The sequence below is a fragment of the Salinivibrio siamensis genome (genome assembly GCF_001996005.1).
Taxonomy (GTDB): Bacteria; Pseudomonadota; Gammaproteobacteria; order Enterobacterales; family Vibrionaceae; genus Salinivibrio; species Salinivibrio siamensis.
This window is the reverse complement of the sequence record NZ_MUFB01000023.1, coordinates 1-54,410: the sequence shown is the minus strand read 5'-3', so window position 1 is coordinate 54,410 and position 54,410 is coordinate 1. Positions and strand designations below refer to the sequence as shown.

The window sequence follows — 54,410 nt, the reverse complement described above, 5'->3', positions numbered from 1 at the left end:
GTCATCCGAAGCTTGCGTCAATGCGGTGTTGGCATTGCTAAAGTAAGTCATATGATAGTCTCTCGATGAAAGCGCCTGCGGGCGCTTTTTTTGTATCGGACGAGATCAATAGAGTGGGGTGTATTTTATCCAATGGATTCGTGTAGATTAAAAACGACACGGATAGGAGTTTTCCGAACTTAAAGATTTCTTCCCCGTTTTGATTTTACATCCTAAATATCCCGCCCAGTGAGTGGTACAACACTCGCTGGGCGGTAGCATTCCTTAGCTTTAAAACGTTATGTTATCTGTCGGTCTAAAATCACTATCTGTTGGACACCGCCCTATGATGCGTCATAAAACGATTATCCAAGTTATACTTTTAAGCTTATCGATGAGTACCCTCTCCGGGTGCAAAGAAAAGGCGATCAACCCTGAAGATGACCTTCCTTTATTCAAAGCCTTCATTGAGGAGAACATTAATAAAGTTGCCGATGATCCTTACATATCAAGTACATTGAGGCCTGATGATGAGATGTATGACTTGATGCTAATGCTACAGCGTGGTGATTGGAGTCAAACAACTTGGGATGAGATGGACTCTCTGATGAAAAAGGGCGTAGAGAATGCCAAAATAATCTATGCACGTACAAAAATAGATGAAATTTATAAACGAAGTGAAGCCACTACTATACTGACTGAATTGATGAGAAAAGGAAATCCTTATGCGACTTACTGGTTATCTAATAAGAGTAACTTATGCCTTTCTTATCTTTCATCAGAACATTTTGGCAACAAAGTAGCAAAAGAACTTGGCTTAGATACTTCTTATGAAAATAAATACTGTACCGAGGAAATTTACCAAAAAGCAGTCGAGGGATTTAAAAAACTCGCAGCGGAAGGCGATCTTCGCGCTCAGTACTTTTTATTAAAAGATAAAGGCCTTGATAAATCAGTAGAAAAGCGTGAAGAGTATATTAATGAGGTTATTCGATTCKCAGARGATCATTAYTATAAGCCRTTAATGGATTATATTGATTCATTACAAAAGCAAACCAATGATGGGGTTGTTTTCCGCTCAGAAAAGCTGGAGAAACTAGCTTTTGTTCTTTTAAAGATTGCGAGTAATAATAATTATATTCCTGCCATGGGATCGGTAATGTACTATGAAAGGAATAGTGGAGATAACAATAAATTATACAAGCGAATGAAGATGTTAGGTGGAAAGTATTACTTTTGGGCGATGTTTGAAGATAAGAGTGAAGAAATGAATGGAAAGGAAAAGTATTGTCACGCTTTTCTTTTTGATAAAGTATACCAGGAAAATATCCTTTTCAGTTTTAATGGCGACTGGCCTAAAAAAAGTGATTACGATGAAAGCATCTGTAATATAGAAAAAGAAATCGCTGAGATGAAACCGATGATTTATATCGATTTCTTCACAAGGATCGATAACTGGGGACGAGGCTGACTTACTGTTCGATTGAGGGTGGTACGTTAAAAATTTCAAGACCTCTTTCCCGTTTTGATTTGATATCCTAAATATTCACCGTCCAGTGAGTGACACAACACTCGCTGGGCGGTAGCATTTCTTAGCTAAACGTTATGGTATCTGTCAGCCTAGACACAACTATCCGCTGGACACAGCCCTATGATGCGTCATAAAACGATTATCCAAGTTATACTGTTAAGCTTATCGATGAGTATCCTCACCGGTTGTAAAGAAAAGGCGATCAACCCTGAAGATGACATTCCTTTATTCAAAGACTTCATTGAGGCGAACATTGATAAAATTGCCGATGATCCTTATATATCCAGCACAGTTCGTCCTGAAAATGAAATGTATGATGTGTTGCTTGACCTACAACGAGGAACGCCTTGGAGCAAAGAAGAAGAAGATCGATTTAATCGCCTTATAGAGAAAGGGAATGCTCATGCAACGATTCTATATTCGCGATTAACATTGAATGATATCTCAGAAAAAAGTGTCGCAGTATCTCGTCTAGCGAAGCTAATGAGCGAGGGAGATCCTTATGCAGCTTATTGGCTTTCTAATAGAAGCTATCGTTGCCGAGCACACTTAGGTTCGCGTAGTCTTGGTAATAAAGTAGCGAACGATCTCGGTTTAGATACCTCTTACGAAAATAAATACTGTACCGAGGAAATATACCAAAAGGCTGTTGAGGGGTTTAAAAAACTTGCTGCAGAAGGCGACCTTCGCGCTCAGTACTTTTTGCTAAAAGAAAAAGGCCTTGATAAATCAGTAGGAAAACGTGAAGAGTATATTAAAGAAGTCATTCGATTCTCAGAGGCTCATTACTATAAGCCATTAATTGATTATATTGATTCACTACAAAAGCAAACCAATGATGGGGTTGTTTTCCGCTCAGAAAAGCTGGAGAAACTAGCTTTTGATCTTTTAAAGGTTGCGAGTAACAATAATTATATTCCTGCCATGGGAGCGGTGATGTACTATGAAAGGAACAGTGACGATAACAATAAATTATACAAACGAATGAAAATGTTAGGTGGAAAGTACTATTTTTGGGCGATGTTTGAAGATAAGAGTGAAGAAATGGGTGAGAAGGAAAAGTATTGTCATGCTTTGCTTTTTGAAAAAATATACCAGAAAAATATCCTTTTCAGTTTTAATAGTGATTGGCCTGGAAGAAATGATTACGATGAAAGAATCTGTAATATAGAAAAAGAAATCGCTGAGATGAAGCCAATGATTTATATCGATTACTTCACTAGGATCGATAACTGGGGAAGAGGCTGATTTTCTGTTCGGCTGATACTGGAGTTTTCCGAACTTAAAGATTTCTTCCCCGTTTTGATTTTACATCCTAAATATCCCGCCCAGTGAGTGGTACAACACTCGCTGGGCGGTAGCATTCCTTAGCTTTAAAACGTTATGTTATCTGTCGGTCTAAAATCACTATCTGTTGGACACCGCCCTATGATGCGTCATAAAACGATTATCCAAGTTATACTTTTAAGCTTATCGATGAGTACCCTCTCCGGGTGCAAAGAAAAGGCGATCAACCCTGAAGATGACATTCCTTTATTCAAAGACTTCATTGAGGAGAACATAGATAAAATTGCCGATGATCCCTATATATCGAGTACAGTAAAGCCTGATGATGAGATGTATGACTTGATGCTAATGCTGCAGCGTGGTGATTGGAGTCAAACAACTTGGGATGAGRTGGACTCTCTGATGAAAAAGGGCGTAGAAAATGCCAAAATAATCTATGCACGTACAAAAATAGATGAAATTTATAAACGAAGTAAAGCTACTGCGATACTAACTGAATTGATGAGTAAAGGAAATTCTTATGCGACCTACTGGTTATCTAATAAGAGTAACTTATGCCTTTCTTATCTTTCATCAGAACATTTTGGCAACAAAGTAGCAAAAAAACTTGGCTTAGATACCTCTTATGAAAATAAATACTGTACCGAGGAAATCTACCAAAAAGCTGTTGAGGGGTTTAAAAAACTTGCTGCACAAGGCGATCTTCGCGCTCAGTACTTCTTGTTAAAAGACCAAGGCCTTGATAAGTCGATAGAAAAACGTGAAGAATATATTAAAGAAGTTATTCGGTTTGCAGAGGCTCATTACTACAAGCCATTAATGGATTACACATCTACACTTATGGAACCAAGTCATAGAGGTCGTAAATTTCGATCTAAAGAGCTAGAGAAGCTAGGAGTAAAACTCTTCAATATTGCTAGTAATAACTATTATATTCCTGCAATGGCAGAATCAACCGTGTATGAAGCTGATAACAATCAGCTTTTTGAACGAATGAAGAGGTCAGGGGATCGGTATTACTTTTTGGCTACTGCTCTAGATAGAAGTAATGAGTTGAGCGGAGAAGAAAAATACTGTCATGCACTATTGTATGAAAAGAAATTCAAGAGTAAACGATATTTTGGATTTGACGATGAGTGGCCAGAAAAAGACGACTACGATGAAAGTATCTGTAATATAGAAAAAGAAGTCGCTGAGATGAAGCCAATGATTTATATCGATTACTTCACTAGGATCGATAACTGGGGGCGAGGCTGACTTACTGTTCGATTGAGGGTGGTACGTTAAAAATTTCAAGACATCTTTCCCGTTTTGATTTGACATACTAAATGTCCACCACCCAGTGAGTGTTATAACACTCGCTGGGCGGTAGCATTCCTTAGCTTTAAAACGTTATGGTATCTGTCAGCCTAGAAAAAACTATCTGTTGGACACAGCCCTATGATGCGTCATAGAACGATTATCCAAGTTATACTTTTAAGCTTATCGATGAGTATCCTCACCGGTTGCAAAGAAAAGGCGATCAACCCGGAAGATGACATTCCTTTATTCAAAGACTTCATTGAGGAGAATATTGATAAAATTGCCGATGATCCTTACATATCAAGTACACTGAGGCCTGATGATGAGATGTATGAAGTGATGTTAAAACTACAACGGGGTATACCTTGGAGTGAAAGCTGAGAAGAGGAACTCAATCGTCTATTCTAGATGGTCAGGAGGATTCGGTCCTCATAGGGCAAGTACGAGAGAAAAAGCGCATATTGCTTTGGGATGAGCACAAAGATTGGGCACCAGAAAATTTGAACAATCAAATTGTGCCTGACTCCATGGCGTTGAATACAACAATTGTTGAGTGTGCGCTCACTTCTAAGCCAAACGAAGCGATGTATATACGCTCAACGTGTGCGGTTATAGATAGTGATCCCGCAAGGAATAAGCAAAGTTGTGCGCGAGTTTATGAACCCACGCTACCAACAGGGCAAGGAGTGATAAAGCCCGAGGCCTTCAAGGACGCGTTAAGAGACGCCTTGGGGAATGATGCGGAAACTAAAACGACGTTTGCGTTGGCTAACGTGGGGGGGGAGGTCGCTTTAGATGAGGCCTATGAGTATGTGCTACCGTGGCGAACCCAGCAAACTGAGATTTTCGGCAACACCGTTAGGATGGACGTTAGCGGTGGCGCACAATTTATGCGATTTACGTATTCAGCGCAGGCAGCAGCTGAAAGCGTCAACTTAAACTTAGTGAGGAACACGCAGTTGGGGGCGTCGCTTGATTTCGCCAGCGGCCAATTAGCGACAAAATTCTCCATTCCAGCTGAAAACATGTACGATCTGAAAGTTCCTTATTACACCGTTGACAATGAGCGTCGTGAAGTGAGCTTAGGAGACATTCGCTTCGACATTGAAGCGGTTGTGCACGGTATGTTAGCGGCAAGCATAAAATACTCGAATGAGATTGGATTTGGTCAAGATGCTGCCACAGGAGCGCCAGGTCTGCGGACATCTCAAACCTTTATTGCAACGCGTTTGGAAAGCAAGAAAGACCTAGGACTCGCGGATGATAGTAAACTGCGAAATATTAAGGCGGGTGCAAAGACTGAGGTGTCGGCCTTTGCTGGTGCAGAGGTAGGTGGACAAGTCAGTCTTGCATGCTTATGGAAAAATGTGGGTAGCTCAGACATGAAACAGTTGTTTAAGCTCGCCACGAGCCTCACCGCGCAGTTAGGTGTTGGAGCGAAACTTATCTTGCAATGTACCTTAGATAATGGCCGCTTAATTTTTCGTTTTGACTTTGGCGCCGCGTCTCTTGCGGGTTTCTCTGGCAAGCTAGCGTTTGAGTTAGACCCGCTTGCTTACGATGAATTTATCTCACGGCTGTTAGATGTGATGGAGCACCCGAGTTTTAGTCGCTTTGGCCTATTCCATGAAAGTGACGGTAGTGAAGCCTTTTATGCTTTTAACAGGCTACTGACAGTTGCCGTTGCCTATCAGCTTACCCTGACGCAAATTGCACTGCTGCCTTTTCATCTTATTCGAGACATGGAGCAGCGAGCATTGGAAGCGACGAACGCCCCCTTTGTGGCGAACTTCATTAATAGTGACGTTGAGACATCCGGTCAGCGAGACTGGATCAAGAAAATGCCAGCTGAGACCTACGCCAAACTCTTTTCCGTTCTTTTGCACTATCATGATTTAGTATTTTGGGGCAACGATGCAGAAGCTGCTGAGCGTAACCTTAACCAAGTGGCTGCGATGACCAAGCTTTTAGAATGGATAAGAGGAGAGAGCCACCCGGTAAGTGACAATGCCAAGAAAAAGTTCGAGAACGTCATGCAAAGGGTTGGAGAAGAGATTGAGATGGAGCTTCCCGAAGAGGTGAAATGGCAACGCTATGCGGAAAATATTGATAGGATAATTACTTTTTGGCATCAGGCTTATAATAATGTAGGTTTTTTGTCAGACGAAACGCTCAAGACCCGTTTTATTAATGAAAAGGATGACCTTATTAAAAGGTTAGGGAGTATGACAACTAATTGGATTCCTTACAAAAGGTCAATTACACTTCCTGCATATCATGAAGTTGTTGAGTATACATCTGTCCACATGAATGATATGAAGAATAAGAATACTATTAATCATCATGGATATAAGAGAATAATTGGTGGATAAGATGAAATTGATAAAAGTTTTTTTTATGTTGCTTATTTGTTTCTTAACCTTACCTTCTCACGCAGTAAATTTGAGCGAGGGGCTGTCCCTTTTGAACGAGGGAAAGTATAAAGCTGCAAATGAAATATTCCGAGCGCTTTCTGATAAAGGTAACGCTAAAGCCTCTTACTGGTTAGCTTATACACAATTTAAAACATCAGGAACGCTAGGCGCAGGGTTTAGCCTATTAAAAGCTGCTGAAGCTGGTAATCCTTGGGCAATGGCGACACTTGCAGGTACTCATATGCCAAAGGTGACTACCTCATATTGTAATTATCTTGGCTGGCCGTGTGACGAGAAATGGGTTGATAAAGCAATAGAAGGTTGGGAGAAACTCGCCGAAGAAGGTGATGGAAAGGCAATGTATGCCCTTTTATATCATGACCCTAGTTGGTGGCAGTATATTCCAATATATAGCGACTACCGATATGGGAAAATAGCAAGAAAGTTATATGAGAATAAAGGTTTCGCTTTCTTTTATGACTCCTCATTCTGGTCTTTTTTTAATGAAGAAAAGAGAGTTGAGTATTTGGGAAAGATGGCTTCAGATGGCGATGGCGTAGCATCCTATAAATTGTTTCATATACTTGAAGAGAATGAAGAAATCAGAAAAGCGATTAGTACGATAGAAAATGGAATAAAAGAACGAAATTCTTACGCTTTATATAGCGCATCTATAGGGTTAATACGTCTTAAGAGGACGTATAGTATAGGCTCGAAAGATGAAAAAACTTCTAAACGCGCGTATTTCTATTGTAGCGCTGCTGATAGTCTTCTCGGAAATAACGATAGATGTCGTGCTATTAACTTCTTTGATTTCGAATATGATCGAAATATAGGAATGCATAAGTATTATGATAAAGTTACCGGAGAAAAGGTGACAGAAAAACAGCTTGAAAATATTCGAAAAGAGGCGAAAGAATATGTCGCAGGATATCACACTGATTTAAAACTCGATGAAACAACCGTTGAATTCTTCAAGGGCTATAGTGATAATCTTTGAATTTTTATATGTAAAAAATTCATATCTCTTTGTCTACGGTAATAGTCAAAATACTGTGTCCAGCACCGCGAAAGTGATCTGGCGTTTTCCTCTACCTAGAGCACTTGCGACAGAGGACGATTTTCTGTTTGGCTAAGACCAATACTTCGTTTTAAGTGTAAAGCTTTTTCCAAGTGTTGAGTGTGTACTCTAAATATTTACCGTCGGTGAGTGATACAACACTCGCTGGGCGGTATGTTTACTCTATTGAAATGATGGATAAAGCCCAGAAGGAAAACTACCTTTGTCTGCACTAACAAAGTATAAAAACATAATCGCAACTGTGTTGTCATTGCTTTTAATTAGTGGATGTGAAGAGCTTGAGCCTATACCGGGACAGCCTTGGCGTGTGTCTGTGGTAATGCCTTCATTTTATCCCATTAAAATCACGCAAGCGTATGGCGTGAACGAAGAGCAAGACTGGACAATGCCGCTCCATGGGCTTTCCTTGTCAATGAGTAAAAGCGAATTAGCCAATGTTCGCACTGTGTTTCCTGATTATGATGGGTTTGGACTCCCTGTATCATTACTAACTAGTGTACGTGGGCGCCAACTGGGCTCCGCTAATAAACACTTACCAGATAGCATCTATATATATTGGACCTCATTGATTAATATTCGGTTTTTTGTGACTAAGTATGACCTTCCTCAAAAAGTAAAAGAAATAATGTCGAAAGGAGTAACATTTGAGCGATATGATGGCTCTTTAGGTTCCTGTTTTCGGACTGAATTTTTCTTTGGCATGCTGCCCAATGGCAAAGCTAAAGTGTGGCTAATGGGCTGTGATCAGCTCATTTATTTGGCTGAACTGGATCCAGCACGAGAGAAAGATCGTGACCAGAATGGCGTGACGGCTGAAAGATATCGAGAATCACCTTACTACTTTGACACCATTAATCAACGTGCAAAAGATGAAGGGGTTGCCATTGATCCAATCCCATGGGAGAAAGTTGGCAAAGTCTACAGTCAAGATCCAGTCGAATTACTCAGTGAGCAGTAATGGTGGGTAGCTCGAAGAGATATCTTCATAGATTTATCACAGACTTTAAATTTTCATCGCCCAGTGAGTGAATAGCACCCACTGGGCGGTTTGTTAACTCTATTAAAATGATGAGAAAAACCCAGAAGGAGCTCTTTTTTTGCCTGAACTAACAAAGTACAAAAACATAATAGCAACTGTGTTGTCATTGTTGCTATTGATGGGATGTGAAGAACTTGAGCCTATACCGGGACAGCCTTGGCAGGTTTCTGTGGTAACGCCTTCATTTTATCCCATTAAAATCACGCAAGCGTATGGTGTAAATGAAGAGCAAGACTGGAAAATGCCGATCCATGGTCTCTCTCAATCGATGAGAAAAAGCCGCATAGATTATGTCCGTACTGTGTTTCCTGATTATGATGGGTTTGGTTTTCCTTTATCATCTTTGACCGCTGTTAATGGACGCCAGGTGGGATCTGCGAATAAGCACTTACCAGATAGCATATATATATATTGGACCTCACTGATTAATATGCGGTTTTTTGTGACTAAGTATGATCTTCCTCAGAAGGTTAAGGAAATAATGGCGAAAGGGGTTAGCTTTGAGCGATATGATGGTTCTTTAGGTTACTGTTTTCGGAATGAATTTTTCTTTGGCATGCTGCCTAATGGCAAAGCCAAAGTGTGGTTGATGGGCTGTGATCAACTTATCTATTTGGCAGAGTTGGAGCCAGCACGAGAGAAAGACCGTGACCAAAATGGTACAACGGCTGATGTATATAGGCGTGGATCTAAGCCAGAGAAAGCAAAACAGCGTGGAATCGATGCAGGTGTATCGACTGTCCCGATTCCATGGGAGAAAGTTGGCAAAGTGTATAGCACGGACACCGTCGAATTGCTCAGTGAGCAGTAAGCTTGGGTGGATCGACGTGCGTTCCGGCGGTTTGTATACGCTCAGTGATATGCCAAGCAACTTTTTGCTTGGCTTGGCAAGAAGTTGCTTGAAGCGTGCAAAAAATTGGTCAGCAAATAATTAACTGTCTGATATATAACGAATTAAAAGTTGGCATGAATCTAGCTTGCTAGTAGGGCTAGACAGCAAGAGTCGCTGTTGAAACTCAAATCAAAAAATAGAGGAGCGATTATGCCAACGCCATGTTATATCTCGATTGAAGGTGAAACCCAGGGTTTGATCACTGCCGGTGCCTGCACAGCTGATTCAATCGGTGATGCATTCGTTGAAGGTCATGAAGATGAGATGCTGGTACAGCAGTTTGATCACAATGTCACTGTTCCAACTGATCCTCAGTCTGGTCAGCCATCAGGACAACGTGTTCACAAGCCATTTAAGTTTACCGTGGCATTGAATAAAGCGGTTCCATTGCTTTACAACGCGCTGTCTTCAGGCGAAAAAATGTCTACTGTGGAGCTGAAATGGTACCGCACGTCGATTGAAGGTAAGCAAGAAAACTTCTTTACTACCAAACTCGAGAGTGCGTCAATTGTTGACATCCACTGTGAAATGCCACATTGCCAAGATCCGGCTAAATCTGATTTCACTCAGAATCTCACCGTATCTATGTCTTATCGTAAGATCACCTGGGATCACGTTAACGCGGGTACGTCAGGTTCAGACGATTGGCGTAAGCCTATTGAAGCCTAAGGGCTCATTATGTTGCGTCGGCATGTTGCCGACGCTTCATCATTTGTCTAGCGTGCTTCAGTCATTAGTCTGAGGAGTGCTAGACAAGTGTTCACTGTTGCGGGAACAAGATTCGGGAGACATCATGGCGAAATTACGTTTTGAATTTAGCGTCGAGGGCTTAGAGCCAGACACGTTTGTGGTCAGAGAGTATCAGGGCAATGAATCTCTCTCTGCTGCGGCGTTCGATCAGCAAGCTTGCAACGGGTTTCGTTATTCGATTGCTTTGGCGAGTCGTGACCACTCACTTACTCCAGACCAAGTGGTGGACTGCCAAGCAACGCTTTCCCTCTACCGTAATGAGCAGTGTGAGCGTCGTGTCAGTGGCATTGTGCGTCAATTTTCTCAAGGGGATATTGGCCATCATCACACTTACTATGATATTGAATTAGTCCCCGATATTGAGCGCTTGTCGCTACGTCAAAATAGCCGTGTTTTCCAGCATCAAACGGTTCCGCAAATCATTTCCGTGCTTTTGCAGGAAATGGATATCACGGATGTCGGCTTCGGACTGACAAAAGAATACGCTGAGCGTGAATTTTGTGTTCAGTATCGAGAAACAGATCTGGCGTTTTTCCATCGAATCGCCGCAGAAGAGGGGCTCATCTACTGCTTTTTATGGAAAGAGGGAAAGCAGCTTTTATACATTACTGATTCACCTTTCGCTCTCCCAGCTCTAGAGCAGCCGATTGCCCACAACGCGCAGTCAGGGGCGGTGGTGGATGAGCCGTATATCCGTGCGATAGAAAAACGCACGCGCATTGTTCCCTCGTCGTTGGCAATGAAAGACTATAGCTTTAAAAAGCCGAGTTATAGTTTTTTGCAACAAGTAAACACGGCAGGCATCGATTATCAACGCCAAGATTATGAGGTTTATGATTTCCCAGGCAGATATAAAGATGATGCCCAAGGCAAACACCTAGCGCAGGTACGGCAAGAATTTCTGGTGCGTGATAAAGTCACCGCGGACGGAAAAAGTAATCATTTTCTTGTACAGGCGGGGCATGCATTTGAAATGCAAGATCATCTCGACCGTACCATGAATCAAAAATGGCAAGTGGTGCGCGTTCAGCATTACGGCACCCAGCCACAAGCGGTCGAAGAAGAAGGCTGTTCTGGCGCTACCACTTATCATAATCAGTTTACCGTGATTCCGGCCTCCACCTCGTGGCGGGCAACCCCGCACCCTAAGCCACAGGTGGACGGCCCCCTTATCGGTATTGTCGTCGGCCCCGAAGGTGAAGAAATATTCTGTGATGAGCATGGTCGGGTGAAAGTGCATTTTCCATGGGATCGGTATTCAAATGGTGACGAACAGAGTAGCTGTTGGATCCGAGTCTCTCAGGGCTGGGCAGGCAGCCAATATGGCATGATGGCTATTCCACGTATTGGGCATGAGGTGATTGTATCGTTTTTACATAACGATCCAGATCAGCCGATTATCACAGGACGCACTTATCACGCAACGAATATACCCCCTTATACGCTGCCTGCGGATAAAACCAAAACCGTGTGGCGCAGTGAATCGCATCAAGGAGAAGGGTATAACGAGCTAACATTCGAAGATCAATCGGACAGTGAGCAAGTGTACTTGCATGCACAGCGTGATTGGCAATCCGATGTGGAAAATGATGTCATTACTCAGATAAGGCATGATGAGCACCAAAAAACCGCCCATGATTCTTTTTCTAGAGTGGCGAATAACCAACATGTTACCGTCGATAAGCAAGCAAGAGAGCGAGTGAAAAAGGACGCCACCTTTGAGGTTGATGGTGGTATTCATGAAAAAATTAATAACCGTWTCGCGGCCACCGCCGGACGTGAGGTGCATCTAAAAGCGGGCACAAATGTCGTGCTTGATGCTGGAACAGAGATTACCGTATCGGCCGGTGGTAGCGTCATGAAAGTGGATGCTGCAGGCGTGCACTTATTAGGGCCTGTGATAAATCTCAATGCAGGTGGAAGTGCGGGGAGTGGATCGGGTTACCAGGGTAAACAACCGGCCTTACCACGCGCAGTGAAGAAGCCCTAATCATATTCGCAAGTTCATAAGAATCGAGGAAAACTATGCCAAAAGCTGCACTGGTTGGCCATATTGGTACCGCCCATGATGGCTTTCCGCCTACGCCCATTACAGCGGGTTCACCAACGGTAAAGATTGATGGGATCCCAGCGGTACGCAAAGGCGACCCACTGGCTCCCCATAGTAAGCCTAAGCATCCACCGCATGGTCGGTCAGTAAATGCTGGGTCTGGTAGCGTCAACATTGATGGAAAGCCGGCTGCACGAATTGGTGATGCAATAAGTTGTGGCGGCGTAATTTCAGGAGGTTCGAGTGTCAACATTGGTTAAGCCGTCACGATTAAAAGTCAGTTTTTGTACCCTTTTGCTTGTTATCAGTGGACAGGCTTTCGCCGAGCAAGTTGAAATAGAGGCGACGCCGTTTGTGTCATTGGAGCCGGTAGAGAAAATTGCCGATGACTATGATATCCAAGCGATGACACCGGAAGCACTGTTTGAACATGGCCGTTTGTCACGTGCGCAATTCCATTATCAACGCGCAGAGAAGTATCTGCGAGCGGCTGCCGATCAAGGTAATGTGCCTGCGGCTTACTTGTATGCAGTTCTGGTGAGTGATGATGGCAAGAAACTCGCGTATTCTCCTGAGGCGCAGCAATATCTCACTCAGGCTGCACGAGAAAGCTACATCCCAGCCATGAAGCTATTGGTTGAAGAAGGTGAGTGGTTGTCAGCCAACCATCGCACGATATGGCGTCACAAGTACGAAGAGGCCTTGGATGCCTGGTATAAAGATGCCCCTGAAGAGGCAGCCTTTAGTTTATACCAGTACACCGCTTCCACAGATAAACAAAAAGCTGAGGTCTATCTCGAAGAGGCCATTGCGGCAAACGATGTCGATGCGCTATTACACAAAGCATCACAAATAGAAACGGCGCAGCGCGGCTTTTATCTTTTCCCTAGCTCTCGCCTGGATGCGGCTGCTGAGGTGAAAAAGCAAATTGCCAATGCTGGGGGGATCCCTGGAACGAAGAGTTTATACCGTGACTTTATTCGCCGTGGAGAAACTCCTAAAGCCGTTGAGTGGCGTGAAAAAGCGATAGAGCAGGGCGATCTCATGTCCTTGGCGGCGTTAGGTCGCGTATATACAACAAATTATGCACCTGATGATGAAAAGTATATTGATGGTTTGGTGTATCTCTCCGCATACCTGGATGTGGTTGGTCAAGGGCGATTTGTCGACCTAAGGGATCAAGCGATGGCACAGTTTGAGCTGGCGTCTTCTCGGGTGTCTAATGAGGTCCTGAAAGATGTGGAGAAAAACGCGGCAGAGCTACGAAAAACCCACACCTTCTTTCACTACGATCGATATTGGCAAAAAACAGCCACGAACACAGAGAAAGAAGCAGATCCAACAAGCTAGCTGGGTAGAGGTTTGATAATTTAGCTCCGGCGAAGACTTTAGCGGCCGTAATCGAATCATTGCTTCTCGATTCGATTGCGGCCGTTTTCTTTTGCGAGATAGAGCGCGGTATCGGCACGTTGAATGATACTGTCTTGTGTATCACCTGCCGAGAAGCCCGTATAACCGATGCTGATGGTACAGCGTATGGTTTGTCCGTCGACGTGGATTTCTTCGCTATGTACGCGCTCGACCAAGCGCTTTAGTACAACCTCCGCACCACTCAAATCCGTTTCAGGAAGCAGACAGAGAAATTCCTCTCCGCCCCAGCGACCGTATATGTCATTGGTCCGTGATTCTTCCCGCACAATATTCCCAAAGCGCTGTAGCGCGATATCGCCTGCCCGATGACCATAAGTGTCATTTAGAAGCTTGAAATTATCGAAATCAACAATCGCCAGCGTCAAGGGGTTGTTGTACCGTTCGCAGCGTGCCAGCTCTTGAGCGAGAGCGTTGCTGAGGTAATGGCGATTATAAAGCTGCGTTAATGAGTCAGTATTCGCTTGTATTTCGAGCAATTGTTGCGCTTGTTCGAGTGCTTCCCAATCTCGTAGACGCGCCAGCTCGTGGCCGACCCATTCGGCAAAGAGTCGTACCAGTTCATAGTCTTGCGAAATAAAGGGGCGAGTGGGTTCTGGGCTTGAAAAATTTAACGTGCCATAGCGTTCGCCATCAATAAAAATGGGGGCACCGATATACGCCTCGAGGCCGAAATGCTCGTAGCAGGGGTGGGCTTTGATATCGCTTTGCGAAACATGGTGGAAACCTTGTGCCTCGTTGGCTTCATAGACGTGACAACAGTAAGTTTCATTCAAGTCAAATACTTGCCCAGGCTGTAGGGCGTCATCGGGATGCTGCGCGTATTGAACGGTATAACGCTGACCATGGATTTGGCTGAGTATACCAATAGGCAAATTAAAGTGTTTACAACCGAGTGAGAGAATGCGCTCTACGCGCCGGCAAAAATCTAAATTGCGTGCTGATGTGATTGAGTGGAGCTGGTTGAGCGCGGATTCTACTTCCACTCGGGTGCTAATGTCTTGAATAAAAGCCACATACATGGTGACAACTTGTTGCTCATCGCACACTGGCCCACCATGTGTTTCCCCCAAAAATACATGGCCATCGGCGGTCTTATATCTCACCACATAAGCATCGTAGTACGCGTGAACTGAGTGTGGGTTAAAACGATCTTTGCCCGTTGCGGTAAAGTCTTCGTGTTCGGCATAAAGGATGCGCGTGCTAGCGCCTTTTACATCAGCCAGACTGCAACCAAATAGGGCTTCTGCTACGGGGTTTAATAGTTGTATACAGCGATTTGTGTCAGCAATAACAACCGCCGTATCGAGATGGCGAAAAAGCGAGGGCAGTAATGTGACAATATGTTTGTACTGGTCAATGGGCTGATTCACTGCTGGGCTCTGTACGTCTATTTGGCTTAGCCTAAGCGTAGTACAAATCCCAGCAGCTCGCGCTTACTGAGCGTGTCAGGTGTGAGACAGGTTATACCGTGAAGGTAAATACGTTGGCCATCGACATTGCAATATTGTTGTCGTAATACGCTGCTTCATTAATGAAGTGCGGATAGGCCGTGTAGTCGCCTTGCCATGTTAACTCACTGCCATCAAAACACATAAACAGTGGGTCACCGGGCTTTATCGGCTGAAAGTCCTTGTCTTGAACGTGTTGGTGCACCATACCAATACGCTCCCCACGCTCATTCTGCGGTAAATGTAGTGTCTCCTTGTAACGGTACGCGGTGACGCTTTTAGGCAGCGCTGGCACCTTGTCAATATTAAACAGATGCACGAAGTCTAAAATGTGTGTCGTCATTTCTTGCATCGATTCCATCACATCATGACGCAGCACAGATTGGGGCTGCGGGCCGACTTCAACAATAACACCTTGCTTGCCAACCGAGCATAAAAAGGCATGCTGAATAGGTTCAATATGATCTTCGACTAGAATAACCGCATCGGGCATACGCTCACTAACGTAAGCGGCCAGCTGTTTATTGAAGGTGTCTAATGTCAATAGGATCAGAGTGGGTCCCATGTTGCTGGTGGTGTTATGCAGGTCGATAATGAAATCGACGCGTGGATCCCCTTTGGGTCCTAATTGTTGATTTAGGGCTTTCGCGCGGCTTTCCTCGTAGTTTGCCAAGCTGTAATCAGCCAGCAGTTTAGGATCGAATTGGCGGTTAAGGTCGCAGTCTACATAGCGTTTGTTGGCGCTATAAGCAGAAGGATTCGCGAATATATGTTCGGTGGAAAAACTATCGCGGGCTGTGATCGCAGGGTTAGATTGCCACTGTTTTAGTGCGTAAATACCGCTAAATTCGTTACCGTGGGTGCCACCAACAATGGCAACGTTACTAAACCGACTCATGAAAGCTCCTGATAAGTGAAGAATAATCGCAAGGATTTGTCTATTCAGACAGCTTAGCACTAACCACTCGATAGGTTAATAGCATAAATTTTCGTTATATTTGTTTTTTTATTCATTTTGACGCTAATGTGACAGTGGAGACTCTATTCTTTTTCGAGTCAGTTCACACTTCAGCTGCGTGGAAATCGTTAGCCTAGCGGAAGACGATACAAAGAGGTGAACAATGAAAACGGTATTTCCTAAGCACTTTTTATGGGGTGGCGCGGTGGCGGCTCACCAAGTTGAGGGAGGATGGGATTGCGACGGTAAAGGCGTCAGCATTGTGGATGTGCTGACCAAAGGTGCCCATGGTACACCGCGCAAAATTACCCAGCGTGTTGAAGAACATGAAGCCTATCCGAACCATGATGCTGTGGACTTTTATCATCGCTACCGTGAAGACATTGATCTCTTTGCGGAGATGGGTTTTAAGTGTTTTCGCACGTCTATCGCGTGGTCGAGAATATTTCCTCTTGGTGATGAGCTCACGCCGAATGAAGCGGGCCTTGCCTTTTATGATGACCTTATTGACTACCTATTAGAGAAAGGGATTGAACCTGTCATTACGCTTTCTCATTTTGAGATGCCCCAGCACCTTGTCACCCATTATGGGGGCTGGGCTCATCGAGATGTGATTGAGTTTTTCGTGCGGTTTTGCGAGACCGTAATGACTCGCTATCGCGACAAAGTCTCCTATTGGATTACCTTTAACGAGATCAACAACCAGCTCAACTGGGACTATCCGCTATTTGGCTATTGTAATTCAGGTGTGGTTTTTACCGAGCACGATCATCCCGAACAGAGACTCTATCAAGTGCTACATCATCAATTCGTCGCCAGCGCCAAAGTGGTGTCTCTAGGGCATGTGATTAATCCGGATTTTAAAATAGGTAGCATGATCCACATGATGCCGTTGTATCCGGCGAGTTGTCACCCTGATGATATGTTGGCGTCACAGCAAGCGATGCGTGACAAATATTTATGCAGCGATGTGCAGTTGCGAGGCCACTACCCACACTATATTTGGCCGCAATGGGCCAGCAAAGGGATCGAGGTCAACATGCATCAAGAGGATGCAACGATTCTTAAAAACGGCTGTGCAGACTTTTTGGCGATCAGTTACTACATGACGAATATCGTAGATGCCAACCCGCCAGAAGAAGATGAAAATGCTTTATTCAGTGCAAGCCGATTGAATCCGCATCTACCCGCTTCGGACTGGGGCTGGCAAATTGATCCCAAAGGTCTACGCTTTGCGCTTTCTGAGCTGTATGAGCGTTACGAAAAACCGATTTTTGTGGTGGAGAATGGGCTTGGCGCGACAGATAAGCGTGAAACCTCAGGGGGAATCAATGATGATTACCGAATCAGCTATTTATCACAACATATTGAGGCGCTCGCGGATGCCATTTGGCAAGATGGCGTTGAGGTGATTGGCTATACGCCATGGGGCTGTCTCGATTGTGTGTCCTTTACCACGGGCGAATACCGCAAACGCTATGGTTTCATCTACGTTGACCGTCATGATGATGGCAGTGGCGACTTTTCTCGCCATCGTAAAAAGAGCTTTTACTGGTATCAAAACGTGATTAAGAATAATGGGTTGATAGAGTAAAGGCTCTGGTAGAATCGCAGTAAGACGAGAAGGGACGCCTAGTGCGTCCCTTTTATAACTTTCGGTAAAGTCATTGCATCGAGGTATGCGATTTTTACCGTTTTAGCGCTAAAGCCTCGCCCGCTAAGGGGGAGAAGTTAGAGATTGGGTTGGTAGTCGACCTCAATCACTTCTCCATATTCAATCCCTTGCTCACGATAACCCACTAAGCTCTCAATCACATTAAAATGCGCGATAACCGCAATCGTATTGTAGTCTTGATAGGTGTCGAGCACAGATGTCACTCGGCGATATAACGCGGTCGCGGACTCATAACCTGCATTGGTCACTTCATTTCCATTGGCAAACAGTTCTCGATACTCAATCCAGCGTCGATCGCGCTCAGAAAGAGGAATATAGCTCCCTTTGATATCCGCTTGCCACTCGCGGAGGTCATGCTCGACAAACAGTTCTTTTTGCAATTGCCGGTTGAGGATTTCTGCTGTTTGTAAGGCACGTGTGTAGGGCGAAGAGAGGATGATGTCTGCGTGTTGTAAACTCGGGTGATCGGCTAGCGATTGAATAGCGGGAATACATGCACGTTGGAGTGGTGCATAGTCTTTTTCCAGTTGGCTCATTTGGCGAGCATCGGCCAAAGAGTAATCGGTTTTTCCGTGACGGACAAAGACGACTTTCATAGGGCTTCCTTTTCTGCGTCGACAGCGTCTGAAGCGCTGCTTCTTGAGTCGGTGACATTTTTATTATCCGGATAACGAGGCGAGACACCCGCTTGGCGGGTGGTCAACATATCGCTTACGAGGGTTGTAGCATACCGTCATCGGACTGTCATGACTCACCCGTGGGATTGAGAGGAGGGCGTGAGCAAGCTCGCTATTTTTCTCTGGTTTGATCTAATATTTTGGTGCGATCACGGCCTTCTTCTTTGGCTTGATATAGACGCTGATCAGCCATTTCGAGTAGGTATGAGTCCGTGGTTTCGCGAGTTGGGAGCGTAATAATGCCACCGATACTGACAGTGATTTTGTCACCATCTGGGTTTTTCTTGTGCTCGATATCAAGCTTGGCAATTTCAGCGCGAATGGTTTCGGCCAGCTGAGTTAACTTCGAGGCATAGCGCGTTGAAAGCGTGATCGCAAACTCCTCGCCCCCAAAGCGTGCCACGGAACCATGAAAGCGTTCCGTTTGTGTAAGCAGCACGCGCGCGATTTGGGTGAGAACGTCATCGCCTTTGAGGTGACCGTATTCATCGTTATACGCTTTAAAATGATCGACATCGATCATCATGACGGCGACAGGTAACCGGCTGGCGATGCCATGTTGGATATGGTTTTTGAGCTCACGTTTAAACGGTCTTCGATTACTTAACCGGGTGAGGTCATCGGTTTCTGCTTGTACTTTTAACTTTTCATTGGCGACAATCAGCTCTTCTTGTAGCTCTTCCATGGCGTAATGGTTTCGTTCACGGATCATCACTTCACTGATGGCGGTCGCGAAACGTTTTAAAAGCAATGTCTTATTGTTATCCCAGATGAAGGGTAGACGGCGATTTGCCACTGTAATCATACCAAAGCTTTTTCTACCGTCGGTTAGCGGAAAAGCGGCAAACGATAAAATATGCCGTTGGCGCAACCAAGAGCGCTCGTTAATTGCATTATCGCCGAGCTGGCCGACATGGGGAACGACCAGTGCGTCGGTATCAGCCAGCCACCGTTTTATCATGTGCATATCGCTTAAATCGACGGTCTGGGGGGCAAAATCAATCTCTTGTGGCCAGTAACAACGACGTTCAGCGCGGAATGCGTCAAAGGCATACCAGCCAATCGCCTCAACGCCGAGTAATGACGCCATATCGGGAAAAATTTTCTTCACGTCTTCAGTAATATATTGCGAGTCTGCACGTAAAAATTGAATTGAAATATCGGCCAGTAGAGAGCTAGCGTTTGATTGCCAATTGAGTGCTTTGGTGCGTTGCTCGACTTGCTCTTTCAATAAAGTTTGATGTTGACGAAGTTCACGCTCTGTCACGCGTTTTTGTAGAAAGTCGTCTCTGATACGCGATTGCATCGCATTGATTGAGCGAGACACTTTACCTATTTCGTCATTACGTTGAATCAACGAGAGCGGCACACTCGTTTGGTTGGCCTTGTCGGTTTGGTAGTAATCGAGCGTATTTGACAGCTGTTGGAGTGGGCGCGAGCACAGCCGATGGATAACCCACAAAATCAGCAGAGTGATGATAAAGGTTTCAGTAAAATGGACGGCAGCGACAGGCACGGCGCCTGTGAAGGCATCGCGTTTAATCGCACTGCGATCGAGCACAATGTTCAGGGTGCCAATATTGTTACCTTGAACGCTCAACAATGACTGATGATTGGCGTCACAGTCCTCACTGGTATTATTGACTTCAGTGATGTGTGTGCCATCAAAACCTTTTACCTCGACGCGACAAATGGTAGGGATCATCGACAATCCCTTTACACTGCGGCGCACAAGCTCTAAATCAACGACCCACAATGCATGGCTAATCACGCGAGCCGAGTTATGGCTCCGGCTCTCTACCAGTTGTGTGGTCGTAGCCAGTGTGCGCTGGTAGTTGATGTACATCTGCGTCAGTGTACTCCCTACCGCAAACAGTAAGCTAATCGCGAGCACAACGAAAGCGACGCGCGCTTGCAGACCGCGTAAGTTTACATCGCGTTTTATCACTTAGTTATCCATTTGAGTTGTGGTTGAATGACAATGGCTTTCAATCCCTTTCGCCATGTTCAAAAACGAGATTTGATCCCACGCCTGCTCGCGCAACTGTACGAAAAAAGCGGAGCCAGGTTCAATTAAGTGAAACAACTGTCCAGCGCATTGCGGTGGTAACGGCCAACCTTTATCGTGAGCGTAAATGCGGCTCAATGCAAGGCCAGCGGCTTTAAAGTGCCCGCCCCCAAGGGCTGAAATGTCGCCTTTTTCTCGCAAAGAGAGCACGCGCTCGGAGGTATTGACCGTGGCAAAATAGATGTCATCGCCGGGCGTTTTTCCTGCTTGCCGCGCGGCTTTCATCGCGCCAAACGCCATATGATCGTTGGCCGTCCACACGTAGCGCACATTTGGGTAGCGTTGCAACAAGGTATGCATTTGCTCTTGGCTGATGGACTCATTCCACTGACCATGAACAACTTGATGTAAGGTAATGTCTGAGCGTTCAACGAAAAAGCGCTTGCCGCCCGCTTCGCGTTGGACGGATGCGGGGGTGGTAAGATCACCTGAAATCATGACGGCTTCGCCGGGCGCATTATCGCCTGCTTGTACCATGGCTTCGGCGATCGCATAGCCTATCGAATGATTGTTGGGAATAATGCTCGGCAGTAAGTATTGTTGCCAATGTGGGTCTTGGAAGAGCTTGGTTTTGGTCTGCTGATCGACATCATTCAAGATCAGTTGTACATAAATAGGATACTTTCTCAGTATAGGAAGTAGGTTTTTGGCCGCCAGCTTTTCATTCACGATGATAATGTAATCAGGGTGGGTCGGTTTACTCAACGTTGCGGCGAGTATTTGACGCACGGCAAAATGATTGCGATCGGCGTGGCGAATCGTTAGGTCAATATTTAATGCTGAGGCAGCGCTATTGGCATATTCATCTACGTCCTGCCAGAAGCTTTCCGTTGCATAACCGGGATTAATAAATAGCACACGGGGCTGAGCCTGTTCAGCATGAATGTGCGTACTGAACATCATGTATATAGAAACAACACACCACAAAATCAGTCTTCTACACATGTAGGGAAGGGTCCTCTCCATTGGCCACCTCTGTTAAGGATAGCGCATATGTATACGCTTGATTGCGGTAGGTTTATCATTGTCTGTAATTCGTTCAGGTAGCTGCTGTTTGACACGTAAATTTTATTGGGCAAGAGAAAGCATATACGGCATCATAGTTGTGTAGACTAGTGTGCCAGTCAATGGCGAACAAAATGACAACAATGTAATGAAATCTTACTACGATAAGAAGAAATTTAAGCGGCATTTTCCGATGGATTTTTATGGTGAGAGTGAAGGCTGGCAGTTTGCAGTGCGCGCCTTGTCTCCCACGCAAGTCTTATCGGCGAAAAGCTGGGTGGCGCGATTGAGCTGTCGTCGCCGAGACTTTCGGCTCGTTGATTTGGCGATTGACCGTTTCCACTTTTTGAGTGGCGGCGATGAGCAGATGCGTTTCACGGGCGTGGACTTGGGCACTAAAGTGAGTATTCGCCGGCAAGGGCAAATCGTCACTGTCGACGCGCTTAATCACCGCTATGGTGCTTTGACAGCAAACGTTCAGCCGTCAATTTCAACCGCGTGCATAGAGCCTGCGAGCAAGATCGTACTCTCTTAATAGGCGTCTCCTTGGCGGTTTGCGTCAGTGCCATACTGAGAAAAAAGGTGGGAACTCATGACGTTTATTGTGATTATCGTGCTTAGCATTCTTGGTGGTTTGTTGGCGGGTGAGCACTTCCATTCTTATCTTCTTGGGCTAGGCGTCGCCAGTACAGCGGTGGGTGCTTGCTATTGGATCACGTTTCGTAGCAGTCATTACCCCCAGTTTGCGTTATTTTTGTTGTTGCTCGGGGTGGTCGCTAAGATTGCCGTCACAGCGGCGGGTGTATTGCTCGGGTTAAAACATGCGTTGATCACCTCGCCTTTGGTCTTTTCGCTTTCGTATTTGTTTTTCTTGTTCGCCTCGACCTATTGCTATTTTCGCTATCGTGAATATTGGCTCACGCGCTTGCGTCATAAAGACTTACAGTAACTGGCTCGGCGGTGTTCAGTGTGATCGTTAACGAGGGATGGTATTGGTGATGTACTCAACGAAGCGATTGACGCTACGCCCATGGCAAGTGTCCGATTTGACCCCTTTTGCGGCACTCAATCAAGACCCCGATGTCATGCGCTATTTTCCCAGTGTGCTTTCACGCGCACAAAGCGATGCAATGGCGGCGCATATTCAATCCAAACTGGCGGATAATGGGTTCGGATTTTGGGCGGTAGAACTGACTGAAACACGGGAATTCATTGGCTTTGTGGGGTTAAACCGTCCCACCTTCGATTTCGGCCATCAGCCGTTTGTTGAAATTGGCTGGCGTTTAGCGTCGCCACATTGGGGAAAAGGCTATGCCACTGAAGCGGCACAAAAAGCACTCGCCATCGGCTTTGAGGACGTTGAGCTTCCGGCGATTTATGCGTTTACCACCGAGAGTAACCTGCCCTCACAAGCGGTGATGAAAAAACTCGGGATGACGCCGGCTGCTCCCTTTACCTTTTTGCATCCTCATTTGGCAGCAGATCATCCGCTCGCAACGCATGTCTTATACGCGATATCGAAGCCCAGCTGGCAGGCAAACCATGCTAATTAATCGCCGGTACCTATCGTTCATTCTTTCCGTTTTTTGTTTGTTGTTTCCATTGGCGGGCACTGCGCAGCAAAGTACCTGTCATGGCACTACGTCGAATGGTCATTTAGCCAATGGGGTACAGTTGCCCAGTGACGGGGTGAATTTCATAGGCTACAGCTTGATTGCGCGTTGGGCGGGGCGAACCTATGTTCACTCCGCAGTGCGTGACATCATCGTGGCATCGTATCAGTCTTTGGAGGCGGAGCAGCCAGACAAAGTATATCAATATGCTGAAACGGGCTTTGAGTCAGGTGGTCAGTTCAAACCGCATAAAACCCATAGAAATGGCTTATCGGTTGATTTTATGACACCGGTCGTCGATGCCGAGGGGCGATCGGTTCATCTGCCGACTCATCTACTCAATAAATTTGGCTACAGCATTGAGTTTGATGGGAATGGTCAATACCAAGACAAGCACATTGATTACACCGCCATGGCCGCACACATAGTGGCGTTACACCGAGAAGCGACGCGTCGTGGCTATGATCTTTGGCGTGTTATCTTTGATCCAACTCTTCAGCCGGCACTGTACGATACCCCGTATGGGCAGTATTTAAAGCAACATATTCGGTTTTCAACGCGGCGGTCTTGGGTTCGCCATGATGAACATTATCACGTTGATTTTGCCGTGCCTTGCCAATAAGGGCAGAATAAAAACAAAAAGAAAAGACTGGGAGAAAGTGTGCACAAACTAGCGGATGACTTACACCAAAAGCTTTTTAATGAAGAAGATGCGCGTGCCTGTAAAGACATTGATGGCAGTGCGTGCCGTGAGGTTCCAGGCAATTTTTTCCGCATCATCGTTAGCCAAGGACTCACCAAAATTGGCGACGCGGTATCTAACCCGAAAATTGTCTTGCCAGCGCTTCTCACCGCGGTTGGTGCTCCCTTGGCGTTAATTGGCTTATTAGTGCCAATACGAGAGGCGGGCTCGTTAGTGCCTCAGTTGGGTATCGCCGGTTATGTCCGCCAATTTGCGGTACGTAAGTGGGCATGGGTGGCGGGCTCTGTCATTCAAGGGGCGTGTATCCTAGCCATGGCGATCGCAGCGTTGCTTTTAACCGGTCAAGTAGCCGGCTGGAGCATTATCGGCTTGCTGGTGGTATTTAGTTTGGCGCGAGGCTTGTGCTCGGTCGCCTCGAAAGATGTGTTAGGGAAAACCATCCCTAAGCCGCAACGAGGGCGCCTGAACGGGTGGTCGTCAAGCTTGGCGGGGGCGGTGACGATTGCCGCCGGTGTCGGATTGTTCAGCGTCTCGGATCAACAGCATGTGTGGGTCTATTGCGCGCTATTGGCGTTCGGCGCAGTGCTTTGGTGGATTGCCGCAGCGTTTTACAGCCAAGTTGATGAATACGAAGGGGCCACAGAAGGCGGTGCCAATGCGCTCACGCATGCGCTTTCTAAACTGCGCTTGTTGGTGGATGATAGACGTCTACGCCACTTTGTGATCACCCGTTCACTGTTACTCTGTTCGGCCCTATCCGCGCCCTATTATGTGCTGTTAGCCAGTCAGCATAGCCAAGCGCTGGCGATCACCACCGCAAGCTTTGTCGCCATTAGCGGTATCGCAAGTTTGTTGTCGGCTCCTTTTTGGGGGCTATTTGCCGATCGATCTAGTCGCCAAGTGATGATAATGGCTGCCGTGGTGACGGCGTTACTGGGGCTGGTGGTCGTGAGTATCAGTCATTGGTATCCCGCGCTGTTTTCTTTGGCGTGGGTACTACCTGGCGTCTATTTTGTCCTGACCATTGCTCACGAGGGTGTGCGGCTTGGGCGTAAAACCTACATCGTGAATATGGCTGAGGGCAATCAGCGCACCGATTATGTCTCGGTCAGCAATACGTTGATTGGCTTCATGCTCTTATTCATGGGCGGCGTCACGGCATGGTTGAGCCAGTGGGGGTTAATGGTGGTGATTGCGGTGTTATCGGCGCTTGGCTTGCTGGGGGCATTGATGGCACGCGCGCTGCCAGAAGTAGAAAGATAAGCCGGCGGGCGGAATAGAAAAAGGCGCTAGTGATTAGCGCCTTTTGGTCTGTTGTTGCTGGTTAGACTTTAAATTGGCTCACCAGACGTTTGAGCTCTTCGCCTGTCTGGTTTAAGTCAGTCGCCGCTTGTGCCGAGTCATTACTGGCGTTGAGTAGCTGGCTCACAATGTCGCGAATCGATACCAGATTACGGTGAATGTCCTCTGTCACCGTGGTTTGCTCCGAGGCAGCCGAGGCAATATAGCTGGTCATGTCATTGATTTGTGTGATTGCATTACTTACCGAATCAATGCCGCTACCAATTTCGTTGGATGCCTCCGAGGTTTGCTGGCAGGTATCGTTACTTTGCTTCATCCCATCTACAGCTTGATTGACGTATGACTGAAGTTCATCCAGCATTTCGCGAATTTCGTGGGTGCTCTTTTGCGTGCGGCTTGCGAGGGTTCTCACCTCATCAGCGACCACCGCAAACCCGCGACCTTGTTCGCCTGCACGCGCGGCCTCAATGGCAGCGTTAAGTGCCAGCAAGTTAGTTTGTTCAGCAATATCGCCAATCACAGAAAGCACGCCAGTAATTTTATGGGACTGCTCATTCAGCGAATCCACATGTGTGCTCGAGGTATTCATTTGCTCGACCAGCGCTTGCATCGAGGTGATCGAGAACTGAACTTTCTCTTGGGCGTGACGCGCGTCGTCAGTAGCTGCACTAGTGGCATCAGCCACTTGGGTGGCGTTCTGTGACACCTCTTGCGCGGCTGAGCTCATCTGGGTAACAGCAGTGACCACTTGCTCGGTCTCGTTATCGTGAGTCTGTAATTGCGTGGCAACCATCTGGGTTTGCTCGTCAATCGTACGTGCGGTGTGACTCACTTTTTCCGTGACATCTACCACGCTGCGGATGGTGTTTTGCAGCTTATCGATAAAGCGGTTGAATGCATCCCCAAGCTGAGCAATTTCGTCACTGCCTTTAATTTTCAGGCGCTGGGTCAGGTCGCCATCACCGTCGGCAATATCATTGAGGTTGTCCAGCATGTCTTTCACCGGCGTTGACATCCGTTGGGCAACAAAGGCAACCGCGACAAAGGTAACAATCAGAATAATGATACCTGCAATGATCATTCGAGCGGTTTGTGCCGCTAAAGCCTCTTCTGCATTTTCACGGAAATCGGTAACGCGTGCTTCAATATCGTCAATGTATGCCCCAGTACCTAACATCCATTGGCCGTTATTGACCATATCGGCATAGCCAATTTTTTCGATCAGTTCATCGGTACCCGGCTTTTGATAGAGGTAGGTGAAGGTGCCATCACCGCTTCGCGCCGCTTCGAGCAGGCCTACAATAATTTTGTTGCCCTTGGGATCAGTAAGATTGATCAAGGACCGGCCTTCAAGCTCTGGCTTTAAGGCATGGAATACGTTGTTGCCTTGTTTATCGTAGATGTAAAAGTAGCCTGCCTTACCAAAGGTCACTTCGCGAAGTGCATCTTTAACATTTTGTGTGGCATCRCCGCCCGCTTGCTGTGCGTTTTTTACTACAGTCGCGGCAATTTCTGTGGCTTCGCGAAGCTGCATTTTTCGCTCATCAATTAATTTGGTTCGAAAAGTGGCAATGTTCTCTTCGACCAGCTCTCGCTCGTAATAGGTARTGATAAACAACGTAACGAGAATGGATAATACCAAGGGTACGATGGCAAGCACTAAGAGCTTTCCGCGCAGCATTAACTTCAACATACCGGATACCTTGTGTTAATTATGGTTTCGAATTCGCTAAAGTATGGAAGACATTTTTTCCGTTTGCCGCGCAAAAAGCCCTTTTATTTGATGTGGATTGGGAAACATTCTGCAATCTTTTACATCTGTCTAACTCATTATGTACAAGAGATTGCGATAACTATCTGATTCATCACTAGTAAGTATAAGCCATTTTTCACTCACCCCTCTTACCTCTTTATCCCACAAGCAGCCCCAACGCACGCTTAACGTTCTGGCATGTTTGGTCTGTCTGTATACGCGCCTTTTTTTGTCCATCTTTTAGGACACTATACAAGTAATCAGGGGCGTTCATTAGTGCTTTTCGCCGTTCTCGAATGGGTGATATCAGGGTGGTCAAGATATCGGTCAGCATGTTTTTTACCGTCAACGCCCGGCAAGCGCGACACAAGACTCACATCCTGACTATTTTGTTGGTTTATCCGCGGCTTAAAAAGCCGTAAGGTAAAGCAAAGTCAGTGAAATCGAGGGAGTGATGAAACTAAACGCAGACATGGGTGAAAGCTTTGGTGCGTGGACGATGGGAATGGATAGCGCGCTAATGCCGTGGATTGATATGGCCAATATTGCGTGTGGCTTTCATGCCTCTGATCCTGATGTAATGGCGGCCACGGTAGCACTCGCAGTGAAGCACAATGTGAGTATTGGTGCTCATCCCGGCTACGCCGATAAGCAGGGCTTTGGCCGCCGTCATATTGATCATACCCCTGCACAAATTAGTCATCTCGTTCGCTATCAAATTGGCGCGTTACAAGGGATCTGTGCGCGATTTAATGCGAGCCTTGATTATGTGAAGCCCCATGGTGCGCTGTATAACACCATGATGGTGGACAATGATTGCTTTAAAGCGGTATTGGTTGCGGTGGCTGACACGCTGCCCAATACACCATTAATGGTGCTGGCACTGCCTGATAACCGTCAGCATCGCCAGCTTGCCCAACAAGCCGGTGTGCCGCTGATTTTTGAGGCCTTTGCTGATAGAGCCTATCTGGCGTCAGGGCAATTAGCGCCGCGCGGTCAACCGGGCGCGGTGTTAGATGACGCTAACGCGATGATTGCGCAAGTGTTGCAGCTATCTCAACATGGCACGGTGACAACCCTTGAGGGGCAAACGCTCACCCTATCGCCGGATACGGTGTGTGTGCATGGAGATAATCCACAATCGGTCGAGGCGATAAAACAACTCAGAAAGGCCTTAACACCATGACACTCAAGGTTGAGCAGGTCAGTGAAACCACGGTAATGATCCGGTTGGGCAATAAGATCGATCTTGCCTTAGTTCCACAGTTATCTGCGCTGTGTGAGCGAATCCGCCAACACTTTGGCCGTGGTGTGGTTGAATTAATTCCTGCCTACACCAGTGTTCTGGTGGAAGTGAATGTTCGCTTACTGTCACCAGACAGGTTGAAAACGTGGGTGATGAACCAAGGCGAATCACTGCGAGTCACCGACGACGCCGTGGGCGGAAAACACGTGATATTGCCGGTGTATTATCACCCTTCGGTTGGGCCCGATCTGGCTGCGGTCGCCGAGTTTGCCGGCGTGAGTGAGCAAGAGGTGATTGCGCGACACAGCCAACGAACTTACACCGTCTGTGCGATTGGTTTCGCGCCCGGCTTTGCCTTTCTTGCGTCGGTGGATGAGACGATAGCCATGCCGCGGCATACCACGCCTCGCCATCAGATCCCCGCCGGCAGTGTGGGCATTGCACAACAGCAAACCGCGGTGTATCCGGCGGCGTCGCCCGCAGGCTGGCAAATTATTGGTAACTGTCCCAAGGTGCTATTCAATCCCCGTCAATCGCCCATGATGCCGTTTGATGTAGGTGATACCGTCCGTTTTGAGCCAATGCCAGAGTCTGATTACCGCGCGGCAGGAGGTCAATGGTGGCAGGATTAACGGTGCTTGACCCCGGCGTATTGAGCTTGGTGCAAGACACAGGGCGCTATGGGGTGGGCCAGCTTGGCTTAAGCCAAGGCGGGCCGGTCGATTGCCACGCTTTTGCTTGGGCGAATTATTTACTCGATAACCCCGCCAATACACCGCTTGTCGAGATAACCATGGGTCAGGCACGTTTTCGTGCTGACCATGCCATTTCGATCGCTATCACCGGTGCAGACATGCAACCTTGTATCAATGGTCAGCGCGTGGGTATGTGGCAGACGTTAACGCTAAATACGGGTGATGAACTGCGTTTACGCTACGCTCGCTGTGGCTTGCGCGCCTATCTCGCGGTGCGTGGCGGATTGGCGGTAGATGGCGCATTTGGCAGTGCCGCGACGGTGATGCGCAATCAACTCGGCGGCCTGCATTCCGGATTAGGTGAACAGTCGGGAGGCATGGCACTCGCGAAAGGAGAGGTGTTGCCTTGCCGACCGCATGCGCTGTTGCCGAGGGTGCGTGGTGTGCCGACACGTTTTATTCCTGACTACAATGCCCTGACCCCACTGGCGCTTGTGCCGGGGTATCAATTTGATAGCTTCAGCTCCGAGGCGCTAACGGCGTTTTTTGAGGGCGAATATACAGTCGATCAGCACAGTGATCGTATGGGCGTGCGGCTCAATGGACCGAGCGTCGTGAGCAAGCAACCGGGTATTGTTTCCGAAGGCATTGCGCTCGGGGCCGTGCAAGTGCCCCCGGATGGTCAGCCGATTGTGTTGCTCAACGATCGGCAAACACTCGGTGGTTATCCTAAGCTTGGCTGTTTAGCCCGTGTCAGCTTGAGCATGTTGGCGCAAACGCCACCCGGTCAGGCCGTGCGCTTTTATCCAGCGCGGCTGGCGGATGCATCGGCGCAATGGCAGGAGTTTGTGCAGTTTTTTGACTGGATGTAGCCTGCAGAAAATGGATAGATGAGCCTCTGGAAGACAGAGGCTCATAAACGGATAGGCTTTAACGTGCAAGCGACGGACTAGCGGAAACGGCTGATTTGCTCGAGGGCTTTTTCCATTTGCGCAAAGTCAGGTGACGCGTTTTCTATGGGTCGGTTGGTGTTATCCATGTATTGATATTGCCCTCCTGCACCCACTTCTAAAATAGTGTCGTCGGTCACTAACGCATAGCCGCTGTAGTTTGACGATAACACCCAATCTTGGCCGGGATTTGGCGCAAGTAAGTCATGACCAATCGCGTAGCTGGCCGGATCGGACGTTACACCTAAATAATGCTTCATTAGGGTAGGCGCAACATCTTGGTGGCTGGTGAGTTGTTTGCCGGTATCGACCTGTTTTGCCTCGATGCCGGGGCCTATCATTGCGAAAGGCACGTGAATTTGTGGGTCAGTAAAGTTACTGTTATGTCCCCAAAAATTCAGTTGGTTGTCATTCATTTCTTGGCCGTGATCGCCAGTGAGAACCAGCAGAGTATTGTCGAACTCTCCGCTTTGTTTTAGCTCCTCAATGACCTTGGCCACCAAACTATCCACGTAGCGCACGCTGGTCTTGTAGCGATTGAAAAACGGTGTCGGGTCTGTCTCGTTATTTAGCTTGAGATAGTTAATTTCGTCCAGCATCGGCTGATACTTGGGGGTAAAGTCCGCAGGAAAATCATAGCCATGGGGGGCATCGTAAAACAAAAACGAGAAGGTGGGACGATTGGGATCACGCTTTTGGTGCCAGCGGATCCAATCTTGAGTGAGATCTGCGTCTAGCTCGGCGGGAGAGTCCCTCTCAGAGCCGTTACGTAAATCGGACACATTGGCAAACACGGTTTGGTTGAATTCCGGCTTTTCCAATTGCGCGGCGGTAAAAATACCCAGTTGATAATCGAGCGCCTGCAGGCGGTCTATCAGTACCGGTGATTGCTGATTGGCAAGAAAGCTGTGCCAATAGGTGCCAGGCATGCCATAAAACAGGCCAAAAATGCCGGTACGGGTGGCGTTCCCGGTCGCAAGGTGATGTGAATAGGTACGGCCATTTTGTGCCAACGCCCAAAGGTTAGGGGTGTTGTCGGCGTTGAAGGTATCCGCGCGCCATGAATCAACCACCAAAAACATGATATTCACTGGCTGTGTAACGTCGGTCGTGCTCAGCGGCGAAAGGGGATAGTTCAGGTCGGCTTCGCGATCTACATCCATCGCCTTTTGGCGCGCTAGAGCTTGTTCATCAATCCAGCCGTTTTTGCGCATCATACTGTTGGCGGTGGCTGGATAGAAAAGTGGCAAATAACGTTTCACCGTTGTCACGGGTTGGTACGCGTAGGCAGCGGCCCAAATATGAATCCCGTGGGTGGCAAGCAAGGTAAGAAACGTGAGCAGAGCAAATTTTTTGCCGACTTTGTGCTGGGAAGAAAACCGTGTCCGCGACAACGCAGCCAGAAGTGCCCATTGCGCGGCGAGGCAGGCCATCACGCCACCGATGACCATCAGCCAAGTAATGAGCGGGAAGCTGACAATCTGCCCGGCGAGGATCAAATCTAGCACCATGGCATTAATATGGAATCGGTACTGGGCAAACACGATGGTATCGATGAAAAGCGTGATCACACCCACCGACGCAATCAAGGCGAGCAACGGTTGGCGCACCTTGGTGGGCAGCAAGAGCAGTGGCAGTGTTACTAAGCCAACAATGGCGGCAAGTAAGGCCATTTGGCTAAAGGTACTGACCACGATAAAGGTGATGCCAAGTGGCTCAGTGGGAAAGCTAGGTAGAAACGCAAAGTAGCGGCTGGCTATTGCCATTAACACCAGGGCGTTAATGGCGATGAACCAGCTGTGTGTTTGAAGTCGCGATTTAAAAGACATGATTTCTCATCACAGTTAAGTTAATCAATCGGCAACATAATGGACGCGTTGCCGGGTTGTATGGCGACATGTGTCATTGAATAAGTGGGGCGCCAAAGTGATTCCATAAGGTGGTAATCCAGATTACACCTGCTAAAAGCAAACTGACAAACACCGCCGCAGAGCCGATGTCCTTTGCTCTGCCGCTGAGCTCATGGCGCTCTTCACCCACTCTGTCGACCACGGCTTCAATGGCGGAGTTAAGCAGCTCGACGATGATGACTAACACAATGACACTGAACATTATCAGAGAATCAGTCAACGGTAATTGCAGCCAAAGTAATACGGCTAACGCCGTTGCCAATAATACAACTTCTTGACGGATCGCCGCTTCATGGTGATATGCCGCTTTTAATCCAGCCCAAGAATAGCCAGTGGCTTTAATGATACGTATCAGCCCTCGCGGCTTTTCTGAGGGGGATGTATTAGCGCCCATAAATACATTCTCGTAACAATTTGATCGATAGGGTGGCATTTTACATTTAACCGAGCCAACTGCATAATCGGCGCGATAACTTAATTGGAATTTGTTATGCCTCTGTTTACTGACGCCCCACGCTCCCTGTGTTTTTTGCGCCTATCTGCGATTGGCGATGTCTGTCACGCGGTCGCGGCGATCCAAGCCGTGCAGCGTCATTGGCCGCAGACGCAGATCACTTGGGTGGTTGGTAAAGTCGAAGCCCAGCTTTTGGCCGGGCTGGAAGGGGTGGAGCTGGTGGTGTTTGATAAAAAAGCAGGCTTGGCAGGCATGCGTCACGTCTGGCGGCAGCTGAAAGGACGCCGGTTTGATGCGTTAGTGCATATGCAACTTGCTTTGCGTGCCAGTTTATTGACTATGGGGATCGGCGCGCGCTATCGCGTAGGGTTTCATCGTCACCGAGCGAAAGAGGGACAGTGGCTGTTTACCAATAAACGGATCCCCGACACCCAATCTTGCCATGTGTTAGATAGCTTTTTCGCCTTCACTCAATATTTGGGCGTGCCGGTTACGCCGCCGCAGTGGCAACTACCACTTTCTGAAGACGATCATGCCTTTGCCAACGCGCAACTCGGTGATAAGCCTACTATCGTGATCAGTCCCGCCGCGAGTAAAGATGAGCGCAACTGGCTACCAGAGCGTTATGCTGAATTTGCCGACTACGCGGTCGGTAAAGGTTATCAGGTGGTACTTTGTGGTTCACCGGCTGCGCGTGAAAAAACGCTGGCTGCGCGTATTATTGCCGCTGCTAACGTGCCACTGGCTAACTTGGTGGGACAAACAAGTCTCAAGCAATTGGCCGCGGTGCTCGCACGCGCCGATGCGGTGCTTGCCCCCGACTCTGGCCCCGCGCACATGGCGACCACACAAAGCACACCTGTCTTAGGCCTTTATGGCCATAGCAACCCGAAGCGAACCGGCCCTTATAACAATCTCGCGGATGTGGTCAGTGTTTATGAAACCTTTGCTGAACAGCAACATGGAAAGCCCGTTGAGCAATTAGCATGGAGCACGCGGGTGAAAGGCGATCATGTGATGGCCACCATTGGCACTCAGCAGGTGATCGACGCCTTTGAAACCATGATGGCGAAGCAATAAAAAAGGCCCCGTGGGGCCTTTGTGGTAGCGWTGCCAGTATTAGCTGGCGAGTTGGCGCAGCACATAGTGGAGAATGCCGCCGTGGCGGTAGTAATCCCACTCGACGGCAGTGTCGATGCGGACGTTGACGTCAAACTCAATGATTTTATCATCCCGAACCGCACACACCTTGAGGGTAGAGGGTTCGCCGCTGATCTCCTCAAAATCGAACGTTTCCGTGCCATCCAACTCGAGTGACTCGACGGAATCGCCGTCTTTAAATTGCAACGGCAACACACCAAAGCCCACTAAGTTAGAGCGGTGAATACGTTCAAAGCTTTCAGCAATGACTGCTTTAATCCCCAGCAGGTTAGTGCCTTTGGCTGCCCAGTCACGGCTCGACCCTGTCCCGTACTCTTTGCCGGCCAAGACCACCAATGGGGTGCCATCTTGTTGATAGCGTTGGGCCGCCTCATAGATGCTCATTTGCTCATTGGTGGGTAGATAGGTGGTCATGCCGCCCTCGGTGCCTGGTGCCATATGGTTTTTTAAACGCACGTTGGCAAAGGTGCCGCGCACCATGACTTCGTGGTTACCACGGCGGGAGCCATAGCTGTTGAAATCTTTCGGCTCAACCCCTTTGGATTTCAAATACTCGCCCGCTGGACTATCCGGTTTAATCGCCCCTGCAGGTGAGATATGGTCAGTCGTAATAGAGTCGCCCACTTTCACCACACAGCGTGCGCCCTTGATGGGTTTCATCTCGGGGAGCGCCATGGTCATGCCATCAAAGTACGTTGGTTTTTTAACGTAGGTGGAGTCAGGCCATGAGTAAATCTCATCTTCAGGGACTGGCAGTTTCCGCCAAGCGTCTGTACCGGCAAATACATCCGAATATTTGTCTTGGTACAGCCCCTCCGTCATCGCTGATTGGATGGTTTGCGCGACTTCCTGTGGCGTTGGCCAGATGTCTCTGAGGTAGACCGGCTTGCCGCTTTCATCTTGTCCTAATGGCTCCTTAAGGACATCCACATTCATATTACCTGCCAGTGCATAGGCAACCACTAATGGGGGCGATGCCAAATAGTTGGCTTTCACATCTTGGTGAATACGGCCTTCAAAGTTGCGGTTACCGGAGAGCACGCTGGTCGCGAGCAGGTCAGCAGAGCGAATGGCTTCTGTGATCGGCTCTGGTAATGGCCCTGAGTTACCAATACAGGTGGTACAGCCAAAGCCGACGATGTTAAAGCCAAGTTCGGCAAGTGGCTCAAGTAGGCCAACATTTTCTAGATACGCAGGCACTACCTGTGATCCAGGTGCGAGAGACGTTTTCACCCAAGGCTTCGTTTTTAAGCCTCGCTCGCGTGCTTTTTGTGCCACTAGCCCAGCGGCGACAAGCACGGCCGGGTTCGACGTGTTGGTGCAGGAGGTGATCGCGGCGATCACAACGGCACCGTGCTCAAGCGTAAATCGCTCACCTTTGTAGTCGACTTCTACTTTCCCTTGCTCACGAAGACTGGGGTTATCGACTGCGGTTTGACCCCCTTCACTGGCAAAGCTTGCAATCACATTGTTAGACGCCGCTTGTTCTTTTTCCAACAGCTGATCGAATTGGGTTTTGGCATCGGTTAATGCAATTCTATCCTGTGGACGTTTGGGACCCGCCAGGCTTGGCACCACATCACCCAGATCGAGATGGAGCGTGTCACTATAATCAGCAACGGGTGCATCGTCATCACGCCACAAGCCTTGTGCTTTAGCGTAGGTTTCGACCAGCGTGATTTGCTCATCGGTGCGTCCTGTCAGGCGCATGTAGCTAAGCGTTTCTTCATCAATCGGGAAGATGCCACAGGTTGCACCATACTCTGGCGCCATATTGGCAATGGTTGCGCGGTCAGCCAGCGGCAATTTAGCGAGGCCCGGGCCATAAAACTCAACAAATTTACCTACCACGCCGCGCTCACGTAGCATTTGGGTGACGGTAAGTACGAGATCTGTTGCCGTGGCAGACGCAGGCAGCTCACCTTTGAGCTCAAAACCGACCACTTCAGGAATTAGCATGGTAATAGGCTGGCCGAGCATCGCCGCTTCCGCTTCGATACCGCCTACCCCCCAACCCAGCACACCCAAGCCGTTAATCATGGTGGTGTGCGAGTCAGTGCCCACGAGCGTGTCTGGCATGGCTAACTTGTTGTCGCCGTGCTCTTCCACCAATACACCGGGTGCTAAAAACTCGAGGTTCACTTGGTGTACGATCCCAGTGCCAGGTGGTACGACGCGGAAATTGGAGAAGGCTTGTTGACCCCAGCGCAAAAATTGGTAGCGCTCGCTGTTGCGCTCGAACTCAATCTCAGTGTTTTTCTGCAAGGAATCAGGGTTGCCATAATCATCGACCATCACTGAGTGATCGATGACAAGATCAACCGCACCAAGCGGGTTGATTTTAGCTGGGTCACCTTTAAGCTCTCGCATCGCGGCACGCATGGCTGCTAGATCCACCACGGCAGGTACGCCAGTGAAGTCTTGAAGTACGACGCGAGCGGGGGTGAAGTTCACCTGATCTTGTCCTGCTTTATCAGCTTGCCACTGGCAAAGTGTGCGAATGTCATCGGCAGAAACATTCTTACCATCTTCTTTGCGTAGTAAGTTTTCTAGCAGGACTTTTAGGCAGTAAGGTAATCGATGAATGTTGAACGTCTCAGACAGAGCGTCCAATCGGTAGTAGTCGTAGGTTTCACCATTGACGTGTAGGGTTCGTCGGGTATTGAAACTATCTGGGTGTTGAGATGGGTTGCTCACGGATGCCTCCCCTTGTCCGTTATTGTGAATAAGAGAGGCGACCTTACCTCGAAGGCCGTCGCCTCGCTCGGGGGATTGCTTGATTTTACCGCACTATTGTAAATGGGGTTTTGATGAAGTTAAAGCATCGTTATCACGGTATTTCCAATCACTTCCATCGGCTGTACCTTACTGCGTCAGGGTAGGGACTGTCTTCCTCTCGGTGATGGTGTTGATTGCCCGACATGATGGACAAGCCCTCGCGGACGTCCTTCACGGTCAAAAAAGACATTGGGGCGATGTTTGCCTAGTAGTCGTGCCCACAAGCCCTTTACGGCAGTGATAACCATCAGGCGCAATGGAAATCGTGCGTGAACCTTGTTTACTGTAGGCGTTGAGCGAGCATCTTGGCCTTGCACATACCAGCGAACCGGGCCGATCTCTTCTTCATTATCTCCTTCAATGTGATAGCAAGCACTCACCACGCCAACAAAAGGAATATCGGCATTAATCGTATTGGCGATAGGCGTTTGGCAACAACGAGTATACCAGCGGTATAGGCCTCGCTCGCCCAACCTTAAACAGGTTAATTGATCTCGGCCGCGATAAATACGGAGCTGCGCTGGCGTAATTTGTAGCACTTCTGTGCCGCCGCCTGGCTCGAGTTCAGTGTGGTAGCCCAGTGTTTGCGCATAGGTCTGACAATCACTGCAAAAGCACACACAGCGTTGGCTTTGTTGTGCGTCAATGATCTCTCCTGTCATCTGCCCACATGAACACTGAATGGCAAGACGAGCCATATTATTTGCCCCAAGCTGCAGAGCGTGTCTTAACAGTATAGCGCGAATTGTGAGTTCAGACGGTTGCGATAAACGGATAGACACAGCCACAAAAGGGCGGAACCTTATCTATAACATCCTGTTTTATCACTCATGGCAACTTTTCGTGACAGAAAAGTGGCGAGGTGGTGATTTAAAATGTTGCTAATAGTTTTTATGTTGGTGATTAATGCTGATGTTTAATATTTGTTAACTTTCGGGTTGGAGGTTTTCAATAGCTTAAGGGTTATCAATAGCGGATAATTCTGATTGATGTTTTTATGGTCGACAAATCTAGGGTTGAAACTGGAAATAACAGGGGATTTAGTTAAATATAACATGTAACGCATTTGTTAATTTTGTATCTGGCAACGGCCCTGGCATCAATGCGTGCGTCGGTACAGATAAAAGGAGAAAGCCATGAATACGTCTTCACTACTCATGCAGCTCAATCAACTGGACGATAATCACATCAAGCAGCTTCAACCCTCGTTTGGTAATCTTCCAGGCACTTCACATGCTGATGGCGGCTATCGACTTCGCCGTTACTCGGTGGTTCATGTTTTCAATGGGGGCGTCGAAAAGTTACCACCGCGACCGTTTATGCAAACCTCGGACATTAACGAGTTCCAAGGTGATGTAGCGAGAACATTTGAAGATATTGAATCAGAAACCGTGCAAAAGCCCGGCTTTCATGCCATGTGTCGCACGTTCCGCGATGTGTATCAATTAAGTGACGATAATGATATTGAAATCCACCAAATTCGTATTCAGGCGGATAATCAGTCGGTGCAAGTCGCCCCAGAAGGCGTTCACCAAGACGGCTTTGATCATATCGCCATTGTCAGTATTGGCCGCGATAATATTGAGGGCGGTGACTTTCAGGTATTTAGTCATAAAACCAGCGCACCGCTGTTTAGCCTGCCGCTGGAACCGGGACAAATGGCGGCACTTGATGACCGTACACTATGGCATTACGCTGAGCCGATTACGCCCGTGGATAACCAGAAACCGGGCACGATGGATGTATTTGTACTCACAGCAACAAGGAAGTAACGATGACACCGGCAGGTTTTTCACCCCATGCTGTTCGGGGCCACTTTCCCGCACTCGCGCAAATCATTGAAGGCAAACTCGTCGCATTTTTCGATGGGCCTGGGGGCGCGCAAGTGCCCCGCGCGGTGCTTGACGCTATGGTGGATTATTTAGGGCACTACAATGCCAATCTGGGCGGCCAGTTTTTCTCTGGTCGTTATACCACCGAGCTTATGCAGCGCGCACGTGATGTGGCAGCCACCTTTGTGAATGCCGCATCGTCAGAAAGCATGGTATTCGGTCCGAATATGACCACCTTGACCTTCTCTTTGAGTCGGGCGATCAGTCGCGACTGGCAGGCGGGAGATGAAGTGATTGTTTCGGCACTCGATCACTATTCAAATGTATCTAGCTGGCAACAAGCGGCGCACGACAAAGGCGCGATCGTGAAACAGGTACGTGTTGATGAGTCGACGTATTCTATCGATATGACCCACCTTGCCAGCCTAGTAACCGACAAAACTAAGTTGATTGCGGTGACACTCGCCTCTAACACCACAGGCAGTCTGGTGGATGTGGAAAAAGTGGTAGAGATGGCGAAACAAGTGGGCGCCAAAGTGTATGTGGATGCGGTGCATTATGCGCCCCATCACTTAGTGGATGTGCAAGCACTCGGGTGCGATTTCCTTGCCTGTTCGGCGTATAAGTTTTTTGGACCTCATGTTGGTTTTGTCTATGTCGCGCCTGAGTGGGTACAGACGTTAAAACCGTACAAAGTGGAACCTGCGACTAATCAAGGCCCCGGCCGGTTCGAAACGGGTACCCAAAGCTTTGAGGCGATAGCGGGCTTTATTGCGGCGGTTGACTATCTTGCGCAATGGGGCGATCCGACGTCGTCACTACGAGAAAGGCTAGCGACAAGTTATGCGCAGTACCAAACGCATGAGCAAGCACTGTCAGCACACTTTATCCAGTTGATGCGCGCTTATCCCAAAGTACGTATTTATGGTATTACCGACGATAATCAGCTCGATAAACGCACTCCAACGTTTGCGATCCGCATAGAGGGAGCAAAGCCTGCTGAGGTTGCTCAAGTACTTGGTGAGCAAAATTTGTGTGTCTGGAATGGGCACTTTTATGCCCAAGGCTTGTGCGAGCAGCTTGATATCTTAGATAAAGGCGGTGTGATCCGCATCGGTATGATGCATTACAACACAATTGATGAAATTGACCGGCTTCACCAAGCCTTATTGCCATTTATTAGCGATTAAACGTCTCTTCTATTCTGAGCGGCCATCCTGGCCGCTTTTTCATATTGGTTGGTTAGTGTCAGCGGCATTTATTTCGTTGTAAGAAAAATRTGAAACGTTAGCTGGCGCATAGGCGAAAACGAAACAGAGCGTTAAGATAACCGTCGTTTAACTGCCCAAGAAACCATTCAAAAAGAAAACAAGGCGAGAGAGATGACTGAAGAACAATACGCCTTTTGGCACCAGTACCTTGCGACCCTGCCAACTCACCAGCGGCCAAGTGACGATATGGTGGTAGTCGATACGTTAAGCCACCATACCGTCAGAGCCAATGAAGTCGCGACCTTGGTGAGTTTGAATAWAAAGAAAGCGCACTGCCGGTTGCGTAGTTCTTTGGAAGAGAAAAATGCGGTGATCCCGCAAAAAGGACATTATAAGATTGTCCTTAATGGTCACCAGCGACCCGTTTGCATCGTCAAAACCACACAGGTGAGCTATTGCCCGTTTAACCAAGTCAGCGCTGAATTTGCCGCACGAGAAGGCGAGGGAGATGGTTCGTACCAATGTTGGCACGAAGCGCATTGGGGTTACTTTTCCCAGTACGCTAAAACACACGGCCTGCATTTTGATGAGCAATCGGATGTGGTGCTTGAAGAGTTTGAAAAGGTCTACCCGCTCTAAATATAAAAGCCGCGCCCAGCGGCTTTTTCGATAACGGCCATCAGAGCGATAGGTTTACTCACCGATATCCAAATTAATCTCATCGGCCCATGGCATATCTGGCAGGGTGTCTAAGTTGGCTTCATAGCGGGACAGGGTAAATTGCCCGTTGTGATGGCTAACATCATAGATCTCAACCATTAACGCACAGGCAATGTACTCGATAGCTTCGTCGCGTGAATAGCCGGTCATACGCAGGCGCATCAAGGTTTCTGCTACCTTTTTAGGGTCTTGGTCGGCGATCTGGTTCTCAACCACTTCAATCAAGTTAGCGATACTGGTACTGGTTTCATCTTGCATATTATTACTCATTGATTGTGACGCGGGCACCATACTAGGCCATAGCAGATGTTCAAGCACGGGGTTTTTCAATCCGTCGCATCAGCGCGTTTCATTTATCAGGCGTAATATGTTAATGATAACCATTATCGTAATGTGAAAGGAAGGTATCAAAATGACAAAAACACGTATTGAAAAAGACAGTATGGGCGATGTCGAGGTGCCTGAGCAGGCGCTGTATCAGGCTCAAACACAGCGTGCGGTGAATAATTTTGCAATCAGTGATCAGACGATGCCGGCGGACTTTATTCGTGCGCTGGCGATGGTGAAGCATGGCGCGGCACAGGCAAACGAGTCGCTAGGGTTGTTAGAGAGTAAGATTGCCGGTGCCATATGTGAGAGCGCAAAAGAAATCATGGCGGGGAATCACATTGAACAGTTTCCTGTTGATGTTTTTCAAACGGGCTCTGGTACCAGTTCTAATATGAACATGAACGAGGTGCTGGCTACCTTGGCCTCAGAAAAATCCGGTGAGACGGTCAGCCCTAACGATCATGTCAATATGAGCCAAAGCAGCAATGACGCGGTACCAACGGCCATTCAGATCAGTACCACATTAGGCTGTGAGCAAAAGCTGCTACCTGCACTCGCGCATCTGCGTGATGCGTTACAGGAAAAGAAACAGTCAGTTGGCCACATCGTGAAAACGGGTCGTACCCATTTGATGGATGCCATGCCTGTTACTATCGGCCAAGAGCTAGATGCTTGGTCTCAGCAGATCGAGCACGCGATGGTACAAATTACCCAAAGCCTGTCATCGGTACGCGCACTGGCTCAGGGTGGCACCGCGGTGGGAACCGGGATCAATGCTCATCCATTGTTTGCCGAGCGTTTTGCCGAAGCGGTAGCCGCGCTTAGCAAGACGGGTTTTACTGCCAGTGAGAACCCATTCTTTGCCATTGGTAGCCAAGATGCGTTGGTTGCGCTTCACGGCCAGCTAAAAACGACCGCTGTGGCAACCATGAAGCTAAGTAATGACTTGCGCTGGATGAACTCCGGTCCACTCGCAGGGCTCGGTGAGATCGAGCTGGAAGGGTTGCAGCCAGGCTCGTCAATTATGCCAGGCAAGGTCAACCCAGTGATCCCTGAGTCGGCGGCGATGGTATCAGCTCAGGTGATGGGCAATGACACCACAGTGACGGTGGCAGGTCAGTCAGGGAATTTTGAGCTTAACGTGATGTTACCAGTGATTGCCGCGAACGTGTTGCAAAGCATCAACTTGCTCGCTGGCGCAAGCCGACTGCTTGCTGATAAAGCGATTCGCAGCTTTAACGTGAGAGAAGATAACCTGCAAGCCGCGCTGTCTCGTAACCCTATCTTAGTGACCGCACTTAACCCTGTTGTGGGATACCTGAAAGCGGCAGAGATTGCCAAGAAAGCATACCAACAAGGCCGCCCCATTCTCGATGTCGCCGAAGAAGAGACCGAGCTGGGTCGAGAGAAGCTCTCGCAGCTGCTTGATCCAACCAAGTTGACAAAGGGCGGCATTGCGGAATAGCGCGGCTCACTCCGCCGTGTTGGGCGCTACCACCACACGATTGCGTCCCAAGCTTTTGGCGGTATAGAGGTGATCATCGGCACGGTCAAATACTTGCTCAGGGTGGCTATCGCTTGGGCGGCTTTCGGATAAGCCACAGCTGACCGTGTAGGTGAGCGATTGATTGTCAAACTGTGAGGTATTCGCCGCAATACGTTGGCGATTACGCTCGGCCACATAGTAGGCATCGTGACTGTCAGTATTGCGAAAGATAATCACAAATTCTTCCCCACCATATCGAGCCACCAAATCGGTTTGGCGAACGGCGTGTGTGATCTCGGCAGCAACATCTTGCAAGACGCGGTCGCCGGCGGAGTGGCCATATGTGTCGTTAAATTGTTTGAAGTTATCGACATCAATGACTGCGACCGTATAGGTGTACTGCGTTCGCCGAGCGCGTTCGTATTCAATCGCTAATTCAGGCAATAGGCCGTAGCGATTAACGGTGCCCGTCAGTGGATCTAAGCTGGCTTTTCGTTGCCAGCTGTCTCGTGCTGCCACGGCATTTTTATACTCCATCACTTGGATGGAAATACTGATGCTGGCCAGTACGGTGGTAAAGATAAAAATAAGCAGTGCTAACACGCCGTCATAGAGGTTAGGGATCGCGAATGCGCCCATATCGAAGGGTACCATTAAGATAGACACGATGATTAAGCCACAAAGGCCAATCAGAAGCGTACGCCAATGGCCGGAGAACGCGATATAAATCAGCAACGCAAGCTCGATGTAGATTGCGCCTGGAAACACAGAAAAACTGATGAGTGTGAGTGCCATAATGGCAGTGACGTAGCCCACGTTTTGCCAACTGAGTTTTGACCAGTCGATCCCCAGCCTTTGCCAAGCGGTGTACAAGCTGACCCAAAGCAGTGTTGATGTGGTGTAAGTCATCATAAATTCAATGGTCAAGAATTGTAGTCGTCCGTGAACTAACTGATCATCGATATAAAGCGGGATGGCGACAATGGCCATCATTGCTATTGCGGGGAATAGGCACCCAACGAGCACAAACCGAAAAAGGGCCCGCACGGTATCCAGGCAATGTGGATAATATTTTTGCCATAGCCATGCGGAGAGCGCCGAGGCGAGCGTTAAAAATGTACCAAAAAAAATGCCTGTCGCGAGATGGAGCGACTCGATGCGGGCGATGGCGGCTAGACCGTGGCCAAGAGAGCCGGCAAGGATAAGCGGGAGTATCATCCCCATTCCTAGATGCCGGAATAATACCACCGCAAGGCCACTGGAGATATTGAGCAAGGTGACCGTGTGGACATCGAGTATCGCGGATAAATAGCGCATATCCAGCCAGACGATTGCCCCGTAAATGAAGCTCCACAACAAAATGTGGCGAGCGGAAGGTAGAGAGAGCCCCAGTAGCATGTCACCTCTGCGTCGTGCGATGCAATAGGATATAAACGTGATTGATAGCGGCAGTACGGTTAATGAATAGTATAGCAGAGCCGWGGTAGGGCTCTGCGTTTTCAGCGGGACAGGTACTTTTTAATCGAGCTTTTTCAACGCGACGGCATTCATACAAAAGCGTAAACCAGATGGTGGGGGACCATCAGGAAATACATGGCCAAGATGCGCGTCACAGGTCGCACAGGTGGTTTCAATCCGTGTCATCCCGTGACTGCCATCTTTGTGATAAGCGATAGCATTATCTTGCGCCGGTTGCGTAAACGAGGGCCAGCCTGTACCTGAATCAAACTTTTCATGCGCATCAAACAGCAAGGTGCCGCAGCATGTGCACCCATAACGCCCTGGCTCAAAGAGCGTACACATGCCTGAGCTGAACGCGCGCTCTGTGCCTTTTTGCCGGGTAACACGAAAGGCTTCTTCACTGAGTTGTGTTTGCCACTCTTGGTCTGTTTTCTCAACCCGCGACGGCGGCGCGAGATTACCGCTTTCACTTCGAGCGACGATGTCTTGCCATGTCAGCATGATGTCGTTCCTCTTATTGAACGGGCGGGTGCCCGTGCTACAAAACGCGTAGTGTTATGAATCTTATTGCTCGATGCAAGTAGTACGGTTTGTTTCTCGTGACTCGATCATGTTGATAGCGTACCAATTCCCCACTTTAACTCATCATCTTGGTCGTCTTTGACTTGGTCTCGATAACCCTCCAAGTGTTGTTCAATCAAATCGTCAGACTGTGAGAAAAAAGCAATATGAAAGATAGCGTCACCTTCATTGACCACGGGCAGTGTTTGCTGCCCGATGAGGATACCGCTCTGAGGCGCGATCACTTCTACCTCTTGGCTGCCTGCTGGATCAGAAATGATACCGATTACTTGTTGCTTGGAGACCATTTCACCCAGTGCAATGTGGCTGCGGAATATGCCATCGGCATCGGCGCGCACCCATCGGGTTGCTCTGGCTGTGACGGGTTTGTAAGGTAATTTACGCCGCGACTGACGCAGCATACCCAAGTGGCGCATTACGCGTATCACTCCCCTGACCCCTGCGTTAATTGCGTAAGGCTCAAAGCGTAGGGCTTCACCGGCCTCATAGGTGATCACCGGAATGCCAATTGCCTCTGCCTCTGCGCGTAAGGAGCCGCCCCTTAAGGCGGCGTCGACAACCACAGGGGCGGAAAATGCGGTCGCCATCGCCCCCGCTTCTGGGTTATCTAAATTGGCGCGGATTTGTGGCAGATTGGTGCGGTGGATAGCGGCGGTATGCAAATCGATCACATGGGTGCATTGGCTAATCACTTCATTAAACAGCTGATACGCCATGCGCCCGGCAATTGAGCCACGTTCAGAGCCCGGAAAGGAGCGATTCAAATCACGCCTATCCGGCAGATAGCGAGACTTGTGAATAAAGCCAAATACATTAACAACGGGAATGGCAACGATTGTTCCGCGTAGTTTTTGGGTGTCGGTTCTCGCCATAATTTGGCGAACAATCTCGATACCATTGAGCTCATCGCCATGAATGGCCGCACAGATTAACAGTGTAGGGCCCGATAGTTTGCCGTTAAGAACCTCTATACTCACGTTGAGTGGGGCGTGGGTATAAAGCTTGGCGATTTCCAGCTCTAAGCTAAGGCGATCACCTGGGTTAACGGTCTCACCCCCGATATCGATAGCATTGTTTCTTTTAGCCCTTACCACGAGTTCGCGTCCTCTTGGCATTAGCAGTCTTTTCGATGTATTCCACCACCATACCCGCGACGTCTTTCCCGGTGGCTTTTTCTATGCCCTCTAACCCCGGTGAGGAGTTGACTTCCATCACCAAAGGGCCGCGCTCGGAGCGCAGTAAATCGACCCCAGCGACATTGAGTCCCATGGCTTTAGCCGCAGCAATTGCGGTTCGACGCTCTGCCGGTGTGATCCGTACCAAGGTTGCGGAACCACCTCGGTGTAAATTGGAGCGAAACTCCCCTGGCTGGGCTTGACGTTTCATCGCGGCGATGACTTTGTCACCAATCACAAAACAGCGAATATCGGCGCCGCTGGACTCTTTAATATATTCTTGCACCAAAATGTCTGCTTTTAGGCCCATAAAGGCTTCTATTACACTCTCAGCCGCTTTTTTGGTTTCGGCGAGGACGACACCAATGCCTTGAGTGCCCTCCAGCAGTTTGACGACCACAGGGGCACTGCCGACCATCTCCAATAGGTCTCCAACATCCCCAGGCTTGCTAGCAAACCCAGTATGTGGCATGCCTATGCCTTTGCGTGACAGCAATTGCATCGAGCGCAGCTTATCTCTAGAGCGGGTGATAGCCACGGACTCATTAACGGGAAAAACCCCCATCATTTCAAATTGGCGCAGTACGGCACAGCCATAAAAGGTCACCGATGAGCCGATACGAGGGATGATGGCTTCAAACCCTTCTAGCTCTTCGCCAGCAAGATGAATTGACGGTTGTGTGGAGTTGATGCTCATGTAACAGCGCAGCGCGTCAATGATTTTATACTCATGACCACGCTGTTCGCACGCTTCAATCAGACGTCGAGTGGAATAGAGGTTTTTATTCCGGGAAAGGATACCGATTTTCATTGTGGTTAGGACTCCTATTTGCCGAGCAGGAATGAATGCATAGGATCGACAATGACGTTGCCTGTCATCGCGGTACGACCTAACAGCATACGAAAGCGCATGTTATCGCGTGCAGTGAGTGTCATCTCTATGGGATAACACAGTTCACCGGCTTTGAGTGTGGTCTGAATCACATAGCGAAGTTGCTCGTGCCCGCCAGAGTCGCGCACGACACGGCGCGCAAGCACGGGCGATTCCGCTTGAATAATATGTTCGTCATCACCTTGGTGAGGATGGATCCAAAAACGAACCCAAGCAGCGCCTCCTTTTTCAAACTCTTCAATTTTGAAGGTATGTAAGCATGAAGTACGCGCGCCCGTGTCAATTTTGGCTTTTATACGCGCAATATCTAGGTCTGGGAGGCTAATCCATTCGCGCCAACCCACACACACTTTTTCCGTTGATTGAACCGGCATTGTTATCATTACTCGTTATTGCTCTGCCTTGCTTTTACCATAGAAGTGATAGCGGTTATTCGTGGTAAGAATCTGAAAAATCAGCGATGATATGTGATAACCATCGCACACTGGAAGCGGCACTATCATGGCATATGGGAGACTGGTTGAGAGGGACGCCCTACCGGGGCGGGTCGCTGGGTTTCTGTGCACATGATGACCGTTGAGAAGGAAATACCATGCAAACGAGTGATAGACAAGAAGTGATTGATGATTTGCTATCAAAAGTCGATCAAGGTGCGCCCGAAACGATACAAGAGATAGAGCAAGCACACGGTGTTGATAGCCTTGCTTTGTTATTAGAAGCATTACCTGTTAGCGATCGTGTGGGCTTTTGGGAGCAACTCTCTCCTTCAATACAGCTTCCTGTGTTGGCGGAGATGCGCGATGACGCAGGCGAAGCGGTTATCCGTGCCGTTGATGAGGCACAGCTACATACACTGTTCGCTGATCTCGACGCGGACACCTTGTTGGAACTGCAAGATGTGTTGACCGAACCGCTGTTAGAGGAAGCGCTCGGTCGGATGGACTCGGAGCAAAAGCAACGCTACGCCTCTGCGCAACAATATGCGGATACTCAAGTGGGCCACTGGTGTGATCATCAACCTTTGGTGGTGCCGGCTAAAACCAAGGTAAATGTGGTACTCCGTCTACTTCGACGGGTGATGCCAAAATATTGCGATCATGTCTTCGTGGTCGATAGTCGAGGCATTTGGGTGGGTGCGGTACCTATTCATAAGCTGTTCGGCGCGGACGGTATTCTCAAAATCAGTGAGCTGGTACGCGAGCAATTTCCCAGCTTAAATGCGCGTGATGATATCTATACCAGTGCCGACAAAGTCGCGAGCAGTGAAGAAATCGCGCTACCCGTATTGGATGATGGTGGCATGTTAATTGGCCGGCTTGACCTTGGTACTGCCTATGAGATGCAAGCGGAACGGGCAGAAGCGCAAATCATGGCCACGGCGGGTTTGGATGAAGATGAAGACTTATTCTCCCCGGTGATGAAAAGTGCGCGTAATCGCGCGTTATGGCTTGGGATTAACCTGATGACGGCTTTTCTGGCCTCTTGGTTTATTGGTTTGTTTGAAGCGACATTGCAACAAGTGGTCGCGCTTGCCGTATTGATGCCCGTGGTCGCCTCAATGGGTGGGATTGCCGGTAGTCAAACGCTGACGCTGATCGTGCGAGGCCTCGCGTTAGGACAAATATCTAAGGCTAACTTAAAGCCCCTTTTGAGTAAGGAATTTAAAGTGGGGCTACTCAATGGCGTGCTTTGGGCGCTTGTGATTGGTGCTATTGCGGGTTATTGGTTTGAAAGCTGGGGACTCGGTGCGGTGATTGGCGCCGCGATTGTCGCCAATATTATCAGTGCTGCACTGGCGGGGRTTTTTGTACCTGTGTTATTAGGGAAGCTGAAAATTGATCCGGCTCTGTCAGGCTCAGTGATTTTAACCACGGTGACTGACATCGTCGGTTTTGTCGCTTTCTTAGGCTTAGGAACGTTGTTTTTACTGTAAGTGATTCTTAGGCGTGATGTGTTGTTACTTAGTGGATAGCGCTCGTGATAGCCACGAGCGCTTTTTTATATCAAGCCGATGTTGAAGGTGTGGCCGTTTCTGCCTCTGACCGCTCGGTTTGTTCGCTCAGTTTACCGTCTGCTGCGGGGAGCAGCTTTTCGCAATAAAGCGTCATCACATCCTCGCGAATGAGCTGCTCTAATTCGGCCGCACGCTCGGTAGGACAAAACAATCGCACATGCACCAGTTGCTCTCCTGTCTCTGTGTGCGAGAGGTAAAGATGAGGCTCTGGGCCAGGAAGATCGACACCAGCATGGCGCTCAATCACATGGTTATAACGTCGAGCAATATCCATAAAGTCTTCGCTGTGATCATCAATACGCGCCAGTAGTGCGGGAATATGGGGGTATAAATTTATATCGCCACGGATCACCAGGTGAAAATGGTGATAAACATAGCGCTTCATAAAGTTCAGGTTTTTCACAGTGGTAGAGAAAAACAAGCTGTTCGGTAATGTCGCGGTTTTTCCGGTGTAGCAATAGTGCCCATGATGGGTATCAATTTCTTGAATTTTGGTCGCCATCAAATTGTGCTCGATCACTTCGCCACGAGAGTTACCGACCTCAATCCAATCCCCGATACGAAATGATCGTGAACTGGCGCGCTGAATAGAACCGGTAAAGCACAGGATAATTTCTTTGGAAGCCACTACCACCGCCACCGCAATGGCTGTGAGCGAGAGGGCAAACTCACTAATTTCTGTGTTCCAAAACAAGAACAAAAACAGTAAAAGCAGACTAAATGCGCCATTTTTAGTGCGAGATATCCACTTACGTTGATCTTCGCTGAGAAAGTTACTATCACCGCGAATATGACGCAAAATCAGGCGACGGATCACGCTAACAAAGACGATAACACCAATGGTGGTCAATAGTTTGTTTTCGACCAACAGTTGGGCGATGTTTTTCAACTCAGATAACAAAATCGCTCCCGTAATGCTTCTGGCAAGTTTTGGCGCTATTCTGCCCCTTTGTTAGGCAAAATAAAACGTAAACTTGCGACTATCACGCATAAGGTGCGCGTTAGGCATGGGTTAGTCTGTCATCAGTTTGCTTTGTTGGATCATGGCATCAATCACAGAAGCGCTTAGCTCTTGGCTGCTCAGGCCACTCATATCAATTTCGTATGCACTAGCCATGTCTGCCACACTGAGGTTTTCAAACACCACGTGCTGGTCGATTTGATTATCGCCCGCCGAGGCGATGTACAAGGTGGCTTCACCTTGGTCGTTGTCCTCAAGGGTTAGGTAGTCTTCTAGATTCGCACCGTCTTGGTCTTCATCAATCAGAAGCTCGGAGAGATCTAGTGTGTCCTTTTGCACATCAAAGTCAGTAATACGATCAACCGCCTCAGCGCCGATAGACCCTTGATCACCGCTCAAAAAGGCGAAAGTGTCCGACCCAAGCCCCCCTGTCAACGTGTCGTCACCTTGGCCGCCAATCAGCAAATCATCGCCAAGGCCGCCATCAAGCGTATCATCGCCGTGGTTCCCGAGTAAGCTATCATCTCCTTCGTTACCGATCAGGGTGTCGTCACCTGTACCGGCCGCGAGAATTTCACTTTGATAGTTACCTTCTAGCGTTTGGTCATCAATGGCAATAATATCAACCAGTGCACTGTCCATATAACTGCCGTTAGAGGTAGTGTACTCAAATTGATGCTCAGGCTCTGGTAACACCGCATTCGAGCTATCCAAAGTCAGGTAAATCTCGTAGCTTTCGGTGTCATTAGATCCATTGTTGGAAACGATCTCAAAGTAGTAAGTGCCCTGCTGACCGGCCGTAAAGCTATTGCTGCCAGAGTCGGGATTGAGGGTGTCCAAAAGCTGTTGGTTTTGGTCATAGACTCTCACGCTTAGATCATTGAACCAATGGTCATCATCAAAGAGTAAGGTTTCGTTCTGGTAAAGATCCATTTTCGTCATATCACTATCAATGCCGTTCTGGACCGTCCCCGTCAGCGCAGCATTGGCACCATAGTTACCAGCATCAATGTGTGTCCACACCTCCTGTGTCATGGTGCCGAATTTACCGCGGTCTAGGCTCTGTGCCTGAGCAAAGGAACTGGCGAAATCGCCCAGTTCGGATTCAGCAATAAACTCGGAATCGTTATCGATGGGATCAAGGAAGCTTTGCGTATTCATCGCACTATCGGGCGTGAAAGTGACGTCATCTGTGCCCGTTACCGACCCTTGTATCGCATTACTGGTGGCCGTGATCGTACTGTCCATCGAAGGAATATCGTTATGGGTTAAGGCCAAACCGGGAATGACGATCGGACTACCATCATGAATATTGGTGATTACAATATCGTGATTGGCATCTAGCCGTGCCTCGTAGTAGAGGTTAATGGCGACATTGACCTCACTAGTATCGCCATCGTTGTCGGTAAGCGTCAGCGCAATTTGCTCTTGCTCGTTGAGAATATTTCTGTCGACCGCCACGCGGTAGTCGTATTCGCCGGTATCAAAATTGATGGTGAGGATACCGCCTTTTGCGGTTTCAAAGGTCTGCTGCGCGCTGTCAGTCGCCGGGTCATAGTTGTACGTTTGTCCATCCAAGGTGAGTGTAGAAATATAGCCATCGTCGGCGCCGAACAAAGAGACAGTATTGCCGTCATCATCCGTCAGCACGAGACCGCCTGACACTTGTCCACTCTCAATGGTTTGTAGCAGTGAGTAGGCGAGCTCATTTTCATCGGTGACCAGCAACACATTGTCACTGGTATTGCCTGAACTGCTTGCCGCAATCGGTGTCAGTGGCGATGTCGTAATGCCATCCCCGACCCCGACACTGAAGGACTCGTCAATACCTTGCGTACTGACATAAGTTTGCCATGCGCTTTGCAGGCTGGTGTTACTTTCAAAGTCATCATTGGGCATCCCGTCCGAGATAAAATACGAGATAGTCTTATCTGCGCTGATCCCTGATGTATCAATATTATTGATGATCTCATTGAGCGCGTTATCGTACCGGGTCGCGCCACCTGCGTATAAGCCCTCAATGGCATCCAACGCGCTGGCGGCGTCATTAAGAAGCCAGCCTGATGAACTCGCCGTATCCGAGAACGACACAATTTGGATATTAAGATCCCCGAGTCTGTCGTATTCCTCAATCATCGATTTTAGCGCGGCTTTAGTGACTTCCATCCGAGTGGGTGAATCCGGATCGCTTGGGTCAACCGGATCGGACATACTGCCGGACAGATCAATGGTGAGAATAAGGTTAAACGTCGAGCTACTCTCCGCCGTCGCGTACAAGGCACTTTCGATGTTGTCTGAGGTCGGCGTGTCATCTTGCACATTGACCGTTAATGTCGATGAGCGATACGCCGTAGACGCCGTCGGATCATAGGTGGTGTAGGTGAAGGCTTCGCTCACGTTATCACCGCTGGTGGCATTATTGAGCGTATAGGTGTAGTCACCCGCGCGATAACCTTGGGTGTTGTCTTGGTTATAAACAGTCAGAGTGCCACTGGCAGTGGTGAGGGTTAAAACCCCATCACTGCCAAAGCTTTGCCCATTAATTTGATGCAGGCTGACATTAACGCCAATCCCCGTATCATTATCCAACAGGTTACCTTGGGTGGTTTGACTATTATCGTCGCTCACTAACCCTTGCTCGCTGACTGAAGCGATATCGGCGTTTAACTGGGTATTGTTGTCATGACCGAGTGTGAGCTGCGCCTGACTCGTATCCCCATCGCTGTCGGTGAGGGTATAGGTGAATACCTCATCGTCCAGCGTGCTGGCATCCGTCGTTGACGCGACCGATGATTGATACAGGTAGCTGCCGTCGGGTTGAATGGTTAATTGCCCTTGCGATGTGGCAATCACAGTACTGCCGTTGACTGCATACGTGGTGCCATTGAAGCTAACCGCGGTCACCGTGGTGGTATCCGCCCCGAGGGTATCGGCACCGGCGCCGGCAGTGATCACGTTCCCTCCTGTCGAGGCGCCAGAGGCTACGCTATCACTATCATCATGGGCTACCGGCGCAGAGTCGCTCACATCGAAGGTCACGGTTGTCCACTCTTCATTCTCGCTACTTTGGTAGGAGAAGCTGTCATAGACGTGACCGCCGCCTGCATGGTTCACTGCCGGTGCAGTGTAGGTAAAGCTACCGTCTGCGTTGACAGTAACACTGCCACCCAATGCGGTGACGATGGTGGCAGGGCCGATCACAATTTCACTGTTACCACTTTCTCCTTGGCTGGCATTGGTGGCAACGCGGGTGACAGAGGCCTGTGTGTCTGTATCGTTGCTGATCAGTCCGTCGACACTAGCAATGCTGGTGGCTTGTCCTTCGGTCTGTGCAAAGCTGTCATTTTCTAGATTCAGAGTGGCCGTGGTTGATGCCTGATCCGTGCCGTCGGTACTGATAGCCGTAATCGATAGCGTGACACCAGTAATATCGGCAGGAGAGGCGAGATTAAGACCACTCAGTTGCGCGTCCGTGAGTAGCCAATCGCCGGTGCTTGCCTCTTTTGTCCCCGCTGATAATACTGCATCATCCGGTAAGCCGCTGATTCGGTAAGTAAGTGTTTCGCCCGATTCATTGGCGGTGCCGGAGATTGTTAAAGGCGATAGAATCGCACGTGACCTGCCTGCGCCAGGGTCAGTGGCGGAGATTTGTCCCGTGTCATCGATATAAGTCAGTGATTGATCGCCACGGCTGACTGTGAGGGTGGGGGCGGTAGCAACCCCTTCGACGTTGAAGGTGACATCGTGGGTCAGGCTCGCATTTTGCGTATCGGTGGCGCGGAAGCTTACTGTCTCTGTCCCACTCCAATCGGCGACCGAAGAAATGGTCGCGACTCCATTCGCATCAATAGAGACAGAAACTCCACTGGGCACATTTGCCACATCGAAACTCAAGGTATCGTCACTGTCGATGTCGGAAAACACCGTATTGAGATCAATGGTGTAGCTAACAAAATCCTCTTGCAGAGTTTGTGTTGAAACGGCTTGAGCCAAGGTGGGGGCGTCATTGGCCCCCGTAATGGTGATGACAATATCTTGTTGTGTGTTATCGCTTGCGGTGAGGGTGATGGTATCCGTCACCTGATCACCGGCGTCTAAATCCTGTACGGCAGACTGATCGAGGGTGTAAGTCCAATTGCCGTTCACTAGTTCTAGTGAGCCATAGGTGCCGGTCTCTGTACTATCCGCAAAGGTTGGCGCATCGTCGCCATCAACATCACTGATCGCGATGGTGCCGGTGGCAGTGACCGCATCGCCTTCGTCACCTTCGGTCACTGAGCCGGTAAAGCTACCGGTGACTTCAGGTAAGTCGTCGGTGCCGGTAATGGTGATAACAATATCTTGTTGTGTGTTATCGCTTGCGGTGAGGGTGATGGTGTCGGYCACCTGATCGCCGGCATCTAAATCCTGCACGGCAGACTGATCGAGGGTATAGGTCCAAGCGCCATCTACTAGTTCCAACGAGCCGTAAGTGCCTGCCTGTGTGACGTCGGCAAACGTCGGATTGTCATCGCCATCGACATCACTGATCGTAATGGTGCCCGTGGCAGTTACTGCGGTATCGCCCACGTCACCTTCGGTNTAAATCCTGCACGGCAGACTGATCGAGGGTATAGGTCCAAGCGCCATCTACTAGTTCCAACGAGCCGTAAGTGCCTGCCTGTGTGACGTCGGCAAACGTCGGATTGTCATCGCCATCGACATCACTGATCGTAATGGTGCCCGTGGCAGTTACTGCGGTATCGCCCACGTCACCTTCGGTCACTGAGCCGGTAAAGCTACCGGTGACTTCAGGTAAGTCGTCGGTGCCGGTAATGGTGATGACAATATCTTGTTGTGTGTTATCGCTTGCGGTGAGGGTGATGGTGTCGGTCACCTCATCACCGGCATCCAAGTTCTGTACGGCAGACTGATCGAGGGTGTAGGTCCAAGCGCCATCTACTAGCTCCAACGAGCCGTAAGTGCCTGCCTGTGTGACGTCGGCAAACGTCGGATTGTCGTCGCTATCCACATCACTGATCGCAATGGTACCCGTGGCAGTGACAGGGGCATCTCCCACGTTGCCTTCGGTGACAGAACCTACAAACTCACCACTTACTTCAGGGGCATCCTCTGTCCCCGTAATGGTGATGACAATATCTTGTTGCGTGTTATCGCTTGCGGTGAGCGTGATAGTGTCGGTCACCTCATCACCGGCATCTAAATCCTGCACGGCAGATTGATCGAGGGTGTACGTCCAAGCACCATCTACTAGCTCCAACGAGCCATAAGTCCCCGCTTCTGTAGTATTCGCAAAGGTCGGATTATCGCCGCCATCAACATCACTGATCGCGATGGTGCCGGTGGCAGTGACCGCATCGCCTTCGTCACCTTCGGTCACTGAGCCGGTAAAGCTTCCGGTGACTTCAGGTAAGTCGTCGGTGCCGGTAATGGTGATAACAATATCTTGTTGTGTGTTATCGCTTGCGGTGAGGGTGATGGTGTCGGTCACCTGATCGCCGGCATCTAAATCCTGCACGGCAGACTGATCGAGGGTATAGGTCCAAGCGCCATCTACTAGTTCCAACGAGCCGTAAGTGCCTGCCTGTGTGACG

46 protein-coding genes are annotated in these 54,410 nt (G+C 48.7%); 27 read left to right on the top strand and 19 right to left on the bottom strand.

Annotated elements, in window-relative coordinates; translation table 11 throughout:
• Nucleotides 1-325: 325 nt before the first annotated feature.
• From BZG73_RS12185 to BZG73_RS12130, 12 genes are all read left to right on the top strand, one after another.
• Nucleotides 326-1,450, top strand: coding sequence for a hypothetical protein (locus tag BZG73_RS12185; RefSeq protein ID WP_077668444.1), 1,125 nt, complete (start codon nucleotides 326-328; stop codon nucleotides 1,448-1,450).
• A 180-nt stretch (nucleotides 1,451-1,630) separates the two neighbouring features.
• Nucleotides 1,631-2,758, top strand: a complete 1,128-nt coding sequence (locus BZG73_RS12180; RefSeq protein WP_077668443.1) for a hypothetical protein — start codon at nucleotides 1,631-1,633, stop codon at nucleotides 2,756-2,758.
• Between the two features lie 180 nt (nucleotides 2,759-2,938).
• Complete coding sequence (locus BZG73_RS12175; RefSeq protein ID WP_077668442.1) at nucleotides 2,939-4,054, top strand: hypothetical protein; 1,116 nt, start codon at nucleotides 2,939-2,941, stop codon at nucleotides 4,052-4,054.
• Between the two features lie 231 nt (nucleotides 4,055-4,285).
• Entirely contained in the window at nucleotides 4,286-4,480 is a 195-nt protein-coding gene (locus BZG73_RS12170; protein ID WP_131826199.1) for a hypothetical protein, read from the top strand.
• Between the two features lie 146 nt (nucleotides 4,481-4,626).
• Nucleotides 4,627-6,471 carry a hypothetical protein gene (locus BZG73_RS12165; RefSeq protein WP_158075306.1) on the top strand — a complete coding sequence of 615 codons (1,845 nt, stop codon included), beginning with the start codon at nucleotides 4,627-4,629 and terminating at the stop codon, nucleotides 6,469-6,471.
• Nucleotides 6,464-7,513, top strand: a complete 1,050-nt coding sequence (locus tag BZG73_RS12160; RefSeq protein WP_077668439.1) for an SEL1-like repeat protein — start codon at nucleotides 6,464-6,466, stop codon at nucleotides 7,511-7,513. The genes BZG73_RS12165 and BZG73_RS12160 overlap by 8 nt, the downstream gene beginning before the upstream one ends.
• 283 nt (nucleotides 7,514-7,796) lie before the next feature.
• Nucleotides 7,797-8,552, top strand: a complete 756-nt coding sequence (locus BZG73_RS12155) for a DUF2931 family protein (RefSeq protein WP_077668438.1) — start codon at nucleotides 7,797-7,799, stop codon at nucleotides 8,550-8,552.
• A 139-nt stretch (nucleotides 8,553-8,691) separates the two neighbouring features.
• Entirely contained in the window at nucleotides 8,692-9,444 is a 753-nt protein-coding gene (locus BZG73_RS12150) for a DUF2931 family protein (RefSeq protein ID WP_235606062.1), read from the top strand.
• 231 nt (nucleotides 9,445-9,675) lie between these two features.
• Nucleotides 9,676-10,194 carry a type VI secretion system effector Hcp-2 gene (gene hcp-2, locus BZG73_RS12145; RefSeq protein ID WP_077459225.1) on the top strand — a complete coding sequence of 173 codons (519 nt, stop codon included), beginning with the start codon at nucleotides 9,676-9,678 and terminating at the stop codon, nucleotides 10,192-10,194.
• A 124-nt stretch (nucleotides 10,195-10,318) separates the two neighbouring features.
• Nucleotides 10,319-12,265 carry a type VI secretion system Vgr family protein gene (locus BZG73_RS12140; protein WP_077668437.1) on the top strand — a complete coding sequence of 649 codons (1,947 nt, stop codon included), beginning with the start codon at nucleotides 10,319-10,321 and terminating at the stop codon, nucleotides 12,263-12,265.
• A gap of 35 nt (nucleotides 12,266-12,300) precedes the next feature.
• Nucleotides 12,301-12,585 carry a type VI secretion system PAAR protein gene (locus tag BZG73_RS12135; protein ID WP_077459223.1) on the top strand — a complete coding sequence of 95 codons (285 nt, stop codon included), beginning with the start codon at nucleotides 12,301-12,303 and terminating at the stop codon, nucleotides 12,583-12,585.
• Entirely contained in the window at nucleotides 12,569-13,675 is a 1,107-nt protein-coding gene (locus BZG73_RS12130) for a tetratricopeptide repeat protein (protein WP_077579461.1), read from the top strand. Before BZG73_RS12135 ends, BZG73_RS12130 begins: the two co-directional genes overlap by 17 nt.
• 56 nt (nucleotides 13,676-13,731) lie before the next feature.
• Here BZG73_RS12130 and BZG73_RS12125 read toward each other — a convergent pair whose 3' ends face one another.
• Together BZG73_RS12125 and BZG73_RS12120 are read right to left on the bottom strand one after the other, a co-directional pair.
• Entirely contained in the window at nucleotides 13,732-15,126 is a 1,395-nt protein-coding gene (locus BZG73_RS12125; protein WP_077668436.1) for a sensor domain-containing diguanylate cyclase, read from the bottom strand.
• Between the two features lie 91 nt (nucleotides 15,127-15,217).
• Nucleotides 15,218-16,102: an aspartoacylase gene (locus BZG73_RS12120; RefSeq protein WP_077668435.1), complete on the bottom strand. Its 885-nt coding sequence runs from the start codon at nucleotides 16,100-16,102 to the stop codon at nucleotides 15,218-15,220.
• A gap of 223 nt (nucleotides 16,103-16,325) precedes the next feature.
• Between BZG73_RS12120 and BZG73_RS12115 the strand changes: the two genes are divergently transcribed.
• Entirely contained in the window at nucleotides 16,326-17,756 is a 1,431-nt protein-coding gene (locus tag BZG73_RS12115; protein ID WP_077668434.1) for a 6-phospho-beta-glucosidase, read from the top strand.
• A 137-nt stretch (nucleotides 17,757-17,893) separates the two neighbouring features.
• Here BZG73_RS12115 and BZG73_RS12110 read toward each other — a convergent pair whose 3' ends face one another.
• The 3 genes from BZG73_RS12110 to BZG73_RS12100 form a co-directional block, all read right to left on the bottom strand.
• On the bottom strand, nucleotides 17,894-18,433 hold the full coding sequence (locus BZG73_RS12110) for a histidine phosphatase family protein (protein WP_077579465.1): 540 nt from the start codon (nucleotides 18,431-18,433) through the stop codon (nucleotides 17,894-17,896).
• Nucleotides 18,434-18,626: 193 nt separating this feature from the next.
• Nucleotides 18,627-20,462, bottom strand: a complete 1,836-nt coding sequence (locus tag BZG73_RS12105; protein WP_077668433.1) for a GGDEF domain-containing protein — start codon at nucleotides 20,460-20,462, stop codon at nucleotides 18,627-18,629.
• Entirely contained in the window at nucleotides 20,463-21,485 is a 1,023-nt protein-coding gene (locus BZG73_RS12100) for an ABC transporter substrate-binding protein (protein WP_158010047.1), read from the bottom strand.
• A gap of 250 nt (nucleotides 21,486-21,735) precedes the next feature.
• On the opposite strand from BZG73_RS12100, the gene BZG73_RS12095 reads away from it, so the two are divergent.
• From BZG73_RS12095 to BZG73_RS12075, 5 genes are read left to right on the top strand one after another with little or no spacing between them, the layout of a single operon-like run.
• The gene (locus BZG73_RS12095; protein ID WP_052708091.1) at nucleotides 21,736-22,122 is read left to right on the top strand and encodes a hypothetical protein; all 387 of its coding nucleotides are present in this window, start codon (nucleotides 21,736-21,738) and stop codon (nucleotides 22,120-22,122) included.
• A 57-nt stretch (nucleotides 22,123-22,179) separates the two neighbouring features.
• Nucleotides 22,180-22,536, top strand: a complete 357-nt coding sequence (locus BZG73_RS12090) for a hypothetical protein (RefSeq protein WP_046075510.1) — start codon at nucleotides 22,180-22,182, stop codon at nucleotides 22,534-22,536.
• Nucleotides 22,537-22,585: 49 nt separating this feature from the next.
• Nucleotides 22,586-23,140 carry a GNAT family N-acetyltransferase gene (locus tag BZG73_RS12085; RefSeq protein WP_197075777.1) on the top strand — a complete coding sequence of 185 codons (555 nt, stop codon included), beginning with the start codon at nucleotides 22,586-22,588 and terminating at the stop codon, nucleotides 23,138-23,140.
• Nucleotides 23,130-23,822, top strand: a complete 693-nt coding sequence (locus tag BZG73_RS12080; RefSeq protein ID WP_077668432.1) for a penicillin-insensitive murein endopeptidase — start codon at nucleotides 23,130-23,132, stop codon at nucleotides 23,820-23,822. Before BZG73_RS12085 ends, BZG73_RS12080 begins: the two co-directional genes overlap by 11 nt.
• Nucleotides 23,823-23,861: 39 nt before the next feature.
• A complete protein-coding gene (locus BZG73_RS12075; RefSeq protein ID WP_077668431.1) occupies nucleotides 23,862-25,166 on the top strand; it encodes an MFS transporter in 1,305 nt (434 codons plus the stop codon).
• A 61-nt stretch (nucleotides 25,167-25,227) separates the two neighbouring features.
• On the opposite strand, the gene BZG73_RS12070 is transcribed toward BZG73_RS12075, so the two are convergent.
• Nucleotides 25,228-26,898 (bottom strand): methyl-accepting chemotaxis protein, encoded by a 1,671-nt coding sequence (locus BZG73_RS12070; RefSeq protein ID WP_077668430.1) that lies wholly within the window; start codon nucleotides 26,896-26,898, stop codon nucleotides 25,228-25,230.
• Between the two features lie 514 nt (nucleotides 26,899-27,412).
• Between BZG73_RS12070 and BZG73_RS12065 the strand changes: the two genes are divergently transcribed.
• Genes BZG73_RS12065 through BZG73_RS12055 form a run of 3 tightly spaced genes read left to right on the top strand, consistent with a single transcriptional unit; the run spans nucleotide 27,413 to nucleotide 29,771 of the window.
• A complete protein-coding gene (locus tag BZG73_RS12065) occupies nucleotides 27,413-28,144 on the top strand; it encodes a 5-oxoprolinase subunit PxpA (protein ID WP_077668429.1) in 732 nt (243 codons plus the stop codon).
• The gene (gene pxpB, locus BZG73_RS12060) at nucleotides 28,141-28,836 is read left to right on the top strand and encodes a 5-oxoprolinase subunit PxpB (protein WP_077668428.1); all 696 of its coding nucleotides are present in this window, start codon (nucleotides 28,141-28,143) and stop codon (nucleotides 28,834-28,836) included. The genes BZG73_RS12065 and pxpB overlap by 4 nt, the downstream gene beginning before the upstream one ends.
• On the top strand, nucleotides 28,821-29,771 hold the full coding sequence (locus tag BZG73_RS12055; protein ID WP_077668427.1) for a 5-oxoprolinase subunit C family protein: 951 nt from the start codon (nucleotides 28,821-28,823) through the stop codon (nucleotides 29,769-29,771). Before pxpB ends, BZG73_RS12055 begins: the two co-directional genes overlap by 16 nt.
• A 77-nt stretch (nucleotides 29,772-29,848) precedes the next feature.
• Here BZG73_RS12055 and BZG73_RS12050 read toward each other — a convergent pair whose 3' ends face one another.
• Nucleotides 29,849-31,678 carry a DUF3413 domain-containing protein gene (locus BZG73_RS12050; RefSeq protein ID WP_077668426.1) on the bottom strand — a complete coding sequence of 610 codons (1,830 nt, stop codon included), beginning with the start codon at nucleotides 31,676-31,678 and terminating at the stop codon, nucleotides 29,849-29,851.
• A 73-nt stretch (nucleotides 31,679-31,751) separates the two neighbouring features.
• Nucleotides 31,752-32,153: a diacylglycerol kinase gene (locus BZG73_RS12045; protein ID WP_077668425.1), complete on the bottom strand. Its 402-nt coding sequence runs from the start codon at nucleotides 32,151-32,153 to the stop codon at nucleotides 31,752-31,754.
• Nucleotides 32,154-32,249: 96 nt separating this feature from the next.
• Here BZG73_RS12045 and BZG73_RS12040 point away from each other — a divergent pair, with 96 nt between their 5' ends.
• Complete coding sequence (locus tag BZG73_RS12040) at nucleotides 32,250-33,293, top strand: glycosyltransferase family 9 protein (protein ID WP_077668424.1); 1,044 nt, start codon at nucleotides 32,250-32,252, stop codon at nucleotides 33,291-33,293.
• 39 nt (nucleotides 33,294-33,332) lie between these two features.
• On the opposite strand, the gene acnA is transcribed toward BZG73_RS12040, so the two are convergent.
• Together acnA and BZG73_RS12030 are read right to left on the bottom strand one after the other, a co-directional pair.
• Nucleotides 33,333-36,071, bottom strand: coding sequence for an aconitate hydratase AcnA (gene acnA, locus BZG73_RS12035; protein WP_077668423.1), 2,739 nt, complete (start codon nucleotides 36,069-36,071; stop codon nucleotides 33,333-33,335).
• A gap of 176 nt (nucleotides 36,072-36,247) precedes the next feature.
• Nucleotides 36,248-36,850 carry a DUF6151 family protein gene (locus BZG73_RS12030; RefSeq protein WP_077579480.1) on the bottom strand — a complete coding sequence of 201 codons (603 nt, stop codon included), beginning with the start codon at nucleotides 36,848-36,850 and terminating at the stop codon, nucleotides 36,248-36,250.
• A gap of 438 nt (nucleotides 36,851-37,288) precedes the next feature.
• Between BZG73_RS12030 and BZG73_RS12025 the strand changes: the two genes are divergently transcribed.
• The 3 genes from BZG73_RS12025 (at nucleotide 37,289) to BZG73_RS12015 (ending at nucleotide 39,834) form a co-directional block, all read left to right on the top strand.
• Entirely contained in the window at nucleotides 37,289-37,924 is a 636-nt protein-coding gene (locus BZG73_RS12025) for a 2OG-Fe dioxygenase family protein (RefSeq protein WP_077579481.1), read from the top strand.
• A 2-nt stretch (nucleotides 37,925-37,926) separates the two neighbouring features.
• Entirely contained in the window at nucleotides 37,927-39,174 is a 1,248-nt protein-coding gene (locus BZG73_RS12020; RefSeq protein ID WP_077668422.1) for a cysteine desulfurase-like protein, read from the top strand.
• 192 nt (nucleotides 39,175-39,366) lie between these two features.
• Nucleotides 39,367-39,834, top strand: coding sequence for an ASCH domain-containing protein (locus tag BZG73_RS12015; RefSeq protein WP_077668421.1), 468 nt, complete (start codon nucleotides 39,367-39,369; stop codon nucleotides 39,832-39,834).
• A 54-nt stretch (nucleotides 39,835-39,888) separates the two neighbouring features.
• On the opposite strand, the gene BZG73_RS12010 is transcribed toward BZG73_RS12015, so the two are convergent.
• The gene (locus tag BZG73_RS12010; RefSeq protein WP_046075496.1) at nucleotides 39,889-40,173 is read right to left on the bottom strand and encodes a hypothetical protein; all 285 of its coding nucleotides are present in this window, start codon (nucleotides 40,171-40,173) and stop codon (nucleotides 39,889-39,891) included.
• 154 nt (nucleotides 40,174-40,327) lie between these two features.
• Here BZG73_RS12010 and BZG73_RS12005 point away from each other — a divergent pair, with 154 nt between their 5' ends.
• Nucleotides 40,328-41,710: a class II fumarate hydratase gene (locus tag BZG73_RS12005; protein ID WP_077668420.1), complete on the top strand. Its 1,383-nt coding sequence runs from the start codon at nucleotides 40,328-40,330 to the stop codon at nucleotides 41,708-41,710.
• A gap of 6 nt (nucleotides 41,711-41,716) precedes the next feature.
• Here the strand turns inward: BZG73_RS12005 and BZG73_RS12000 are convergent, their stop codons facing one another.
• The 5 genes from BZG73_RS12000 to BZG73_RS11980 all read right to left on the bottom strand — a co-directional run bounded on the left by BZG73_RS12000 (nucleotide 41,717) and on the right by BZG73_RS11980 (nucleotide 46,215).
• Nucleotides 41,717-43,129: a GGDEF domain-containing protein gene (locus BZG73_RS12000; protein ID WP_077668419.1), complete on the bottom strand. Its 1,413-nt coding sequence runs from the start codon at nucleotides 43,127-43,129 to the stop codon at nucleotides 41,717-41,719.
• Nucleotides 43,130-43,249: 120 nt separating this feature from the next.
• The gene (gene msrB / locus BZG73_RS11995) at nucleotides 43,250-43,693 is read right to left on the bottom strand and encodes a peptide-methionine (R)-S-oxide reductase MsrB (protein WP_046075494.1); all 444 of its coding nucleotides are present in this window, start codon (nucleotides 43,691-43,693) and stop codon (nucleotides 43,250-43,252) included.
• A 107-nt stretch (nucleotides 43,694-43,800) separates the two neighbouring features.
• A complete protein-coding gene (locus BZG73_RS11990) occupies nucleotides 43,801-44,889 on the bottom strand; it encodes a succinylglutamate desuccinylase/aspartoacylase family protein (protein ID WP_046075493.1) in 1,089 nt (362 codons plus the stop codon).
• On the bottom strand, nucleotides 44,855-45,760 hold the full coding sequence (gene rimK / locus BZG73_RS11985) for a 30S ribosomal protein S6--L-glutamate ligase (protein ID WP_046075492.1): 906 nt from the start codon (nucleotides 45,758-45,760) through the stop codon (nucleotides 44,855-44,857). Before rimK ends, BZG73_RS11990 begins: the two co-directional genes overlap by 35 nt.
• 14 nt (nucleotides 45,761-45,774) lie before the next feature.
• Nucleotides 45,775-46,215, bottom strand: a complete 441-nt coding sequence (locus tag BZG73_RS11980; protein ID WP_077668418.1) for an ATP-dependent zinc protease family protein — start codon at nucleotides 46,213-46,215, stop codon at nucleotides 45,775-45,777.
• 218 nt (nucleotides 46,216-46,433) lie between these two features.
• Between BZG73_RS11980 and BZG73_RS11975 the strand changes: the two genes are divergently transcribed.
• Nucleotides 46,434-47,774, top strand: coding sequence for a magnesium transporter (locus BZG73_RS11975; RefSeq protein WP_077668417.1), 1,341 nt, complete (start codon nucleotides 46,434-46,436; stop codon nucleotides 47,772-47,774).
• Between the two features lie 70 nt (nucleotides 47,775-47,844).
• Here BZG73_RS11975 and BZG73_RS11970 read toward each other — a convergent pair whose 3' ends face one another.
• From BZG73_RS11970 to BZG73_RS11960, 3 genes are all read right to left on the bottom strand, one after another.
• On the bottom strand, nucleotides 47,845-48,756 hold the full coding sequence (locus BZG73_RS11970; protein ID WP_235606061.1) for a mechanosensitive ion channel family protein: 912 nt from the start codon (nucleotides 48,754-48,756) through the stop codon (nucleotides 47,845-47,847).
• Nucleotides 48,757-48,867: 111 nt separating this feature from the next.
• Complete coding sequence (locus BZG73_RS11965) at nucleotides 48,868-53,385, bottom strand: VCBS domain-containing protein (protein WP_235606060.1); 4,518 nt, start codon at nucleotides 53,383-53,385, stop codon at nucleotides 48,868-48,870.
• A 1-nt stretch (nucleotide 53,386) separates the two neighbouring features.
• Entirely contained in the window at nucleotides 53,387-54,382 is a 996-nt protein-coding gene (locus BZG73_RS11960) for a VCBS domain-containing protein (RefSeq protein ID WP_456154131.1), read from the bottom strand.
• Between the last annotated feature and the right edge of the window lie 28 nt (nucleotides 54,383-54,410).

Excerpts from the sequence above, each read along its gene's own strand:
- BZG73_RS12180 (WP_077668443.1), top strand. The coding sequence starts at position 1,631 with ATGATGCGTCATAAAACGATTATCCAAGTTATACTGTTAAGCTTATCG.
- BZG73_RS12170 (WP_131826199.1), top strand. The coding sequence starts at position 4,286 with ATGAGTATCCTCACCGGTTGCAAAGAAAAGGCGATCAACCCGGAAGAT.
- BZG73_RS12165 (WP_158075306.1), top strand. The coding sequence starts at position 4,627 with ATGGCGTTGAATACAACAATTGTTGAGTGTGCGCTCACTTCTAAGCCA.
- hcp-2 (WP_077459225.1), top strand. The coding sequence starts at position 9,676 with ATGCCAACGCCATGTTATATCTCGATTGAAGGTGAAACCCAGGGTTTG.
- BZG73_RS12135 (WP_077459223.1), top strand. The coding sequence starts at position 12,301 with ATGCCAAAAGCTGCACTGGTTGGCCATATTGGTACCGCCCATGATGGC.
- BZG73_RS12120 (WP_077668435.1), bottom strand. The coding sequence starts at position 16,102 with ATGAGTCGGTTTAGTAACGTTGCCATTGTTGGTGGCACCCACGGTAAC.
- BZG73_RS12115 (WP_077668434.1), top strand. The coding sequence starts at position 16,326 with ATGAAAACGGTATTTCCTAAGCACTTTTTATGGGGTGGCGCGGTGGCG.
- BZG73_RS12110 (WP_077579465.1), bottom strand. The coding sequence starts at position 18,433 with ATGAAAGTCGTCTTTGTCCGTCACGGAAAAACCGATTACTCTTTGGCC.
- BZG73_RS12100 (WP_158010047.1), bottom strand. The coding sequence starts at position 21,485 with ATGATGTTCAGTACGCACATTCATGCTGAACAGGCTCAGCCCCGTGTG.
- BZG73_RS12095 (WP_052708091.1), top strand. The coding sequence starts at position 21,736 with ATGAAATCTTACTACGATAAGAAGAAATTTAAGCGGCATTTTCCGATG.
- BZG73_RS12090 (WP_046075510.1), top strand. The coding sequence starts at position 22,180 with ATGACGTTTATTGTGATTATCGTGCTTAGCATTCTTGGTGGTTTGTTG.
- BZG73_RS12085 (WP_197075777.1), top strand. The coding sequence starts at position 22,586 with ATGTACTCAACGAAGCGATTGACGCTACGCCCATGGCAAGTGTCCGAT.
- BZG73_RS12080 (WP_077668432.1), top strand. The coding sequence starts at position 23,130 with ATGCTAATTAATCGCCGGTACCTATCGTTCATTCTTTCCGTTTTTTGT.
- BZG73_RS12065 (WP_077668429.1), top strand. The coding sequence starts at position 27,413 with ATGAAACTAAACGCAGACATGGGTGAAAGCTTTGGTGCGTGGACGATG.
- pxpB (WP_077668428.1), top strand. The coding sequence starts at position 28,141 with ATGACACTCAAGGTTGAGCAGGTCAGTGAAACCACGGTAATGATCCGG.
- BZG73_RS12055 (WP_077668427.1), top strand. The coding sequence starts at position 28,821 with ATGGTGGCAGGATTAACGGTGCTTGACCCCGGCGTATTGAGCTTGGTG.
- BZG73_RS12050 (WP_077668426.1), bottom strand. The coding sequence starts at position 31,678 with ATGTCTTTTAAATCGCGACTTCAAACACACAGCTGGTTCATCGCCATT.
- BZG73_RS12045 (WP_077668425.1), bottom strand. The coding sequence starts at position 32,153 with ATGGGCGCTAATACATCCCCCTCAGAAAAGCCGCGAGGGCTGATACGT.
- BZG73_RS12040 (WP_077668424.1), top strand. The coding sequence starts at position 32,250 with ATGCCTCTGTTTACTGACGCCCCACGCTCCCTGTGTTTTTTGCGCCTA.
- BZG73_RS12030 (WP_077579480.1), bottom strand. The coding sequence starts at position 36,850 with ATGGCTCGTCTTGCCATTCAGTGTTCATGTGGGCAGATGACAGGAGAG.
- BZG73_RS12025 (WP_077579481.1), top strand. The coding sequence starts at position 37,289 with ATGAATACGTCTTCACTACTCATGCAGCTCAATCAACTGGACGATAAT.
- BZG73_RS12020 (WP_077668422.1), top strand. The coding sequence starts at position 37,927 with ATGACACCGGCAGGTTTTTCACCCCATGCTGTTCGGGGCCACTTTCCC.
- BZG73_RS12010 (WP_046075496.1), bottom strand. The coding sequence starts at position 40,173 with ATGCAAGATGAAACCAGTACCAGTATCGCTAACTTGATTGAAGTGGTT.
- BZG73_RS12005 (WP_077668420.1), top strand. The coding sequence starts at position 40,328 with ATGACAAAAACACGTATTGAAAAAGACAGTATGGGCGATGTCGAGGTG.
- BZG73_RS12000 (WP_077668419.1), bottom strand. The coding sequence starts at position 43,129 with ATGCTACTGGGGCTCTCTCTACCTTCCGCTCGCCACATTTTGTTGTGG.
- msrB (WP_046075494.1), bottom strand. The coding sequence starts at position 43,693 with ATGCTGACATGGCAAGACATCGTCGCTCGAAGTGAAAGCGGTAATCTC.
- BZG73_RS11990 (WP_046075493.1), bottom strand. The coding sequence starts at position 44,889 with ATGCCAAGAGGACGCGAACTCGTGGTAAGGGCTAAAAGAAACAATGCT.
- rimK (WP_046075492.1), bottom strand. The coding sequence starts at position 45,760 with ATGAAAATCGGTATCCTTTCCCGGAATAAAAACCTCTATTCCACTCGA.
- BZG73_RS11980 (WP_077668418.1), bottom strand. The coding sequence starts at position 46,215 with ATGCCGGTTCAATCAACGGAAAAAGTGTGTGTGGGTTGGCGCGAATGG.